Source organism: Neolewinella persica DSM 23188 (assembly GCF_000373105.1).
In the GTDB taxonomy this organism is placed as follows: Bacteria; Bacteroidota; Bacteroidia; order Chitinophagales; family Saprospiraceae; genus Neolewinella; species Neolewinella persica.
This window is the reverse complement of sequence record NZ_KB890438.1, coordinates 1-57,671: the sequence shown is the minus strand read 5'-3', so window position 1 is coordinate 57,671 and position 57,671 is coordinate 1. Positions and strand designations below refer to the sequence as shown.

Genomic DNA, 57,671 nt, shown 5'->3' with positions numbered 1-57,671 from the left:
TTCTTACGGATGGTACCTTCCGCAGCTTCAGCTGGGTTAGTAGCACCGATAAGTGTACGGAAATCGGCAACAGCATTGTCCTTTTCCAGGATAGCGGCTACGATGGGACCACTGCTCATGAACTCAACGAGTTCGCCGTAAAACGGACGCTGTTTGTGTACTGCGTAAAACTCACCCGCCTTTTCAGCGCTGAGTTTAGTGTACTTCATCGCAACGATGCGGAAGCCGCCAGCATTGATCTGGTTAAGGATAGCGCCGATGTGGCCATTGCGTACGGCGTCGGGCTTAATCATCGTGAAGGTGCGGTTAGTAGCCATGGGGCAATTTGTTTTTTTTGGTTTTGAGGCCGCAAAGGTAGTCTATTAGTCAAATAGTCAGATAGTCAAACAGTCAGATAGTAGCTGCCGCACGAGCGCTAGCGAGCACAGCCATACTATTTGACTATCTGACTATCTGACTCTTTGACTATCTTTGCGCCTCTTTTTGAGCCATATCGCCTACCATGGAACCAAATATCGAGGAAGTAAAAGCCCTCTTATCCAGCCCAAAGGATGTTGTAATCTTTAGCCACCGCAACCCGGATGGAGATGCTGTAGGCTCAAGCCTCGGTCTTTCGCATTATCTGAAGAGCCAGGGACACCAAGTAAAAATTGTTTTGCCTTCGGATTATCCAGACTTCCTGGCATTCCTGCCTAAGGTCAGTGACATCATTATTTATGATGATGAAACCGAAGAGGCCCGCTCAGCGATTGACAAAGCCAATTTGTTTTTCATCCTTGATTTAAACTCTTTCGACCGCATCGACAAGATGGCGGCAGGTTTGGATAAGGACAACCGGCCGCGCATTATGATCGACCACCACCTCTTCCCCGAGCCGATTGCCGATCATATGTTCAGTGACCCAACTTCAAGTTCCACTTGTGAGATGGTCTATAAATTCATCGATGACCTCGGCCATGCCGGATGGGTAACTCGTGACGTAGCGGATTGCCTGTATACTGGAATCCTGACCGACACCGGAGGTTTCAAATACAGCACCTCCCCTGCCCTTTTCCGCACCGTTGCGAAATTGCTTGAAGCAGGGACCGATGATTACAAAATCCAGGACAACATCTGGAACAGCATGACCGAAAAGCAGCTCCGCCTGCTGGGACATTGCCTGGCTAACCAGATGGAAATCCTCCCCGAGTACCGTACCGGAATTATCTGGTTAACTAAAGAGGATTACAAACACTTTGATATTCAACGCGGAGATACCGAGGGCATTGTTAACTACGTTCTCCGCATGCCGGGTATGATGATTGCTGCCTTCATCCACGAGCAACCAACCATTGTTAAAATGTCCATCCGGTCCAAAGGGTCGATGGACGTGCAGCAGATCTGCAAGTCTCACTTCCGTGGAGGTGGGCACAAAAATGCCGCCGGAGGTGCCAGCTTCGCGCCACTCGGCACTACTATCAACAAATTCAAAAAACTGTTACCAGACTACGCCACTGAGATCAACGCGGCGTACCACGAATTTAACAATCAATAACTATGCGTTCAATAATTTTTCTGCTGCTGGCCAGCACCCTTTTCTATGCCTGTGGCAATGAAGGTGGTTCAATGCAGCGTACCGACATCGGGAACCGCTACCAGCTCTTTACCGCTAATGGCGGAGGTGATTTGGTACAACCCGGTGATTACGTTCACTTCAATGCTGCTATGCGGACTGAAGGAGACAGTATTCTTTTCAGTACCTGGAAAAGCGGTGGTGAACTCCCCGTTGTTCAGGCCGCTGAATTAACCGCAACTAAAGATGAAATCGGCCCAGTCGAGGACATCGTACGGCAAATGCGGGTTGGAGACAGTGCTGTAGTCCGTGTCAACATTTCTGAATTCCCAAGTAAGCCCCCTGGCATGGAGAATGACTCCGTTGTTCTTTACGACGTTGTTGTTTCCAAGATCGTCAGTGAGGCAGATTACAACGCGGAACTGACCGCAAAACAAGCTGAAGCTGCGGCAAAAGCCGAGGTAATCAAAGCTTTGGAGCCGGAACGTGTCGAATTCGCCGAAGAAATTCGTAAAGCGTATGCTGACGGAAAGCTTAGTGATCAGATTAAAACCACGGAATCCGGTCTTAAGTACATGATTCATGAGCAAGGTGACGGCAAACAAGCTGAAGCTGGACTTGGCGTAACCGTACAGTACATCGGTCAGTTGGTTTCCGACGGAACTATATTCGATCAGTCCTTCAACCGGGGAGAAGGTATCGGCTTCCAGCTTGGTATCGGACGCGTTATTCCGGGATGGGACGAAGGCATCGAATTGCTTAAGGTTGGTGACAAAGCCACCTTCTTCATTCCTTCCGAACTCGCTTATGGTGCTGATGGTACGCCCGACGGCAGTATACCAGGTGGCTCAGAACTCGCTTTCTACGTTGAACTCGAAGACGTTCAGTAGGCAGTAAATGATTCCATAACTCATTTCAAAAGAATGGCCGGCTTCCTGTTGGAAGCCGGCCATTCTTTTTTGAAGCTAAGTAAACCTTCACGGTTTGGGTTTATCTCACTCCCCCTTAAAATTCGCGGCTCGTTTCTCCACAAAAGCCGCCGCTCCTTCCGCAAAATCTTTCGTGCCAGCGGCACGACCAAAAGCGGAAGCCTCCGCCTCAAAATCGCTGGAGGCGTAGTAGGCGTTAATGGCTTTGATGGATTCCTCGATGGCGACGGGACCTTTAGTGCTGATGGTCTGCAATAACTCCAGCGCCTTAGCACGAGCCTCGTCAGCTGGCAAACAATAGTTTACCAGGCCTAAGTGATTGGCCTCCACCGCATTTAGCATGTTACCGGTGAGGGTCAGTTCAATGGCTTTTCCTTTCCCAATCAACTGGTTAAGGCGCTGCGTACCGCCATAACCGGGGATAATTCCGAGGTTGACTTCCGGCTGGCCAAATCGGGCCGTTTCCACGGCAATCCGCATATGACACGCCATGGCAAGCTCACAGCCTCCGCCGAGGGCAAATCCATTTACCAGAGCGATCACCGGGCGGTGAAAACGCTCGATCAGGAAAAAGACATCCTGCCCTTTGCGCGCCATATCTTCTCCTGATCCCGAAGCTGCTACACCGAGGAATTCTTTGATGTCAGCTCCGGCAACGAAGGAACGGTCTCCTGACCCCGTAAGCAAAACACCCGTAAGGTCTTTGCGGTTGGCGTAGTCGGTACCGAAAAGAGCCGCTAACTCCCGCATGGTTTGCTGGTTCAGCGCGTTGAGCGCCTTGGGGCGATTAATGGTAACGTGAAGAATATTATTCGCTTCTTCGACGAGTAGGTTTTCGTAATTAGGCATGGCCACAAGATAATGGTTGAGCAGAGAAAATGGAACCTGATGAAGAAAACATCACTCCGTCAATCGTTAGGTTTTTAAAATCTAGTCAAAAAACGCTGAGCGTCTTCAGGAGCCCTACCCCATTGGACCGCAACAGGCAGCCGCAGACGAGGATAGAGCGCCCCGCACGGACGGTCGGGAAAGGTTCCTTACAAACTATTTCTTCGGAAGGAATATTTCAGAGATCATACATCGGGCACTGCCACCACCGTATTTCTCAATGACCGGCAGGGGCGCATGGATGATCGGAGCCCCAAGTGCTTCCCGCTGTGCCGGGTCGAGGGCGTTATAAGCAGTCGATGACATTACCCAGGCCGGACCATCAGGGGTTTGAACTTCAAGCGCATTACCCCCAAAATTATCTACCTGATCCTGACTAAGGCCAATAATACGTTTTCCGGTAAGGAAAAGGCTTTCGGTCAACTTAGTTTTCTCTCCGGGGTCGGTTACGGCGTCCAGGCAAACGAGGGCTACCTCGTTTCCTATGGCCAGCATAACGTTGGTGTGGTAAATTACGCCACCGCGTTGATCAAATGCATTAAAAGTCAGTGGTTTATAGTCCATGGCATCACACCAGTCACCAATGGCTTCCTTAGTTGCCCGTTCAGAGAAGCAGGCATAGGCAATTCTATTCTGTCGGTCCAGTACCAGGCTTCCTGTTCCTTCGAGGAAACGCCCCTCACTTTCCCAATGCTCCAGGGCAAGGGTACGATTGATGAGATGATCCTTATCCAGGATTTCCAGCACATCGTCCCGGCGTTCAACCCGCCGCTGTGGCCAATACATCGGATAAGTAACGTATAGCCCATCTTCGTGGGTACTGAACCAGTTGTTTGGAAAAACAGAATCGGGAGTGGATATACCTTTTTGGTCCTCCATGACGGTGATCTTCAGACCAGCAGACCGCAGGGTTTCAACGTATGCATCAAATTCCTTGATGGCAGCAGCGGCGATGTCGCGCTGTTTTTCCGGAGGGGCAATGGACTGGAAGTGATTGTCCAGGTGTGTAGGACTACCGATGGCAAAATCCTCGGGTCGTACCATCAGCAGATGGTTCGTGGTTTGTTTGTGCATTTGGTGGGCGTGGTTAAGGCTCAGATTTTATTTGAAAATCAGAAGTAGAAGTTCAAACAATATCCTGGTTAGCGGCGGCAAGGTAGAATGATTTGGGGGAATTCTACGGCAAATCGCGCTTTAAAACTCCAGTAATGTGCAAGCATCACAACTCTTCATTAAACCGATAGCCCACCCCCCAATTAGTCAAAATATAGGTAGGGTTCTGCACGTCTGGCTCAATCTTGGTACGAAGTCGGTTGATGTGGGAATTGACGGTATGCTCATACCCGTCAAAATCATACCCCCAGATGAGGTTCAGTAGTTTGGAGCGATCGTAGCATTTACCGGGATTGGCAGCCATCAGGCTGAGCAATTCAAATTCTTTTGGGGAGAGATCCACCCGGGTGCCGTTGGTGGTGACCCGGCGTTTGTCCAGATCAATGGACAGATTTCCATAAACGTATACAGCGGCTTTGTCTTCTGCCGGGGCGGAGGCCCGGGTGCGTTCGGCCCGGCGAAGGAGGGCCTTAACCCTGGCAATTAACTCCCGGATAGAGAAAGGTTTGGTGATGTAATCATCTGCCCCCATTTCCAGCCCCAGGACTTTATCAAACTCTTCCGATTTTGAAGTCAACATCAATATCGGTGTCCCAATTTCCTTCCCGCGAATCCGTCGACAAATTTCAGTGCCTTCCATTCCTGGCAGCATCACATCCAATATGATCAAATCATACGTATGTCTTAATGCAGCGGCTAATCCTTCATTCCCATCAGAGATAGCAGTGAGCTCGCAGCCAAGATCACCCAGGTGGATTCGGAGTAATTCGATGATATCGTGATCGTCTTCTACGACTAGTGCTGTTCGTTTCATATTAAGGGTGATGGGTTAATGTCAGTAAAGGACCATCTAAATGCGTGAATTAATTAAATGCCCAAACCCGGCGTAGAGATTTACCCCTACCTGAAAACCAAAGCCTAGTGTAGCCATGCGGACACTTCCCCCAAACCGTTCCTGGCACCTGCGGCCGCGCCAAAAATCATAACAAACTAGTAATCAGCCATATAAAGCCTTGAAAACAAAAATGTGCAAGTCCCGTGATACTTCCGTGATATTTAGCCACAGCCCTGCGGATAATTTTGTCTCAAACTAATTATCACCGCCGGCAAATGGGATTTTGAGCAAGCGCCGGTAAAAAAAATTATTATGAATACACTGTTTACTTTCCGAAGATCAGGCTTAGCCGTTCTCTTCTTTCTATTCTCTTTAATACCATTAACCGCTCAGGAATTATGTTCCGCAGCAGGCGGTACGCTCAGCTTGGCTGACGGTGGGGACATTGCCATTATTTGTGCTGACGACGGGCAAAGTGACGCCTTTACGCCGATACTTACCGGGGAGAATGGCGACAACTTCGCCTGGGTCATCACTATGGCCAATGGCACAATCCTGGCCATTCCTCCAGGCCCACCTTTTAACCTGGAAGGAGCGGGTGCCGGCTACTGTTTTATCTACCACATCGCCTATAATGACGGTTTTACCGGTGAGGTATTGGAAGGTGCCAACATCTGCCAGTACACCGAAGACAACGGGTGCTTCTCTATATCTAATCACATCACAGTAAACCGCCAAACTGGCGAAGACTGCGACGATATGGTCTGTGACGCGCTGAGCAGTACCATCACTTTCCCTGACGGGACCACCAACACCTCCATCTGTGTGGATGGCGTAGCCGATCCATTGGAGGTTGTTATGTCTGGTGACTTTTCCGGAGACAACTCCACCTTCATAATCGCCAGTGATGACGGTACAATTCTGGACATTCCTGCCGGACAAGGACCCTTCAACCTCGACGGGGCCGGACCGGGTACCTGTGTCATCTGGTATATTTCTTACGGTAACGACCTCACTGGTTTAACCGTCGGTGAGAATGTAAACGGCCTGGCTGGTTGCTTTGACCTGTCGAACGGCCTTGTGGTTCTCCGCCAGGAAGCTGACGGAGGAACCGTCAACACCGCTGATGGTGAAACCGAAGTCATCGCATGTGCCGGTGAAGTCATTATTGATGTTCGCCACCAGACCACCGCCTCTGCCCTCAGCTACTGGTACGTAATTACGGACGCAGAGGACAATATACTTGAAGCCGTGAATTCCTTTAATAATTCTACCCTGGACCTGAGTGCAGCCCCTCCCGGAGAGTGCCACATTTGGGGCTGGAGCTACCGTGGCGAACCTACTCCTTTAGCCGGTGAAAACATTAGTACACTGGCAGACGGCGACTGCGAAGCCATTTCTGACAACTTCATTCGTGTGGTTCGTTTGGGCGCGGACGCAGGTGCAATAGCGCTGGATGGAGGAGCAGTGGAAACCACGATCTGCGTCGATGACGCAGGTGACCCGCTAAGCGTGATCATGAGCGGTGATGTGGCGGGCGACAATTCGACCTTCTTCATCACCGATAACGCCTCCGGAGAAATCCTTGGTGTTCCCGGAGACAACGGTCCTTTCGACCTGAATGGTGCCGGAGTCGGCGTTTGTGACATCTGGTACCTGTCTTCTTTTGGTGACGTCGAAGGCCTGGCTATGGGCGGTAACATTGCTGACCTTGATGGCTGTTTTGATCTCTCCAACCCCATCACCGTTACCCGCCTTGCCACCGATGGCGGTGCCATCGCACTCGCCGACGGCAGCACCGAAGTAACCATTTGTGTAGATGGCGAAGGCGATCCGCTTGAAGTCATCCGCGACGGGAATAGCACAGGTACCAACCGTACTTTCGTTATTACCAACGCCATCAGCGGTGAGATCCTTGGCATCCCCGGCACCAACGGCCCTTTCGATCTCAACGGTGCGGGTCCTGGCGTCTGTGAAATCTGGTACCTCGCCTATGAAGATGGCCTAAACGGCCTGGAAACCGGTGCAAACATCGCTGACCTCGACGGGTGTTTCGACCTCTCTAACGCCATCACCGTTACCCGCAACGAACCCAAAGCCGGTGAGATTTCCCTTACCGACGGATCAATCGCCACTTCCATTTGCGTGGATGACCTGCCTGATCCTCTGGCCGTAGAAATGAGTGGGATTTCCTTAGGGGACAACACTACCTTCTTTATCACCGATGCTAACACCGGTGAGATTCTGGGTATCCCGGGCAACAATGGACCCTTCGATCTCAACGGTGCAGGCCAGGGTATCTGCGAAATCTGGTACCTCTCCGCTTTCGGCGAAGTTTCCGGACTGGCTATGGGTGGCAATATTGCTGACCTTGACGGTTGTTTCGACCTTTCCAACGCCATCACCGTTACCCGCAACCAGGCGGAAGCAGGTGCCATCGCCCTCGAGGGTGGAGAGACCTCCACCACCATTTGCGTCGACGATATGGCTGATCCACTGGCGGTAATCATGAGTGGAAACGTAGCAGGAGACAACTCCACCTTCTTCATTACCGACAACGCCACTGGCGAAATCCTCGGTGTTCCTGGAAACAATGGTCCTTTTGACCTCAACGGTGCCGGACCTGGCACCTGCGACATCTGGTACCTTTCCGCTTTCGGCGAAGTTTCCGGACTAACCATGGGGGGCAATATTGCTGACCTTGACGGTTGTTTCGACCTCTCCAACGCCATTACCGTTACCCGCAACCAGGCGGAAGCAGGTGCCATCGCCCTCGAGGATGGAGAGACCTCCACCACCATTTGCATCGAAGATATGGCTGATCCACTGGCGGTAATCATGAGTGGAAACGTAGCCGGAGACAACTCCACCTTCTTCATTACCGACAACGCCACTGGCGAAATCCTTGGTGTTCCTGGAAACAACGGTCCTTTTGACCTCAACGGTGCAGGACCTGGCACCTGCGACATCTGGTACCTCTCCGCTTACGGCGAAGTTTCCGGATTGTCTATGGGTGGCAATATTGCTGACCTTGATGGCTGTTTCGACCTTTCCAACGCCATCACCGTTACCCGCCTTGCCGGCGAAGACTGTATGGCCGCCTGTGAAGCAAATGGCGGAGGCATTACCCTCGCAGAAGGTGCCATCGGAACAACTATTTGCGTCGACGGTACTGGAGATCCGCTTGAGATTATCCGCGACGGAAACGGCGTTGGAACCAACCGTACTTTCATCATTACCAACGCTATAACGGGAGAGATTCTTGGCATCCCTGACACGAACGGTCCGTTCGACCTCGACGGTGCCGGCCCCGGCACCTGTGACATCTGGTACCTGGCCTACGAAGACGGTCTGACCGGACTGGCCATGGGTGGCAACATTGCTGACCTTGACGGTTGTTTCGACCTTTCCAACGCCATCACCGTTACCCGCAACCAGGCGGAAGCAGGTGCCATCGCCCTCGAGGGTGGAGAGACCTCCACCACCATTTGCGTCGACGATATGGCTGACCCACTGGCGGTAATCATGAGTGGGAACGTAGCCGGAGACAACTCCACCTTCTTCATTACCGACAACGCTACTGGCGAAATCCTTGGTGTTCCTGGAAACAACGGTCCTTTTGACCTCAACGGTGCCGGAGTTGGCGTATGCGACATCTGGTACCTCTCCGCTTACGGCGAAGTTTCCGGATTGTCTATGGGTGGCAACATTGCTGACCTTGACGGTTGCTTTGATCTTTCGAATGCCATTACTGTGACCCGCAACACGGGTGACGACTGTGGAAGTGGCTTCACCTTTGATAATGTAGTCCTCAACGAAGTAACGGCTGATGGTATGATCGAACTGTTTAACGGAACCGACCGGCAAATCAATGTTGCCGACTTCTGGTTATGCAACCGGCCACAGTACCAACAGATCAGTAACCTCCAACTGGAGTGTGGCAATTTGCTGATGGAGCCAGGCGATATCACCGTAGTAAGTGGTTTCAGTGGCTTTAATAGCACTGACGCAGAACTTGGCCTGTATACGATCAACAGCTTTGGAGATACTGCCGCCATTGTTTCTTACCTCGAATGGGGATCTTCTGGCCACGGTCGCTCCGGAACAGCCATCCAGGCAGGTATCTGGACAGCGAATTTCTTCGTATCTCCTCCTAACGCAAACGAATCCTTACAGCTAAGTGTAAACGGAAGCAGTGAACTTGAATGGAACCTTGCCGCCACATCCGTTTGTAATCCGAACAACGCAACCACCCCAACTGGTGGTCCTTCTACCGAGGCCCAGGTAAGCATTTTCCCTAATCCGGTCAGCGGAAACAGGCTCAATGTAATGTTGGAAGGTATGCAGGGTGAAATGATGCAACTCCAGGTATTTGACATGAATGGTCGTCAACTCCAACTGCTCACCTCTGAAATGGAGAACGGACCAGTTGAAATTCAACTTCCTGCCGCACCAGCCGGAACTTACTTCCTCCGGGTAGTCAATAATGGACGGGTAATTACCGAACGCTTTACCAGATTTTAACCAGTTTTATAATAGTGAATATTGGTGGCCCCTTCGGAAATTCCGGAGGGGCCTTTTTGATTTTCTCAACGACAAGACCGAGTTCAGGTTACTCCGGACGGAGAGCGCCTACACTCAACACATAATAAAAAGGTTAAATCATTCCAAAGTATCGCCTTCAACCAAGAAGTACGTCTCCACAGTTGCTACTTATTACTATCTTGCTCTTCCCCGAAGCTTCGAATTTATCGCAGCCTTATTAACTAAACTCCAATAATGAGAGCACTTTACCTGATTCTACTAGCCCTTTTATTCGTTTTCCCCCTTACCGCACAAACTGGCGGCAAATCCGTCACAACTTTCGATAAAAGCTATTCCTTTAGCGGAGATGAAAAACTCACAGACCTAAGCCTCTTTGGCCTGGACGGGGATCACCTCCTGCAAAAACAATACGAATACAAATCGCCGAAAGGCAGGACGCATCACAAATACCAACAGTTCTATAATGGTCTGCGCGTATTAGGTGGAACAGTGGTTTACCACCTCGAGCAAGACCAGCTATACGCCACTTCAGGCTTATTGCACGAGTTCAGCGATATCTCCATGCAGGGTAAGATTACCCTGGCAGAAGGAGAAAACATGGCGAAGTTGAAAGTATTCTCTCGCTTAGCAAATGATTTTGGTAGTGGCCTCTTTTCTGCAGGAGAAGTGGACATCACGAACGTAAGAACAGCAATCGCCAACACCCGCTTCCCCGCCAAAGGAGGAGATTACACGCTAGTTTATGTGTACACCGTTGAAGCCGAGGGTGGTAAGCTCCCGGTTAATATGGACGTAATTCTGGACGCACGCACCGGACGAACCATTGCCACCCTTAGTAACATCAATACGGAAGGCGTAATCGGTCATGGTGACGGTCTTTACCATCAGGATATAAGTTTTCCAACTGATTCCCTGGGCGAAAGATCATATATGCTAAGAGACCTAAGTAGAGGAAAAGGCATCGTTGCCCGCGACATTTCAAACCACTTCCTTACTCCTGCTGATACCGATAACGAGTGGGGCTATTCAGAAGATGGCCAGGCGGCCATGATCGACGGCTACTATGCCTCAGTAAAATTTCACGACTTCCTGAGGGAACGCTTCAACCGCAACAGTATTGATGATGACGGTTTCGAGCTGGTGGCTAACATGAACCGCCACACCTACGTCAATGCATTTTGGAATCGTAGAGAAGCTACTTTCGGTAACGGTAACTGCGATAACTATTCCGCACTTACCACCTTCGATATTGTAGGCCATGAATTCGCCCACGGGCTTACGCAGTTCACCTCCGGGCTGATTTACTTTAACGAATCCGGCGCAATCAACGAGAGCATTAGTGACATCATGGGCAAAGGCCTCGAGTATTACTACGACCAGGACCATTTTGACTGGAGAATTGCGGCACGAATCGTAAAAGGACCGGATGGTTCTTACTTCCGGTCTATGGCAAGGCCCAACCTCCGCAACCACCCAAGCTTCTACAAAGGCACCTTCTGGCGGTACGATCTTTTCGACAATGCAGGCGTGCATTCAAAGAGTGGTGTTTTGAATTTCTGGTTTTACCTCCTTGCCGAAGGAGACAACGGCCGGAGTCAGGCCGGTTACAGGTACGATGTGGCCCCAATTGGTATGGACAGTGCCCTGCAGCTCGTTTATCTACTTGAAACCGCCTACCTCACGGAATCCTCCGGCTACCTGGAGGCGTATGAGCTCTCTAAAATGGCAGCCACCGATCTTTTTGGTGCCGACAGTGCACCTTACGCATCCATGATCGAAGCCTGGAAGGCCGTTGGCATCGACGATGAAACTACTCCGGTGGAGTTTGAATCTACATCCCTCGAACTGGGCGTAGTCTACCAATCCAGCAGCCCAGGCGAATTTGATTTCTGCCCGCTCGAACTGGAGCAGTTCACGGCCTTGTTCATTAATGAAAGTGACAGCATTGTCCCGGCAGGTTCACTGGTGAACGGACAATTGATTTTCCGGTACACCGTCGACGGGACGGAACAAGTGGATACGACAAAAATTATCGAGCAGGTACTTTCTGAACCACTCGTTCGGGACGGCAGACTGGAAATCCCGGTAGGTGTAACGCTTTCAGGTGCCACCCCATTCATTTTTGTCACCAACCAACTGGAATTCACTACTCCAGACAGCACCACCTTATACGAGACCGATTTCCAGAACTTCATTTCGGTGAATACTACTACAGAGATCAATTTTGCTTTCTCCAATACAGAATACAGCGACCAGTGTGAACAGCCCCAGGAGGTAGTCGAAACCTTTTTCGCCATTAACCTTCCCCGTTGCCTCGACGTTACCAACGGTACTTTCCGCTTTACGTACAAAACCCCCGACAATGAGGTGAGTTACGAACGGGAACTTACTAACGATAGCAATGGTCGGCTGAATTTCTTCAACATCCAGCAAGAGGTTGACCTTAGCCGACTGGGAGACCTTAATGAAGTAGACTTCGACATTGCCTTCATTACCGATGAAGCGACGACCATATTATGGGAAGAAGACTTCAGCAGCTATTTTGCTACCTCTATTGATGAACCTACCGTGGAGGATTTCAGTGACGAGGTTCTTGCACGCCGATTGTTGGCGATAGAGCTGTGTCCTACCTGTACCGCAGACTACAGCTCAGAAGCGCTGGTCCTCTCTGATCAACAGCAGTTCTACAACCCGGAAGAGTGCATTCCGTTGGATGAATTCTTAAACAACGAAGTCGAAAACGAAAATCCACGAGTCAGCACCATCACGCTTTGTGTTGACGCAACGAACATTGATAACCCCTACCTGGCATTTGATATTACGCAGCAGGACACCTCCCGGCATACCAGGCGTCAGAACCTTTACCAACACATTACCGACGTGTACACCGGTGGTGTATCAATGTTGGACGAGCCGATTTTCACCACCGGAAATGAGCTTCGGGAAATAGAGGTTCGTCTTGGTAACGGCTTTGCCGGAGAGATCGAAATACACGTAGCTTCCAGCCAGGTAAAAACCACGATTGACAACCTCAGCATTGTGTCCGGATCACCTTCTTCCACCCGCCGTTTGGATGCTGGCAACCATCACTTTGTTTTTGCTAATCCGGTCAGTACTTCCCTTGAGATCAATGGCGTAAATCAGGTTCCGGCCAATACTTTGGTCCGGGTGTTCAGCACTACGGGACAGTTGGTGGGAACAACCGCCATGCTAGGTAATCAGGCTTCGTTTGATCTGAGTGGACAGCCAGCAGGGCTGTATTTCGTCAGCATCAGTGATGGGCAGACCTTTAGATGGACGGGTAAAGTGGTCCGGAGATAAGTGGCTTGACAGCATTTTCAGGCGCAGCCGCAGGTGCAAAAAATGGTTTTATAGAGCAGGGGACTTAGCTTTCGCCCTCGACTTTCAACGATTTTCGCACCTGCGGCCGCGCCTGATTAATCTTACCAGGAGTTCCTGCTAATACCTACTCATTGGCTTTTCATCAACCGTGACAATCGAATTGATCAGGGTCAGGAGCCCTACCAAAAAAGTACCTGAGCCACAATGGAAATTATGTTGGTAAAGGCGTAATTCATTCCAATGCTGTCATAATCCAACCAGTTGAACCGCATTGCAAAGTTCATTGAGGTGTTAACGACAGATACCAATAGCGCAATGGAAGAACCGACCACCATTAAAGTACTGCCCTGTCCGGGGTGCCGCTGCTTCGCCCGTAAGCTTACGATTAAGGTAAATATGGCGATCATTGGCCAGACCAGCTGAAGGACTTCAGCAAAAATATTTAAACTACTCATGCTAGATTGGGTTTGAGCAGGACAAGATAACTTGCGCCCGTGAAAACTTTCGTCCTTTTTGATATCGACGGCACCCTACTGTATTCTGAAAAAGTAGACAGCCGTTGCTTCGCCAACAGTTACGAGACCATTTTTGGTCTTCCATTTCCTACCATCGACTGGACGCAGTTCCCGGAGGTCACGGACCACGTAATTTTTCGCACCGCTTTCAATGACCACTTTGGCCGGTTCCCCTCCGAAACCGAACGCGTGACTTTTGAAGACCACTACCTGGAAGGCCTGTCCACTTCCAGAACCGCTAGTCCGGAAGAATTTAGGGAAGTTCCGGGCGCGGCCAACCTTTGGCGACGGTTGAATGAGGACGATCAATTCCTAACTGGCATTGCCACCGGCGGCTGGCAACGTCCAGCAGCTATAAAACTGGAACACGTTGGCATTCCATCCGAGCAGCCCTTTGCCGGATACGCCAATAACAAATTTAGCCGGGTCGAGATTCTTAATGAAGCCATCGACAAAGCCCGGGCAGTACATGATGTCGCACGGGTCATCTACGTAGGCGATGCCATTTGGGACGTGACCACCACCCAAAAAATGAACCTTCCGCTCATCGGCGTACGTCGTAAAGGAGATCACCATGCCCTGAAGCAGGCCGGAGCAGGTCGTGTCATTACCGATTTTACCCCAGATAACGCATTTTTTACCCACGTGAGCGATATCCTCCGGGAAGGCTGAAAAAAATGTTATTGCGTTCTTTTTTCAGGGTCAGAACATGGTTGGGATTTAAGCAGAGAACTAGGTGCTTAACGCCTGAAAAACAGGCTATTCAAAACATAATTTCGAGGGTTGTTTTCACGAGGCACCTAAACCAACAATTGTTTCGTCTCAACTTGCGCCAGAACGGAAAAACCCCGATCTTTGCGGCGCGAAATAGAGGTTTCCGAATTTATCCAATCGGAGACCCTTTCAACCCTTTATTAATAATCCCTGAAAATTATTGAAACCATGCGTGCATCACAAAATATTCCCGCAAACAACTCCTACCGAATGACGCCAGCTCAGCGTCGTCTTTCTGCCGCTCTTACCACTCCAGGTATGCGGAAGGAAGCCCGTCGCAGTGCGATGCCTCCGGCCCACAAAGCGGAGTTTATTGCCGCCGTTACCGGTGGATTGTTGATCATCAGCCTCATCGTAGGTCTGATGGTACTGTAGTTAATTAAAGAAGAAGTGGATACCATCACTTCAGCGGCAAATGCCATCAGGTAACCTGCTGAAAATGAAGTAGACGCTTACTCAGGAAATCCCCCCCCTTAAAAACAGCCTGTCTCCCTTTGTTGGGAGGCGGGTTGTTTTGTTTTAACGATGAGCGTTCCCTCCGATGACCTGCTAGTGCTGTGTCAGCCGTAAATCCTCTCACCCCTCCCTGCCGGGGGCTTTCTTTTTGAAGCTGCAAAAAGTAAGCCGCCGGCAGGCAGATAAAACGAGGTGAATCTAGTGGAGTATTAGTCTAGAGTGTAAGGCTGAACGGTCTACCTCAGACGGCCTAAGCCCTAATTATGCCCCACTATCTCCGAGATAGGGGATAAGGTCACGAACCAAAGTAGGCAATGTAAAGATTTGTGTGTGTACACCGTAGCGCGCAGCGTCGTCAGGCCATAAGGACATTTTCGTAACCGGGACGACGTCATTCCTCCTTGTCCCAGGCAACTCAAAGGGCAGTCGCTACGCGAAAAGTGGGAATAGGCATAAATTTAGTTTACAGTGCATTAGTTATTCCCAGTAAGCGTATCAGCAATATCAGTACGCGAAGCCTGAACAGCCGGTATTACCGCCGCCAAAAAGCCGATAAACAGCGCTACGGCCAGGAGCCATACTTCCTCGGGAAGAAAGCGCCAGGGGGAGAGGCTGTACCGAAAATCGTCGGTAATGTTAGCCGCCATTAATGACAGAATGCCGTGGCTGAGCAGGAGGCCCAGCACGTAGCCGATGACCGCAACCATCAGACCTTCCAGGATGATCAGCAAAAACAGTTTACCCCGCCCTGCACCCATGGTACGCATGAGGGCCAACTCGTAGCGCCGATCCCTTAAAGCAGAGAACAGGGCGATGAAAATGCTGAGGGCCGAAACGATGGTAATGGCCAACACAAGGATACCTAAAATTCGCTGTCCGGAGTCAAACTGGCGCCGGACCTCGCTGATCTCGTAAGCAGGGTTAGCGGCCAGCAGGTCCGTATTCTCATTGATGTTACGCGGGAAGTTCAGGGCCTGAAAACTACTGGCATTCCGGTACTTCACCAGCAGACTGGTGATTTCCTTTTCAGGGTCTTCGTCCATCAGCGACGTCGGAGCATGATCTTCAGTATGTTGATGATCCGCATGATCATGGCCAGCGTGGTCTTCACCATCAGCTGCTGTTCCATCGTGGCCTTCGTGCGAATGCCAGTAGGTTTGATTGGTCGTCAGCACGAGCTGATCCATTACCGTACTGCTGGGTGCCAGAATTCCAACTACGGTAAAGTCATCATCGTGCTCGATGTTATTTTCATCGCCTTCGTCGATGATACCGTGATTGGACTTAAATTTCGACCCAAGTTTGAGCCCATTGACACGGGCAACTTCCTCTCCGATGACCACTTCAAAATCGTGTTGCCAGATCTTCCCTTCGGCAATGCCGGCGCCGTACCAATCCAGAATTTTAGGAATGGTACCAACGATCCGGTAGCCTTTATAGCTGTCACCTACGGACAGTGGCACCACATCCTCAACAATGGGGTGCTTAGGGTTAAAAAAGGCTTTGATCTTCCCCAGGGGAACATTCCCCGTGGCATAGCCGACGTGGTACATGCTGTTGAGCGTAAGCTCCAACGGGCTTCCTTTGGCACCTACGACCAGATTAATGCCCGCCAGGTTATTGTCGAACTGTTCGTCTGCCTGCTTTCGCAGCGACAACAGCAGGGAGATCAGGCCAATGCTGAGGGCAAAGAGCAAGATACTGAGCAGTGCACTGAGGGGTTTGAACGTGAGGTTTTTCCAACTTAGCCGGACAAGATTCATAGGTGGGTCTGTTGGGGAATGAGGTTGGTTAGGCGATTATCGTGGGTAACGATGAGCAGGGTGGCCCCTACCCTTTCGGCTTGCTCCTGCAGGAGGTTGACGACCTGTTGGGTGTTCTCATCATCGAGGGCGGAGGTGGGCTCATCAGCGAAGAGCACTGCCGGTTCGTTGATCAGCGCACGGGCGATGGCCGCACGTTGTTGCTGCCCCACGCTTAAACGGCCGGGCAATGACCTGGCCTTACCGGAAAGGTCGAGCTGCGAGAGCAGCTCATCGATCCGTCCTTCATTTACCGGTTTACCCGCCAGTTTTTGGGCAATACGAAGGTTCTCAGCGACCGAAAGCGCCTGCAGGAAATGGGCCGTTTGAAAGATCATCCCAATGTTTTGGCCCCGGAAATGGTCGAGGGCAGCATCGGATAGCTTATTGAGCGATTGTCCGTTGATGACGACTTCCCCGGAGGTGGGGCGGCGCAGCCCTGCGAGGAGCTGCAGCATCGTGGTTTTACCACTGCCGGACTTCCCCAACAAGAGTCGGGTTTCACCGGCCAGGCAAGAAAGATCGGGGAAGGCGAGAGATTCGCCACCGGGGTATTGGAAGGAAAGGTTGGAAGAGTTTAGCATTGACAAAGCACTTGGCCACAAGATATAATTTCCAACGGTACTAAGAGACTAACAGCAAAAATCAAGCGCTAAAATGGCGGTCCTTTATCCCCGAAACACCTTGACTTTGCAGGGGCTACCGTAAGGGTCGCCCCTACAAACGGGATATTCTGAGGCCGTCTCCGTACGGGCGTCCATTGCGGGCGCCCGCACAGCTTAATAAGAGGTGTTTATTTTTAGCGCTTGATTCGCATTAACAACCTAACGAACTATCTTCACGCCATTAACCATCGCCCAACGTTCCTGACTGTGCTCCGTACCCTGCTTCTTTTACTGATCTTTTGCACCTGCGGCCTCGCCCACCATCAATTAAAGGCCCAGGACGGATTATTTCCAGTTTTCGATATCCGTAGTCGCCTCATGGGAGGAACCGGGCTTAACGCCGGAGGAATTGACGCACTCTGGACCAACCCCGCCGGCCTGGCAAAAGCTGAAGACAAGGTAGCTGCCGGTGCCACCGTGGAACAACGATTCGGCCTGAGCGAACTTAATACAGCCACCATCGGCGCCACCTATGGCACCGGGCTTGGCGGTTTCGGTTTACAACTCGGCAGTTTCGGTTTCGATGCTTACCGGGAAAACCGGGTCGGCCTTTCCTACGGGCGACAACTGACCGATAAATTCAGCATTGGCGCTGACTTTGCTGGCTTCGCCACCAATACGGAGGGCTACGCCAGTACCTTCGATGTCACCTTCGGGTTGGGGATGCAGCTGGAAATCGTTCCAGAATTTCATGTCGCTGCCCGCATCTTCTCCCCATTCCGCGCCGAACGGTTGCCAGACGAGTACCTCCCCCAGTTACTTGCCCTCGGCTTCAGTTACCGCCCTTCGGACAAGATCATCATCAACGTCGAAGCCCATCAGGATACTGACCACCCACTACGCATTCGAGCAGGAATTGAATACCTCCCGGCCGACGAATTATCGATCAGAATGGGTGTAGCTACTGAATCATCTGAACTATCCTTTGGCCTTGGTTATCAGATTATTGAAGGACTTGACCTCAGTGCTGGTGCAGTCTACCATGAAGTACTTGGGGTTTGGCCGGGGATTGGCGTTCGCTTTAAGTGAGTTGGTGGGTTAGCGAGTCACTGAGTTGCTGCCGCAAGTACCGCTCACGGCGCTGCGCTGGCTCACCTAAGGCGAATGGAGCGTAGCGAAAATGAGTGGCAGCAGCGGCAGCAACCCAGCGACTCAGCGACTCAGTAAATCACCAACTCACGCTCAAGCATCTTACCCCAAGCAGCGCGCCCACGTTCATCCTTAATTAATTGTCCGCCAGCAAATCGGGCATCATGCTCCAGCAGCAGGGTCCATCCTCCATCCAGGGCTTCAGCAATCAGGCGTTCTTTTTCTGCCAGCGTATCCAGCGGACGAATGTCAAAGGCCATTACCCACGGCAGACTGAGGTGTGCTGCACTTGGCAGCAGATCCGCACAGTAAACGAGGCGGCGGCCGTCGGGCAAATCGATCAGTGGAAGCTGCATGGCCTCGGTGTGTCCGTAAACGGTACGAAGCGATATTCCGGGAAGCCATTCATAATCATCGCGTTCAGCGGAAAGGAAACGAAGTTTACCGCTGCCCTTCAGCGGGTCAAGATTGGTGGGCAGGAAGCTGGCCGCTTCGCGGGGGTTCGGTGTGGCGGCCCAATTCCAGTGTTGGTCGGTGACCCAGTGGGAAGCGTTAGGGAAGGTCAGCTGCGTGGTTCCGCTGGCGTCCAGGTAGCTGGCACCACCTACATGATCAAAATGGAGATGCGTAAATAAGACATCTGTAATAGCTTCGGGTTCCAGTAGGCGCGAACGCAGGTGCGAGGTAAGCGTTTGAGGCAAGGAAGGGCTGAAGTGCTGCCGGAAGCGGTCATCGTCCTTCTCCCCCACTCCGGTGTCTACCAAAATATTTCGGCCATCATCGGTCCTAATCAGTAAGCAGCGCGTAGCCCAGGTACAACGGTTGGATCCGGCTTCCGGAGGATAAGCCTTTTCCCAAACTGACTTGGGCACTACGCCAAACATGGCACCGCCGTCCAGTTCCAGGGTGCCGGCTATTACTGTTTCTACTGAAGTAATCATGGTACAAGGTAATTTGAAAAATGGAGTTGCAGGAGTTGCAGGAGTTGCAGGAGTTGCAGGAGTTGCAGGAGTTGCAGGAGTTGCAGGAGTTGCAGGAGTTGCAGGAGTTGCAGGAGTTGCAGGAGTTGCAGGAGTTGCAGGAGTTGCAGGAGTTGCAGGAGTTGCAGGAGTTGCAGGAGTTGCAGGAGTTGCAGGAAAAAAATTGCCGCAGGCAATTCAAGCAAATTTTTACGCTTTTATTTAAAAAAAATTGTCACAAACGAGCGAAGCGAGCTGCCAGATGCGGTAGCTGCAACCTGCAACGCGCCGAAGGCGTACTGCAACGGGAGCGTAAGCGACCTCTGCAACGGGAGCGAAGCGACCTTACTGCAGCCACCCAATCTCCCCCCTCAAAAAAATAAATCCAAGCACCGTGATCAACGGTGCCACCCAGGCCGAGAATACAAACCAGTAATAGCTCTTGGTCACCTTACTAGGCTCGATCAACTCCACGATATGGCTGATGACCCAGACGGCAAAGCTGATGGTGCCCAGGATCACGCCCAGCAAAAAGCCGGCGTACTCGTTGGCCAGCATCAATAGAGCATAAAAGATTATTTGCCCCAGAATCATCAGAATGGTATTCATGGAAGTTAGTTGTCCGCCAGAGGTAAGGTCACAATCTACGGCAACCAATCATTGCAGCAGAACTTAGTCTGCTGTATGGTCTTCAATTACCGACCAAATGGCCTCCGAGATGGACACCGGATCAGTGGAAGCGTCGATGATGTGGATGTTCTCTCCATCACCAAAGTGCTCAAAGGCCAAATGGAAACTCTCCCGAACGTGGGCCAGCTTCTCCTGCGTCTCGAATAATTCGGTGGCAGCTCCCCTTGCTTCAATACGCTCCATACTGATCGCTGGTTCCAGGTCAAGGAAGAAAGTAATGTCAGCAGGCAGCGTTCGTTTAGCCAGCATGTTCAGGGAGGCGATCCACCCGGGATCAGCAAACTCACTCTGGTAGGCCAGGCTACTGAAATAATACCGGCTGGCGATGACGTGATAGCCTTCGGCCAATTGGTGCAGCATACCCTCAGTAGGATGGTGCAGGTGCTCGATCCGGTCAGCCGCGAATAACGCCGCTACGGTTCTGGGATCAGCCTCAATTTCGTGTTGCAGAATGGAACGAATCAGTTTTCCGGTGGGTAATTCCGTCGGCTCTGCAGTCAGGTGACAGGCCTGCCCCATTCCCTGCAGGCGATCTCGCAACATGTCGATTTGGGTCGTTTTCCCGGAGCCATCCAGGCCTTCGATTACTATGAAAAGTGGATTCATTGGGGGTTAGTATTCAGGAGTTAGGGGACAGTTTTCAGGATTCAGGGAACAGGTCTCAGGATTCAGGTCTTAGTATTCCGGGTTTAGGACCGTAGAGGGCATCAAGATTTTATCCAGAATAATCCACCCTGCAACCTGCAACAAGAGCGAAGCGACCCTGCAACACCTGCAACCGGAGCGAAGCGACCCTGCAACCTGCAACCTGCAACAAGAGCGAAGCGACCCTGCAACCTGCAACCGGAACGAAGCGATCACTCCTCTTCAGGCGCAAAACGTGCCCGGCCGCTCCGATCCACCACGGTGGAACTAGCTTGCTGAGTACCCTGCAGTACCAGATCAAGCACATTGACGTGCCGTGGCTGGGTGATCATGAAACAGACGGCCTCTGCGACATCGGATGCGCGTAGTGGCTGGAAGTCTTCATAGATTTTGGCGCGCTCCGCGTCGCCGTCGTAGCGAACCAGAGAGAATTCCGTTTCCTCGACCATCGCCGGGCAGATCTGGCCGACACGAATACCGTACTTCACCAGGTCCAGTCGCGTAGCATGGGTCAGGGCATCAACGGCGTGTTTAGTGGCGCAGTAGACGTTTCCATTGGGGTAAACTTCCTTGCCCGCAGTACTGCAGACGTTGATGATGGTGCCCTCTTCCCGTTCCACCATCTTCGGGCTCACTTCTCGGGTGAGGTACAGCAGCCCCTTCAGGTTAACGTCGATCATTTCTTCCCAGTGCTCGATCTGTCCTTCATGGATGGGATCCACGCCTTTGGCTTTACCGGCGTTGTTGATCAACACATCGATAGTCGACCACTCCTCCGGGAGGCTGGAGATGGCACTGGCGACATCCTCGTAATTCCGGACGTCCAGTTCCAGCAGCAGTGTTTCCGTTTCGTGGACAAGGTCTAGTTCTTCCGCGAGGTCTTCGAGGCGTTCTTTACGACGGCCGATGAGGATCAGGCGATAGCCTTCTGCAGCCAGGCGACGGGCGGTAGCCCGGCCAATTCCAGCAGAGGCCCCTGAGATCAGGATTGTTTTTCCGGCACCTTTCAGAGGCGGGGGCGCAGGTTCAGGGTCCGGTTCCGGGGCAGCGTCCCGTTCGGCCATCATGGCTTCCAGACTGGCGATGTTGCGCTTCAGCGCAGCAAGAGCATCTTCTTCAGCCGGCGTTGCGGCGATCACTACGGGTGCCGCGGCCGCAAAGGCCCGTTGGTTCGCCTCAGTTTTAAACGCTGGGTTGAGGGAGCAGGCAACGCGGAAGTAGTTGCGGGCTTCGGCCAGGTCTCCACGTTCGTGTAACAGAACCGCCAACTCGTAGTGTGCAAAAGCGTGGCTGGGGTCAGCGGAGATTCCGGCGCGCAGCACTTTGATGGCCTTCTTGCGGCGACCGATGGGGCCGGCCAACAGCAGGGCGTAACGATAAAAGGCATCACCTACCGGGTGTTTATCCTTGGTCGCCCGACGAAGGTAGGCGGCGGCATCCAGATAATCCGCAGGGTAATGCTCTGCCAGGAAAGTCCCCAATTCGTAATTGAGGCCTGGGTAAAAAGGTTCGGCATCACTGAGGGCTTCCCAGTTTTCACGGGCAGCTTTCAGGTCTCCGGCGGCAAGGGCCAGTTCTCCGTTCAGGTACAAACCGTCCAGGTGATCGGGGTTCTTGTCCAGCAGCGCTTCCACCTCCCTTCGCGCAGCGGCGGTATCTTCCGTAGCGGTAGCCAGGAGGAGGGCGTAGTGATAATGAAGCTTGAGGTGATCGGGCAGGGCATCCCGGCCGGCATTCAGTAACTCCAGCCCGGCGGCGGAGTCTCCTTCATCATGCATTGACCAGGAACGCTCAATCCAGGTATTAACCTGTTCATCCGCCGTCATTTCCGGCATTTGGGCCGTCTGTTCGATTACTTCTTCTTGTGAATTTTCCAGCTCTACCTGAGAGGCTACGTCTTCTTTTTCCATTGGAATATCTTCGATTTCCGTTTCAACAACGGGGTCCGGGGCAGGATCAGCCTGCTCCTCTTCTACTTCTTCTTGCACCTGCGTTCCCGCCTGATCTTCTTCGGTATTGGTACTCAGCATTTCTAATCCCGGAATCCCAGAAAGGTCCATTGGTGCGGCACTTTCAAAATCTTTGAACTCCTCCCAAAGTCGTGGGCGTTCGGCAAAGATGAAAAGCTGGTGGTAATGGTCTCCGGCAAATTGTGCCTCCGTTAGCGACCAACTGTCTTTCAATAAATACAACAACTCCTCGGCATGAACGCTGGTTTCCCGGATTTTGCGGAGGTAGTGATTGAAAGCCTCCCCACCGGAAGACGAAAGTTCTTCAGCGTCGCGCCGAAGGTCAATGTAACGGTCCTGCCAATGGTTCACGTAGCGCATCACCTCGGCCAGATTAGACAAACTGGTTTGCTCCGTCTCCACCTCATCCGTCAGCTCATCGTAGTGATGTGACTTGATAAAAATAGGGAGTACCTCGCGCTTAGAGCCGAAGATTTCGTGCCCCCGAAGCATACAATTGGGGTTGGTCAGAAAATCATTACTGACCAGCACAATGATCGGAGCCGTGTAGTCTTTCAGCAAATCGGCCAGCACCGGTCCTTCGTTTGCTTTGCCCACCGTTACGTGGTCAAAACTTACATGACTCGACAAATCACCGGCGATGCGGTGAGCCGTAGTCTGATTGGCAGTGCTGTAGGCGATGGCGAGGGAGAGCATGAGCCGCAAGATATAAGGAAAATCGTTTGGCTGGTGGAACGACCTTAAAAAATTAAAAGGTTAGTTTGAGAAGGGAGGCTTGGGGAAGGGAAATTGTAGATTGGAGGATACTGAAGGACACGCAACTACAGGGTAGGTTTCCTGTAGGGGATGACATGGAAGGGAGTATCCTCACAGCCTCACAGGGCAGGTTTTTCACAGAGGGTTGCACGGAGGGAGGCACAGAGCCACACAGTATCAGAAAGGCAATTTAGCCAAATCCACATTCCCACCAGTGAGGATGATGCCGACGTTCTTCCCCGCAAATAACTCGGGATACCGGAGAACGGCAGCAAACGGTACGGCGCAGCTGGGTTCGATGATGATCTTCATCCGTTCCCAGATGTGGCGCATGGCGGTGACGATTTCTTCCTCGCTTACTACGAGAATTTTCGGTACCCGTTTGTGGATGATGGCGAAGGTTTTGGCGCCCAGGTTGGTCCTCAGTCCATCGGCGACCGTAAAATTTGTTTCGTTGTGTTCGATCTGGCCGCTGGCCAGCGAGCGGGCGGCATCGTCGACGTTCTCAGGTTCCGCGCCCCAGGCTTCGGCCTGTATGCTGAAATACCGGGCGGCGAGTGCCGTGCCAGACATTAGTCCGCCGCCACCCACCGGGCTGAGGATGATGTCGAGCACCTCTTTGGTGTCTTCGATCAACTCCATAGCGGAGGTTGCCTGCCCCGCCACAACGCCGTAATCATCAAACGGATGGATGAAGGCGGCACCAGTTTCGGCAACGACCTCCTCCAGAGCTTTTTGTCGATCAGCCGGCGTGTTGACGCAGAAGGTAACGCTGGCGCCATACCCTTCCACGGCAGCAATCTTGACCTTCGGCGCATCGTGTGGCATCACGATGTAAGCGGGTACGCCCAGGGTCTTCGCCGCCAGCGCTACCGCCTGGGCGTGGTTACCGCTACTGTGCGTAGAGAGGCCGCGGGCACGTTCCTCTTCCGTCAGTCGTAGCGCAGCGGAAGCTGCGCCCCGCATCTTAAAGGCACCGATCTTCTGAAAATTCTCACACTTGAAAATCAGCCGGGCGCCGGCCATGGCGTCGAGGCTCGCATTTCGCATGATCGGCGTTCGGTGAATAAACGGCTGAATGGCCTCATGGGTCAACAGGAGGTCGGCCTGGTTGGGGGCTTCGGTTAAGGGGTTGAGATTGATCATGGGCGGATAGCTGGGTTGAGGGGGGAAGATACGGCATCTGGGGAAACGCTTGCTTAACGAAAACGAGGGGCCGCATTTGATCCTACGGATCGGCACTTACCTCTCGCTACGCAAGACGGGCTGCCAGGCCTGCCCCTTCTCCACAAAGCTGGGAATCCCGTCCAGCGGCTATTTTTCCATCATCGCACAAACCCATACCCCCGCAGCCACTCCGTAGCCACCTCCAACCATTCCCGAACCGGTGTATCTATCTGCCTGGCGCTGCCAAAGCCATGGCCTCCGGCATGATAGACATGGAGGGATGCCGGAACGTCGTTTCCCACCAGTGCCCGGTAGTACCGGAGAGAATTCTCCACCGGAACGACCTTGTCAGTACCGGCGTGTACCAGGAAGGTTGGTGGTACATCGGCGTGTACCTGTGCCGGCAGATTGTAGTAATCCAGCAATTCAGGATCCCAGGGCTTTTCGCCAAGCAGGGAAACGATGGAGCCCTGGTGCGCCGCTTTGGTGTCTTCCATGATCAGCACCGGGTAGATGGGCATACTCAGGTCTGGCCGACTGGAGAAGGCAGCCGCGGCGGGAAAGGCAGTGCTGTCTGCCGCCAGCGGATGCACGGCCGCCGAAGCTGCCAAATGGCCGCCTGCGGAAAAGCCCATAACGGCAATTTGATTCCGGTTGATGCCAAGGGAATCGGCCAGCAGCCGGATGGTTTGAACACCGCGCCGGGCGTCGTCCAGGGCGACGTGGCTTTTGCAGGGTGCCAATTCTTTACGGGGCAACCGGTGTTTCAGAATAAAAACCTGCAGGCCCTCGGTCAGGAAGTGGTTAGCGATGTCGGCCCCTTCGTGACCCCAGGCCTCGATGGTGTAGCCGCCGCCGGGGATAATCATGATGGCGGCACCGGTAGCGATCTGTGGTACCGGGGCCAGGTGTTCCAGCAGGGGCGTGTGCACGCTGGTGATCATGCGGCCGATGTCTTTGCGCATCACCTCCTCGTCTTTCAGGTCATTGGCGCAGGGGATGCCTTCGGGGTAGAGGGGGATGATGGATTGGGCGGTGGCCGATAGGGAAATTGAAAACAAAAGGACAATTAATCGCAATGTCGTAGCCATATTGGAAGATTTAGGGAAAGATAGCGTACGTAAGCGTCGCAACTGCGGGATATTCATCACCACCCAGGATAATCGCAAGTTTTCTCGGCGGACGAGCTAGTGCGTCAAAATTGAAGTTGGTGCTAGTTAGAACGCCGGCAGCGCGGTGCTGGACGACCAGCTGAAAGCCGATCATAGCCTTAGCTACGTGAGGTTTTCAGCTGGGAAGTACAGTGCCTCGATGGCAAGTTATAACTGTGCCGAACTTTGATCTTGATGCACTAGCTTGCGAATGCCGGGCATCACCGACTGCTAGCCATCTCCTCTACCCTGCCCTTCCCCTCACCATCAACCGTGACGCGAAATAACTTACGGTAATCGTCTTCGTTGATGTCTTCGTAGCGAGACTCCCCAATCAAAGCATTAACCAGGCCGGGGATGGTGTTGGAATGCCCAACTACTAAAATTGTCTCCCCCCGGTGCTTCTTCAACCACTCAGTGGTCAGCTTCTCCGGGTTGGCACTGGCAGCGTATTTACGAACCGACAAACCGGTCGCAGCAGCCAGTGGCGAAGCCGTGGCCTGGGTTCGCCGGAAGTCCGTTGCGTAGACCGCCCTAACGTCCTTTTTCCGCAGCAGTTGCGCCAGCCGATTGGCACGGGCCACCCCGGCGGAGAGCAGGTCCGGATTGCTCCCGGTACCTTTTTCAGCGTGACGGGTCAGGTAAATAATTGTCTCAGCGGTATTATCGGATGCGTCGGAAGATGACGACCCCTCGCCACACGCAAGAAGTAGGAGAAGTATCGGAAGCAACAACAAGGAGAAGCGGATGGGCATGCTGGGAGTATTTACCAAAATAACGCCTTAAGGAGGTCATTTGCTCGGTAATCACTTGCTATCGCATAACCACTTTGACGGCCTCGCCTGAGGCGGAAAACCGAAGCCAGTAAACCCCGCTTTTTAACCCCTCCCTTTGCACCTGCGCACCGCCGCCCAAATGCTGAACTGTACGCACCAAACGGCCGTCTGAAGCATACAGGTTAATCGCCTGAGCTTTCGCAGCATAGATCGTGAATTCGTCCCCAACAGGATTGGGGTATACCTGGGAGTTTTGCCCCATGAACGATACAGAACGTACCGCGCTAAAGCCATAAATACCGTCCAGGTCAACCTGCCGCAGGCGGTAGAAAGACGCTCCCGCGAACGGCGCGATGTCCGTAAACTGGTAGGTACGAACTCCGGCAACGATGGCCGTAACGGCAGGTACTTCACCAAGTGACGTCCAGTTGCCTCCATCTTTACTGCGCTCCACCACGAAGAAATCGTTGTCTTGCTCCGAAGCAGTTTTCCAGTCGAGCCGCACCGTTTTTTCCTGTGCCGTAGCGGAGAAACTCAACCAAGTGACGGGCAGGGCACCGCAGGCGTCATTGTTGGCACAAAATTCATTGGTGAAAAATATCGAACTTCCAAATTCCGGTAAGCCAGTGTTATTGATAAAATCCACCGTGATCCCGCCTGAGCAGAATACAGAGTAGCCTACCGGATAGCAGCCAGAGAGGTTGTTAAACGCAACGGAATAAATCTGCAGCGTAGTGATATCGGCCACACCGGCGGGAAGCTCCCCCGTTAACTGGTTAGAGTTCAGGCTCAGTAATTCCAGCTGAGCCAGGTTCCCACCGTTCCAGCTATTGGGAATGGCCCCAGTCAGATCGTTGTTGGATACAATCAATTCCACAACGCCGGAGGGTTGCCCCAAAGCGGGCAGCGGGCCAATGAAGTCGTTGTACTGTAAAGCCAATCGGCGCAGGCTGGCACTTTCGCTGAAATCCGGGACGGTTCCCATCAGTTCATTGAATTCCAATTCAATCGTTTCCAAAAATCTGAGGGTAAAAAGACTGGCCGGCAAACCGCCCGTCAGACCGTTTCTCCCTAGCGACAGGACTTCGAGCCGGCCCAGTTCACTAATCTCAGCGGGGATGGGGCCGGCCAGGGCATTCTCCCGTAATTCCAGCCGCTGCACCCGGTCGCCAAGACAGGTAACGCCTACCCAATCGCAAACGTTACAATCCGTATCGGCCGCACCGTCAGCCCAACCGGAGTTGTCCGTCCAGTTCGGTCCATCGGTGGCGTTGTATAAAGCAATCAGGGCGTCGAAGTCGGGGGAACAAACGGGCTCACACCCTTCGCCGGTGGCACAGAAGATGTTGTTAAAAAAGTCGCTGCTACCACCATCAGGCAACTGGGCATTACCGGTAAAATCAGGGTTAGTACCGCACAGAATAGAAAAGCTGGCGGGGTAGCAACCTTCAAGGTCATTATTATCCAATCTGAAACTAAAAAACTGCCCATCCGGCCAAGATCCGAGTTCTTCCGGAAGCTCACCGATTAATCCGGCATTGCCCAAATCCAAATTGACCACCGAAGGGAGGTTGGTCGCATTATATCCCCGACCGGCAATACTGCCACCAAGTGGATTGCCATCAAGCGTCAGCGTAGAAAGGTTGGGGCAGCTACCAAAGGTGGGTAGCCCTCCCGTAAAATTGTTGCCCCGAAGAAAAATGGACACTATGTTAGGCAAACTCCCCGGGTCTGGTACCATACCACTGAGGTCATTGCGCTCCAATGCGATTACTTCCAGGTTAGGCATCGTCCAAAACGCTGCGGGGAGAGCACCGGTAATACCGTTATTCGTCAGGTTGAATGTTTTCAATTCCGTTAATAGATTTATTTCTGGCACCAGGTTCCCCGTCAGGCTACGACCGACAAGCTGGATAGCCGTTACCCGGTCGTTGGCGTCACAGGTGATGCCCGTCCAGTCGCAGGGCGCACAATCGGTACCTGCAGCACCTTCGGCCCAATTCGAAAGGGAAGTGTTTCCTTCGAATTGATTAAGCCCGTTGTACAAAGCCATCAAACCCGGAAAATCCGGATGACAGGGCCCACAAACCAGACTGGTAAACGTAGTAGCGCTGCCACCATCGGGCAACTGGGCGTTAGCCGAAAAGTCCGGGTCCGTGCCACAAAAGCTGGCATAACTGGCCGGGTAATCACCCTGGAGGTCGTTGTTAGCAACGGAGAAAGTTGCCAACTGACCATCCGGCCACTCCCCTAGCTCCGCGGGCAGAAAGCCCACCAGACTAGTGTTGCTAAGTAACAGCGTGGTCAGTAGCGGCATATTGGTGGGGTTGTAGCCCCGGTCTTCGATGACGTCCCCAAAAGGATTATCGCTCAGATTAATGGCCTCCATATTAGGACAGTTCCCAAATATGGGCAACGCGCCAAAGAAGTTATTTTGCTGTAGGAAAATCCGCTCCATCGTCTGCAAATTGCCTGCGTCCGGTAGTGGACCTCCAAGGTTGTTGCCGGGCAAACCGATAACCCTGAGGTTGGGCATATTCCAAAGTACGTCGGGGAAGTTCCCGCTGATATTGTTCGACGGCAGGTTAAGCGCTTCCAACGCTGTGAGTAGAGATATTTCTGGTACTAGTGACCCAGTAAGGCCAACCGAGACGAACGTCAGCTCCGTCACCCGGTCATTAGCATCACACGTCACGCCGTACCAGTTACATGGCTGGCAGTCGGTTCCCGCCGCTCCTTCGGCCCAGCCGGTAAAGGTGGGGTTGTTGTTGAGTTGGTTGAGGCCTTCATAAAAAGCCAGCAGCCCCGGCAAGTCGGGGTGACAGGGGCCACACTGCTCTCCGTCAACGCAGAAATTATTCTCGAAGAATTCAGTACTGCCGCCATCTGGCAGGTTCGGATTATTGTAAAAAAGTGCGGAAGAAAGGCCGCACAGCGCGGTGAAGCTTACCGGATAACAGCCGGTAAAATTATTGGTATGAAGGTTGATTTCCTGGAGGTTGGGAAACTCGGCCAGGGAAGTTCGTAGTGTTCCGGAGAGTTGGTTGCGGTCCAGGTAAAAGAACTCCATGGCGGGAAAGGCCTGCTCGTTGTAAGCCCCTGGAATCGATCCACTAAAGGCGTTGTCGTACAGGCTAAGGTGCGTCAGATCCGGCTTGTTTCCCAGAATCGGTAAGGCACCGGTGAAACCAGCACGGTGCAGGCGTAAGCGTTGGAGTTTGTCCAGTGCGATCAGGTTGGGCACGCCGCCGGTAAAGCTGTTGTTATTGAAACGCAGGTATTCCACTTCGGTCAGGTCGGCCAGCTCTGCGGGCAGGGTGCCGATCAGGTTATTATTGGGCAGCTCCAGGCGACGAACACGGCCGTTGACGTCGCAGGTAACACCGAACCAGGTGCAGTAGTCGCAGTCCGTCAGCCAGTTGGTATTGTCCGTCCAGTTATCGCCATTTGTGGCATTATAAATCGCCTCCAGGGCATTATAATCGGGCGTAGTACAGGGAGGAAAACAGACCTCCTCCACCCGTTCCAAGCTCGCGCAGGCTCCGGAATTACCGCTGATCGTGGCGGGGTTCCCTGCGCCCAGAGCGGCACAAATGGGGTCGATGGCGCAGTTGTTCAGGCTGGAGTTGCCAGTGATGGTGAGGGAGCTGATCGTTCCGATATTGTTCAGGGCGGTGAGGTCGGTAAGGTCCGGGTTATTCGTCAGGTTAACGGAAGCCATATTGCCCGTCAGACCGGAAAGTGGTGCGAGATTACTGATCTTCAAGGCGTTTGAACCGAAACCGGAACTGAGGATATTCAGGTCATTCAGTGGGATGAAGCTGGTCAGGCCGGGAAGGTTATCCAGGCTCAGGAAGCCACCTATTCGGTTAACGGAAAGACCTTCGGGGAAGCCGTTATTAACCAGGCGCGGACAGTTGGCAAGCGTAAAATTACCGCCTACCGTAGTGATATTTTCCAGGCCAATGATGTTCCGCACCGACAGGTTGTTGAGGAGTACGTCCCCCCCAACGTAGGTGAGTACCTCCAGGCCTTCGAGGTCCGTAATCGACTGGCCCTCGATCGTCAGGTTGCCGGTGATCAGTTGGGTGCAGTTTGGGTAGTTGAAGCGAAAGTCGGCAACGTCCTGATCCGTGTTGATGCGCAGGTTTAGGGGACATTGGGCGCGGGCGCTGGTGCAAAGGAAGGTTAACAGGCAAAGTAGGAAAAGCAAGAAAGCTGATTTCATGGTTGTAGGCTTTTGTGTTACCGCAAAGTTTGGGTAACAGCAGCCCACCTCTACTACCCGAACGGGTAGTTTGGCCGATGGCATCAGTTAATTGATTTTTGAAAAAAGGAAATAGCCTGGTGTGGCGTAAACTACCCGACCGGGTAGGAAACAACTGGTTCCTTATTAACCACTTTTGCACAGCGTATCTTCGTTCCGCGCCGCAACCACCTTCTTTATGCCCACCAGACCTCCCCGTATTCTTATTGTTGAAGATGAGGCCATCATTGCCACCGAGATCGAATTTTCCCTGCGGAAGCTCGGATACCAGATTGTCGGCAAGGCCAGAAACGGCGACAAAGCCCTTGACCTGCTGGCCTCCACCAAGCCGGACCTGGCACTGCTTGACATCGACATTCAGGGTACCCTGAGCGGCATCGACCTGGCGCGAATCATCCGCGACAAATACAACTATCCTTTTGTATTCCTGACGGCCTTCTCTGACCGGGCTACTCTGGAGCGCGTGAAGGACACCATGCCCTACGGCTACATTGTCAAACCCTTCAACGGCGGGGAACTTTTGACCACCATCGAACTGGCGCTGCACAAATACGCTGCTGAACAGGATGGCGGCTTCCCCCATTTGGCGGACATCAACCGTGAATTGCTTTCGAAACTCACGGAAAGGGAATACGAGATCCTGCGGCTCCTGGAAGAAGGCCTCAGCTACCGCGAAGCGGGAGAACGGCTGTTCATCAGTATCAATACGGTGAAGTACTTTCAGAAATCGATCTTTGTTAAGCTGGGCGTAAATTCCCGATTGGAGGCTTTGCGTGCGCTTAAGCGTTTTTAGCCTTTGCTGGCTTTCGATCCTCGTCCACAAGCAAGCTGACCCAAACCGTAAGGGTTTGAGGTGTAGCTGACCTGAGAGCAGCAGCGTTAGCAGGCGCTCGGCGCCACGGGATTTCCCAAACCACTTCGTGATATGTATATTAGTCCAACGAACACCCCTATGCGTACCTTTCTTACCCTGCTCCTGTTGAGCCTTCTTTGCACCAGCGGCCGCGCCCAAAAAACGTCTCCTGAGAGCCATCGTGCCGTCATCAAAGCAAACGAGCGCGACTCCCTTGTTTTTGAAGCATACGTCCAGTTGGTGGGCGAAAACGTCAGAAAGGACTCTTCCCTCGCCCTTGCTTACCTGGATACGCTCGGCACCCTGGCTGCTGCCAACGGCCAGCCCTACTACCGGGGCAAAGTAGCATACATGCGTGCCCAAAAGTCCCGTACCTGGCAACAATGGGATGCGGCGTTGGCTGCAACGGAGCAAGCCCGCGAGTATTTCCTGGAAGCCGGTAATCCCATCCAACTACACGAAGTAGATTATTTGGCGGGCCAGATCAACCTGCGAACGGGCCACAACGACCGGGCTTTCCGCTTCTACCAACAGTCGCTGGAATATGCACGGCAAGCAAAGAACCGTCTGGCGGAAGGCACCGCCCTTAACGCCATTGGCACCGCCCACCGCAGGGTAGGAAACCTGGAGGAAAGCATCCCTTACTATGAAGAGGCCATCGCCCTGTACTCCGAGATTGACCGGCCCTACGAAGGCGTTGTTGCCCTTACCAATCTCGCCATTGTCAAAAAAAGCCAGCAAAAAATTGAGGAGGCCAAGGCGCTTTATTTCCACAGTCTGGAGCTGACGGCCAAGCTGAAAGGCGATCAGCGCATCAGTCAGGAGGGCTATACTTATGCCAATCTCGCCCAGTTATTTAATGGCATCGAAGATGGCCAACAAGCCATGAAATATGGCCGGATGTCTTATGACCGCTTTACGCAAGTTGGCGGTCCGCGGGAACAAGCCGCTGCCCAATTACAGATTGCTACTGCACACGGTAGATTGGAACAGTACGAGGAAGCTTTACGTGCCTACCGCAAGGCGCGGGAAATCGGTAGTGCTTTCCCCGGCATCGTTCGGGTAACCACCAACGGAATTGCCACCGTATACCGGCATATTGGACCGCTTGACTCCACGGTTTATTACCTGGACCTGCTGGCGGAACAAAAGGAAGAGGCCGCAGAGAAAAACCGTACCGAGGCGATCGTTGAAATGGAAGCCCGGTACCAGAACGAGCAGAAACAAGCAGAAATCGACCGGCTGGCGTTAGAAGATGAGCTTAACCAGGCACAGATTAGCCAACAGCGATGGTTCCTCGCCGGAGGCCTGCTACTACTGGGGCTCCTGGGCAGTTTCATTTATTCGTTGGTGACCCAGCGACGGCGTATTCAGGCGCAGAACACGACCATTAACATTACCCTGCAGGAGAAAGAAACCCTGCTTAAGGAAATCCACCACCGGGTAAAAAACAACCTGCAGGTGGTCTCCAGCCTGCTTTCCCTGCAGGGAGAGTTCATCGACGACCCAGCGGCTCTTGACGCGATCAAAATGGGCCAGCAGCGGGTCCGCTCCATGGCCATCATCCACCAGCGCTTGTACCTGCGCGACGAGACATCTACCGCCATCAGCGCCCGTGAGTACCTCGACCAGCTGGTTAAGGAACTGCTCGGCACCCTCAACGTAAGCGGTGCCGCACTGCGGCTCGAAAAAAACATTGAGGACATTGACCTGGACATCGACCGACTAATCCCCCTGGGCCTCCTGGCCAACGAAGTGATCACCAACGCCATGAAGTACGCCTTTACCGGCCGTGAGACCGGTACGCTGACCGTCTCCTTCCGCCGCGTCGGGCCCAACCTCGAACTCCTGGTCGCCGACGACGGCCCCGGCCATGCGGCCAGCCTCACCCAACACCCGGAGTCTTTTGGGAACCTGCTCATTCAAACTTTTGCGGAGCAGCTGGACGGTAACCTGGAGATGAATGGAACGGATGGAACGGTGGTTCGGCTGGTGTTTCCGGGGTAGTTGGTGGGGGTGTTAGGGATGAGCTGGACTGGCCGGTCGTCTGACGAATAAACCATCTCTTAAAGCCCCCCAAAGCAGACGGATAAAGCCATCGGTACATACTCAAAAAGCGGCACCAAACAATGTCCGGTACCGCTTTTTGAAGCAAGTAAGCAGGCTAAAAACCTAGTTAGGCACCTTAACCAATTGCCCGTTCACGGACTCCAACACAAACGCTCCGGAGTAGCCCGAAGACTGCGCACGCGCCTGAACGCTGCGGGCTTCCTGCAGGGAATTGAGGTTACCGATCATGAACAGGGTAAGGGTACCACGCATGGTGGTCTCTACCGTACCCAACTGGCCAGCTTTGTTCCGGTCGAAGTTCTCCGGCTTACCGAAGGCACCGAGCTGAACTTTATAACGGCCAAAGCTGCCGGGATTTGTGGGGGTCACCGGATTGGTAGTGGGTGGGGCATAACCGCCACCGCCGCCACCAGCGACCGGGAAAGCAGAATCTCCGCTGTCGGCAACAACAAAAGCACCAGCAAAATCAGTCTTAGCTTCTGCGGCTGCAGCCTCAGCCTGGGCGCGGGTAGCGAAAACACCAAGACGTACCTTGTAGGCACTGCCGGCATTTACGGAGTAGACGCGGCCGAGGTCCTTCACATTGTCGAATTTGCTGAGGTCCGGCTGCTTGGCGAGGCTCGCCAGCTGTACGGAAAAGCCCTGCAACTGGGTGTAGGAAATATCTCCGTCGTTGTTTACCGGAGGCGTGCCGGTAGGCAGCAGGGTCATGTTGCCCAGGATATTGGGATCGCTGCCGTCATTGTTGGTAACGGGAAACCGTACCGTTTCGTAGCCGAAGGCAGAAATCGATACGTCGTAAGTATTGTAAGGCGCCAGTTCCATCAGGTAGGCACCATTAGCGCTCGTGGCGAGCGTGGCAGACTGTCCCGTCGTACGCTGAACGATTTGGACGGTGGCCTGAGGCACACCATAACCCGTCCGTGCGTCGGTTACGTAACCACGGTAAGTACCGGGAGGCGTTGGGCTGGTATTATCGGGCAACGGTCCTCCGGGACCTGAAGCCGGGTTTAGGGAAACCCGAACGATGTTCTGGGCATCAGGTTGCAGGCTCTGCAGCGGAACGCGTACGGCCTGGAAGCCATTGGCCCCAATCACGATCTCACAGTTCAGACCTTCCGTAGATTGAAGGATGTACCGGCCACCAGTATCGGTGGCGTACACCTGACCACCACAAGAGGTGAAGTCAATTGCCGCATTGGCAATCACCCGGCCGTCCTGAGCAGACTGGACCATCAATATTTTATTCACGTTGACACGACTGACGCGGTAAACGTCTTCCTGGCCATTGCCGCCGATGCGGTTAGACACCATGTAGCCGCTGCTGGTTACGGGATCATAAACGAAGCCCATGTCGTCGCGCTCAGAGTTAATGCCGCTGCCCATGTGGTACAGGGTCGATGGACGACCATTCACCACCTCAGCGCGGAATACGTCGTAAGAACCAAGGCCGTGGTGCCAGTTGGAAGAGAAGAACAGGCTGGCACCGTCGAAGAACGGTGTTACTTCATCACCAACGGAGTTGACGACCGTACCCAGGTTTTCCGGGACCGCTTCCCAGCTTTGTCCCTGGCGGTTCACCCGGTAAATGTCGTAGCCACCGTAGCCTTCCGGCCGGTTACTGGAGAAGTAGATCGTGTTACCGTCGGCAGAAAACGTACCAAAACCGGAGCTGATGTCGGTTCCGTTAAAGGGCAAGGGGCGAACGTTCACCCACTGCTGCTCGGCGTTGATGTCGGCAATCATCAGGTTCATGCTGATGCCGGCTTCAGGTACCATCCGGGTGCCGGTGGTGAAGTTGTTGCGGGTGAAGATCACCTGACGGCCGTCGGGAGAATAGCTTACCGGGCCTACATTTCCAGCGGCTTCGGTATAGCCGGTGCGGAGTTCGAAGGCCTGCTGGAGGCTGCCATCGGGGCCAACTGCGGCGACGTAGGGCTTGTTTTTCGCTTGTCCGTCAAAGTTACCGCCGGCGGTACGCGCAGAGTTGAAGACCAGTTCGGTAGGCGTTACCATGGTGGGGCCGAAGTCAGCTACCGGAGAGTTGGCAGAAATGGGTCGGACCGTAAAACCACCGTCGGCATTGGCCTGAGCAATTGCAAAATCACAGCTTTGGGCAAAGTGGTTGCCCACTACGGCGTCATGATCCCGGGCGTAGAGTAAATACCATTGTTTGGCTTCATCATAGCGCCCCAGCGACTTGAGTACGTGGGCATGTTCAAGAAGTGTCTCCTTAGTCACACGCTTTTCGCGTGTAGCTTGCTGATAGTAACCGTGGGCCGTTTGCATCTGGTTCAGCATGCGGTAAGAATCGGCGATCCGGCTGAGCGCTTCTACGTCAGAAGGACGGCGTGCCAGGGCCTTCTTATAAGATTCAATGGCCAGGTTAAAGGCCTTAAGCTCGTATTCCTTATTGGCGGTTCGCATTTCACTGCGAAACTGCGCGTTAACGGGAAAAGCAACGGCCAGAAGTAACAGGACGAAGCAAAATTGCAGAAGATTTTTCATCTTGAGTGTTTAGGTAATCAGTAGTGGTGAAAGCGCTCTCTTTAAAGGAAGGCTGGTCTTGGTTTCCGACGAATCAGCTGGATTCATTCGGGAGTTAAACATAACAAAATTAACTATGTTCGGAGGACTTTTGGTGTCTTTAGGTGGAAAATGCCGGTAGGAAGGGTTGATTCTATGTTTTTTTGGGCGCGGACGCGGGTGCAGAGGCGAGAATTAGTGTTTAGGTGATAGAGGAAGGGCCTATGCACAAATCACAAGTAAATACTATGGGACTGTAAAAGCGAGTCCCTATTACAAATCAACAATAGTAACCCCATCTCCCCCCGCTTCTCTGGGCGGCGTTGTCAGCGTAAATCGGTGGTTGTACTCCGCCAGTTTCTGGCGGACGGCCCGCTTCAGGGTCCCCGTTCCCTTTCCGTGTACGATGCGGAGTTGGCTGGCGTTGGCGATCAGCGCCTGATCGACAAAAGCTTCCATAGTAGCCAGTACTTCTTCGAATCGCATGCCACGAACGTCAAGCTTATTACTGAAGGTGGAAGTAGCACTAAGGTTGCTGCTCACACTTTTTTGCCGGCGAATGGTCAGCGGAGCATTGGCCAACTCGAGGTCACGTAGTTTGACCTCCAGGCGGAGATCACCGACGATGATCGTGGCGCGTTTTTTATTGATGGTTTCCACCTCGCCAGTAGCGCCTCCGGCGCGCAGCTTCACGTGGCTGCCTACCTTGATGGGCTCCTCTTCCCCACCCTTCAACGGAGCGTAGTAAATGTCTTCGACCAACTCCGTCACCTGCTCCGCTATTTCGGTACGCTTGGTGCGCAGCTCCTTCGCCTTTTCTTTGGCTTCGTCCAGCTTTTTCTCTTCCCGGAGATCCCTGATCAGGTTCTCCATCTCCTTATTGTACTTCGCTGTTTCTTCCAGGGCCGATTCCTTGGCCTCCAACTTGAGTCGCTTGCGGCGGACCTCCATATCCTTACGCAGTTCTTCGTAGGTCCGGGTCAGCGCATCCAGTGTTTTCTGCTTACCCTCCAGCGAGCGCAGCTTTTCTTCCGACTCCGCCTTCTCGCGCTGCAAGTCGACCAAAAGCTGATCGACGGCACGTTCGTTCTTACCGGCGCGGCGACGTGCATATTCCATCACCCGTTTCGGCAACCCTGATTTAGTGGCAATCTCGAAGGCGTAGCTGGAGCCAGGCTTACCAATCTTCAGTTCGTAGGTTGGGTCCAGCGTCTCCGTATCAAAATGCATACCGCCGTTCACGATTCCCTTGGTCTTGTAGGCGTAGATTTTCAGGTTGGAATAGTGGGTGGTGATCAGGCCGAACACTTTGCGGTAGTTCAGTCCGTCGAGCACCCCCTCGGCGATTGCCCCGCCGGAGGCGGGGTCCGTGCCAGAGCCAAATTCGTCGATCAAGACTAAAGTTGACTCGTCAGCCGCCTTCAGGAAAGCCTTCGCATTTTTGAGGCGGGAACTGTAGGTAGACAGGTCATCTTCGATGCTTTGTTGGTCACCGATGTCAGCAAACAACTGCTTGAAGACACCCATTTCCGATTCTTTGTCAACCGTAACCAACATGCCGCACTGCAGCATCAGCTGGGTGAGGCCGACCGTTTTCATGGTAATCGACTTACCGCCTGCATTGGGACCGGATAACATCAGGATACGGTTCTTGCCGGTCAGCTTCAGGTCAAAGGGGACCGTTTTCTTGCCGTAGGGTTTGTTCTTCAGGTAAAGCAGCGGGTGCCGTCCTTCGACAATGCCAAGCGTTGGCCGGTGGTCTACTTTTGGTCGTTCTGCCTTCAACTGGCGGGCCAGTACGGATTTTGCCTGCACGACATCGAGGTAGGCGATCAGGTCACGATAATCCCGGATGTGCTCCACGTAGGGGCGCAACGTAGCGGAGAGCTCGCGGAGAATGCGGTAGATTTCCCGCTTCTCTTCCTGCTGAAAGTCAAAGATGTCGTTGTTGATGCCGATTACGGCATCCGGCTCAATAAAGGCCGTTTTACCGGTAGCAGACTCATCATGGATAATGCCCCGGATTTTACGTTTGTGCTCGCTCGGTACGGAGAGCACCCTACGGCCGTTCCGCATACTTTCCACCGTATCACTCAGGAAACCCGCCCGCCGGTATTTCTCGATCACCTGGCGAAAGGTCTTTTCTACTTCCCGTTGTTTGCTGCCAATCAGCCGTCTGATTCTCGACAGTTCGTCGGAGGCATCCGAACGGATGACGCCTTCGGCGTCGATCACCCGCTCTATTTCATTAGAGAGTTCCTGCTCGTAGTGCAGTTCCCGGATCAGGCCGAATAGGTGCTCGTAGGTGGATTTGCGGCTCTCCGTTTTGAAAAATCCGAAGATACCTTTGGCCAGTAACAGCAGTACATTGAGCTTGGCCAGGCCGGATTCGCTGAGGACGTAGCCCTCAATTTGCAACATTCGGAGTTCCTCAGAAATATCGTCGTATGCGCCAATGGAGAACATATTTTTCTCATCGGTGCCCTGCTTGAATTCGGCAACTTCGTCGAGCCAACGATTGATTTGGTGTACGCCAGTGGACGGTTTCATCTCGCGCACCATCTCCCGGCTCATTTCACCGTTGCATTTTTCTTCCAGGAGGATAAGGACCTTGTCGAATTCCAGTTTCTCGTAGGTGTCCCGGGGTTGTAAATTCATGGTTGATTTCGTGGTAGGGATTGCTAACGGCTGGGGGGTGGTGATAGTTGCGTGGGAGGCAGTTTTAGCATGCCTGGGGGGGGAGGCAACCACGAAGCTATTAAGGACACTAAGAGCTACACTAAGGAATAGGGCGCTGGAATTACCATTAAGGGCATTCAGGCATTCAGCGCCACTACGCAGCGACTGGTTCCCCAGCATTTATGCTGGAAGGTAGAAGCGGGAACAACACCTACGCCCAATCACAAAAAGGGCAAGCCACCAACTGGGAATTAAAATACCGGGGATCATCGGATACTTCCTCCCCTAACCATGCAGGACGGGCGAACGCTTCGTCCTCCGTGGACAGTTCAATCTCGGCGACGCTGAGCCCCTCATTTGCTCCGGCAAAAACGTCTATTTCCCAAAGGTGGCCCTCGTACCTGACTTCGTGGCGCACTTTATCGATCACGGGTGGCTCACATAGCCGGATAAGGCTGCGCGCCTCTTCGTAGGGTATTTCGTACTCGTACTCTTCCCGGCTGATGCCAATGGACTCACTTTTAATGGTCAGTATTCCGATGTCTCCCTTTAGGCGGACACGGACGGTACGTTTGGGGTCCGTATTGAGGTAGCCTTGTTTAATTTCCAGCTGGCGGATGACTGCTGTTTTCCAGGCATCGTTGGCTAGTAGGAATTTGCGTTCTGTTTCTTGGGGCATGGTAGAGAAAGGAAAAGGGAAGGAAGGGAACCATTAAGGCACTAAGGCATTAAGTTTTTCACTAAGTAGCAGGTAAATGCGAAGGTAACTACTCTTGTAACAAGAATACTTTTCAACCTTCTAGCGAAATGATCAGGATAGCATTATGGAACTCTGTGCTCCCTTTGTGCCTCCCTCCGCACTGCCCTCTGTAAGAGCAATCAGCTGCGTAGCAGCTTTTAACATATGGCTATTTCATTCCCTCCAAATCAATCAGGTGGAAAAATAAATGGCGCGTCCATCTCTCATAAAAAAAACGGAGCCCCCACCTTCCAGTAAAAAACGTAATTTGGCCGCAACCAACCAAAGCCACCTCCCAATGCGCAAGTTCTACCTCCTCTGCTCCTTAGTCCTTCTACTTTGCACCTGCGTCCGCGCCCAGAAAACCTACGCGCCCGAAAGAGGAGACTTTGGCGACGGTCCCCACAGCCAACTGATCCTGCGCGGACTGGTGGTGATCAACGGTAACTGTGCGCCGCCAATTGGCCCGGTCGACATCGTGATCGAAGGGAACAAGATTGTCAGCACCAGCACGGTAGGCGTACCCGGCATGGAGATTGACCCGAAGCGCCGGCCAAAACTGAAGGCCGGTGGTAAGGAGATTGACTGCGAAGGCATGTACGTGATGCCTGGGTTTGTCGACATGCACGGCCACATCGGCCACCGCGCGCAGGGGGATTATGCCGACTACGTCTTCAAGCTCTGGCTCGGTCACGGCGTCACCACCATCCGCGAGCCCGGCAGTTTCAACGGCCTGGATTGGGTACTGGAGCACCAGAAACGCTCCACCGCCAACACTATCGCTGCGCCCCGGATCATCCCCTACACTGGCTTCGGCCAGGGGCGCGACGAGCCCTTTACCACCACCGACCAGGTCCGCGAATGGGTCCGTGAAAACAAGGCCAAGGGCAGCGCCGGCGTCAAATTTTTCGGTGCCCGCCCCGACCTGATGGCGGCCGCACTGGAAGAAAATAAGAAGATCGGCCAGGGCTCTGCCTGCCACCATGCGCAGATGGACGTCGGGCGTTGGAACGTCCTCAAATCCGCCCGCGCCGGCCTCACCAGCATGGAACACTGGTATGGTCTGCCCGAAGCCATGTTTGATGGCCGCACGGTCCAGGATTATCCCGTAGACTACAACTATCAAAACGAGCAAGACCGCTTCGGAGAAGCTGGCCGGCTGTGGGAGCAGGCCGCCAAACCGTATTCCGATAAATGGAATGCGGTGATGGATGAGCTGATTGCGCTTGATTTTACCATTAACCCAACCTTCAACATTTACGACGCCAACCGTGACGTGATGCGTGCGCGCAACGCCGACTGGCACGCCGAATACACCCTGCCCAGTCTCTGGAAATTCTTTCAGCCCAGCCGCATCAGCCACGGCAGCTACTGGCACAAATGGGGTACCGAACAGGAAGTTAACTGGAAGAAAAACTACCAGCTGTGGATGACCTTCATCAATGAATACAAAAACCGGGGCGGTCGGGTAACCGCCGGATCAGACTCCGGCTACATCTATCAGGTGTACGGTTTCGGGCTCATCCGTGAACTGGAATTACTACGGGAAGCCGGATTCCACCCACTGGAAGTAATCCGCTCCGCCACCCTCTCAGGTGCAGAAGCCCTGGGCATGGATGACCAAATCGGCACCATCGAGCCAGGTAAACTGGCTGATCTCGTGATTGTAGGCGAAAACCCACTGGCAGACCTGAAAGTACTGTACGGCACCGGCGCCACCCGCCTCGATGAGGATGGAGAAGTGACGACCACCAAGGGAATTATCTATACCGTGAAAGACGGAATCGTCTACGATGCCGTGAAGCTGCGCGAGGACGTGAAGCGGATGGTTCGGGAAGCTAAGAAACCGTAGTTCCTTTAAAAGTCAATTAGGCGGAAACGTAGCTGCTAAACCCCAACAACAGGATGGCAATTAAAAATCCAAACTTGCAATTCTTAGAAAGGTCGCTTAGCCGATGGCTTCATTTCATTTCTCGTACCCCACACCAATTTCATACTCTCCAATAGTAAAGAAAAAGACTTCCGGCGTGTTTTCCAGCGCCTCCATCAGGTCAGCAGCCATAAAGGTGAAAGTGACCGTTTCAGTCTGTCCCGCCCGGAGCGCCAGGAACTTACTGGCCTGCTTACGCTGGCCTTCAGGCGCACCTTCGTCTTTCACCAGCAGCAGCACTTCGTGTTTCGCTTCTTTATTTCCCGTATTTTTCACCGTCAGAGAAATGGTGAAGAGTTCATCACGGTAAATGGAGGGATCACTTATGGAAATATCGGAATATTCAAAGACTGCGGAGGGATTGATGTCTTTGGTCGTTTTGGTTTCGGTCGGCACTGTCTGAGCAGGTTGAGCAGAGAAAGTGGTCGATTGGAAACAGAGGAAAGAAATGGCCAGCAGGCCAAGTAAGGTAATTTTTTTCATTGAGAGACACTTTAATAAAGCATAAAACTAAGAATTTCTTCGGAAATACAAGTTTTAACTCGTGCTAAAGGGTGTTAATATTAGTAAAAAACCTCTTTAACACCAACCTGATCAATTGCATCCCGTCAATCAGGTATTACATCAGTGCTATGGTGGGAATCAAAGCGGCTGTCTCCTTGCCGTCGAATTTAACGGTTGGTTTTCGGGTGGAAGAAAGTACCGGTCCAACTAATTTCCCGAACTTTGCCCTATGCGCCTATTTCTACTCTTTTTGATGTTTTTCGCTACCCTGCCGGTCTATTGCCAGGAGATTGTGCCGATCTTATCCTATCAGGTTTCCGCCTTGGGTACTCCCGTGATAGAGGTGGAGAATGACCCCTTGTTTTATTATGTTCTTTATGTTAACGATCAGGCGCGGACGCTGGTGCAAAGCGAAGACCAAAGAGCAGTGCTCACCGAGCCCGTTGCCGCCCTGCCCCGGGAGAGTTATGAAGTTCGCAGCTACCCTCGTGCCACACCCGGAGATCTCGACCTGGACGGCATTGACGATCTGACGGAGCTCTCCGGCTTCCCACAGCAGAGCGCACTCAACCCAGTTGTCCCCATTCCTTACGTTGACGGCGTGGCCTGCATCCACGACCGTGAAACCTTCGTAGACCTTGCCTTTCAGCCCGGAGAGGCAGACGAAAACCCCAGGCTGCAGGACCTGGAGTTCGTAAAATTCTATATCCTCGATAACGACGAGGCTGATTCCATCCGAGTTTACTTCATGAACACCGTTAACCATGAAGCACACGTAGAATTCGCCCGGGCCGTCGGTATTCCAACTCAGGCGAATGGCAACAGCTTTTTCGAAGATATGCGGGGGCTGCTCATCTACCACCCCGAAGTAACCGCTCCCAGCGGAGAGCCGGGGGTGTACACCTTTGAGTTTCAGCAATTCGACGACTACCCCTACGAGATCATTGCTAAAACGTATGAATTGCTCGCCGCCAACCTGCCCTTTCTGCAAAACAATCTCTCCTACCTCCCCCTGCACCGGCGCGCCGTCGCCCGCTACAACGTAGAAAGAGACCAATATGACACCAGCCGTATTCCCGTTTTGTTGGAGGGAGACCTGTATGAAGGCATTGATTACTTACCATTGAACCTAACCGAAGGTTATGGCCGCTTGCGCCTGATGAGCCCGGGAGAACGGCCTGATGGTCGTGACATTGTAGTGTACGAGACCATCCCGAACGATCTTCCCCGCGTAGGAGGCATCATTACCACCGTAGTACAAACGCCGCTCAGCCACGTGAACCTCAGGGCTTTGCAGAACAACGTTCCTAACGCATTCATTCGCGATGCCCTCGATAATCCTGTGGTCGCCGGGCTACTCGATCAGTTCGTCTATTACCAGGTCAAAGCCGACACCTTCGTGCTGCGGCTGGCCACACCGGTGGAAGTTGACGCTTTCTACGAGAACCTTCGCCCCGACTCGCCTCAAACCCCCATCAGGGACCTCTCCGTTACCGGGGTCACACCGCTCGACGACATCGACTTTGCGGGCCATGGCGCCTTCGGCGCCAAAACCGGCAACGTGGCAGTAATGCGGGACTTCGGTTTCCCACAAGGCACCATCCCCGATGGTTTCGGCATCCCGTTCTACTTCTATGACGAGTTCATGAAGTTCAATAACTTTTATCCGCGGATTCGGACCATGCTTGAGGATTCGGACTTTCAATCTGACTTCTCCATCCAGGATGACCGGTTAGATGATTTGCGTGACGACATCGAAGATGCTCCCCTCCCCTCCTGGATGTTCGACGCTCTGACGGCAATGCAGCAGAGCTTCCCCGAAGGCACCAATATCCGATGCCGGTCCAGTACTAATAATGAAGACCTCCCTGGCTTCAGTGGTGCCGGCCTCTACGATTCGAAAACCCACAACACAACTGAGGGTCATATTGGTAAGACCGTGAAAGAAATTTTTGCCGGCATGTGGAATTTTCGCGCTTACTCTGAACGGGAATTCTACCGCGTTGACCATTTCGAGGCCGCGATGGGTGTGCTGGTACACCCCAACTTCAAGGAAGAAAAAGCCAATGGTGTAGGGGTGACCTCCGATCCCATTTACGGCACCAACGGCACCTACTATCTTAACACACAGATTGGTGAAGACCTGGTAACGAATCCCGATGCACTTTCCATCCCCGAAGAAATCCTGTTGAACGACACCGGTTCAGGGCCCACGGCCTACGAAATACTCCGCCGATCCAACCTGATTCCCCAAAACCAACAAGTCCTTACCCTGGAATACCTTGACGAACTACGGGGCTACATGCAAGTCATCCATGCCGAATTTGGCCTCCTCTACGATGCGGTCAATGATCCAACCTTCTCGATGGACATTGAGTATAAAATCGATAGCAGCGGGCAGCTGGTGATCAAGCAAGCCCGCCCATGGATCGGATTCCTGGAGGACGGATCTGCCACCACCGAAGAAGAAATAGAACGGCTAAACATTAAGGTTTGGCCGAACCCCGCTTCGGATCAGGTCAACCTGAGCTTCTACGCTATCACCCCGGCAGCACTCGATATTACGGTGATGGATTTGCTGGGGCGCACCTTGAAGCAGCAGGATATCGGGACAATACCGGAGGGCTTCCATCAGACCAATATTCCGGTCGCAGACCTGCCAGCAGGCAGCTATTTGGTGCAACTACGGCTGGTTTATTACGATAAGGTTTACTTTACGGTCAGGAAGGTGGTAGTTCGCTGATTGTTTGGTTGAGTGTTTCCCCGTCCCAAATGGGATCAAGTCAGGAAGGGTAAAGAACTTTAATCGTCAGACAATCTTTTGGTCGGCTTCGCCAGAACAAAATAATTTGTCGGACGGCAGGGTTTCCCGTCCGACGAATCCTTTCCTGTCCGCGACGAAGGAGCAAAACAGGAAAGTTCATCTGACGTGTTTTGAATAAAAAAGCCTACCTTATTCCCCAACTTTACAAGTCGTATTACATGCTCAACCTTGCTACCCTCATTGAGGATTCCGCTACCCGCTACCCTAAAAAAACAGCCTTTATTTTTGGCGACACCCAACTCAACTACGCTCAGGTCAACGGTGCGGCGAACCAGGTGGCGAATGGCTTACGGGACAAAGGAATTCTACCAGGCGACAAAGTTGCCCTCAGCTGCTTCAACCTCCCCTACTTCCCCATCGCCTATTTTGGTATCCTTAAAGCTGGTGGCGTAGTGGTACCATTAAGCGTTCTGCTGAAGCAGGACGAAATCGAATACCACCTCGACGACTCCGATGCAAAGGCTTACCTCTGTTTTACCGGTACGCCTGACCTGCCGATGGCCCAAATGGGTCACGCAGGATACAGTAAAGTTCACACCTGTAAGCACTTCTTTGAAATCACCGCAAATCCGGCTGCCGCAGCAACTATATCCGGCGCTCCGACCTTGGGCAGCCTGATGGCAGGTCAGCCACCAGTGACCAAAACTACCCAAACCAGCCCAAACGATACGGCAGTCATCATCTACACCTCCGGCACTACCGGCCGGCCGAAGGGTGCTGAGTTGAGCCACGCTAACCTCTTGCTCAATGCCGTCGTTTCCCAAAAAGTTATTGGTACAAAACCAACCGACACCCAGTTGATCGTTTTGCCGCTGTTCCACATTTTTGCCATGACTTGTTTGATGAACACGGGCATTTACCAGGGAGCCACCAGCGTATTACTGCCCCGCTTTGATGCCGCCGCTGTACTCGGTCTGATGCGCAAGCATCAGGTAACCGTATTCGCTGGCGTCCCCACCATGTACTGGGGCCTGATGAACCATGAGGACCCCGATGTAAGCGACATTTCGGCCAATCTCAGAATTGCCGTTTCTGGAGGTGCAGCCTTGCCGGTTAATGTACTCCGGGGCTTTGAAAAGAAATTTAATGTGCCCATTCTAGAGGGCTATGGCATGTCCGAAGGTTCTCCGGTGGTGACCTTCAATCACCGGGACCAGGAACGTAAACCGGGAAGCGTCGGTACACCAGTCTGGGGCGTCGAAGTGAAAGTGGTTGATGAAAACGACCAGGAAGTTCCGGTTGGCGAGAAAGGAGAAATCATCTACCGTGGCCACAACGTCATGAAAGGTTATTACCAACGCCCGGAGGCCAACGCCTCCACCCTCCGCAACGGATGGATGCACTCAGGCGACGTCGCCATCCGCGACGAGGACGGTTATTTCTTTATTGTGGACCGGACGAAGGACATGATTATTCGCGGTGGGCTAAACGTCTATCCCCGGGAGGTGGAAGAAGTAATGATCCAGCATGAAGCCGTTTCCCTGGTGGCCGTCATTGGTGTTCCCGATGACGAAATGGGAGAAGACATCAAGGCCTGCGTTGTACTTAAAGACGGCTGTACCTGTAGTGCAGACGAGCTGCAAAGCTTCACTAAAGAGCGCCTCGCCGCCTACAAATACCCGCGAGTTATTGAGTTCCTCTCGGCGTTACCGATGAGCGCCACGGGGAAGATTTTGAAGAAGGAGTTGAGGAAGTAGTCGGGTTGTCAAGATATCGGGTTGTCGGGTTATCGGGTTGTACGCGATTTCAAATTGCGACTGCGCCTATGGGGCAATGAGCCGTCAGAGGGCCTGTTTAAGAGAGTCCAAAGACGCGGTTGATGAGGGCTCCTGTTCCGAACAAAACAGCCTTTACTTTTGGGAGCAGTAGCTCCTCACCCGGAGGCCACCTATCTTTTTGGCGCCGCCGTCCAACTCATCCCCACCTGCCAGTTTCGTCCAGGCGCCGGCTGAAAGTATCGCCGCCCAAACTGGGGGTTGAGGTCATTGCCGAAGCTCATTCGTTGATCCAGCAAATTGGCGCCAGCTACGAATACGTTGAACGACTTGAAGGGATAGCTCAGTTTCGCCCGAAGCAGGTGAAATGAATCGGCAAAAACATCATTGGCATCATTCAGCGGAATCGCATCGGTATAGTTATGAAAAAGGTCAAGCCGGAGTCCGTTTCTCAGGTCAATACCGACCTCGACATTTAAGGTATGCGGTACCGCCCCCGGGATGTCCTGGCCCGAAAAATCCGTTCCTCCCCGTTCCAGCTCCAGGTACGTGAAATTGTAATAGGTATAACTGGTGTAAAAGCTCAGGCCAATGGCCTTATCGGTCGTACTAATCGCCCGCCAACTAGCGGCAAGTTCAATCCCTTGTTGCCGGGTTTTACCGGCATTGCGGAACAATTGGGTCCCCCGATCATCACTGAAGCTGGTGATTGCTTCGTCCAGGGCAAAGTGAAAAACGCTGATGGAAGGAAAGAACTTACCGGCGACGCTCGTGCTAAAACCGACCTCATAATTGGTTCCGATCTCCGGGTCAAGATCTACATTGAGACCACCCTCATTCGTCCGAAACTCATCGAGGGTCGGCGGACTAAAGCCATCCGTCCGACTTAGGTACAGGTAGCCGAAATCAAATGTACGACCTGCGGCAAGGCGTACCGAAACTGGCCGGTTTGCGGTAAATTCGGTTTCACCGGTTACTCCTTCTGCTGAAAAGGTCCGGTCTACCGAATAATCGAGTTGGCTGCTGCTCAGGCCCAGGTGAAAATCCCAGGCGCCAGGGGTGTAGGTAAGCTGGCCGAAGGCCAGCCCTTGCCGACTGAATATTTCGTCGCTGAAATTCAGGTCTCCCGGTCGGGTCCCGTCCGGGTTGGTAAAATTCTGACCGTTCCGATACTGCAGGCGAGACTCTACGCCCAGCGCCAATGCCAGGTCGTCGCGCAGCAGGCGACGGAGGGCGAAACGACCACCAGCGCCCAGGTTAGCTTCCCGTTTGTAATCGAAATTGAAGGGATGGTCAAAGTAAAAACCGGTGGTATATAGTGCTGACTCCAGCTTCCAGCTTCCTAAAGAGCGCTCGTCCGTCAGCCCAAGCAGGAGATTATGGTAGTGGATCGAGGCATTCTTATCGGCACTCCCGGGGCGCGCCTGGCGTGGGTTATCGGCGTACTGCTCGGGGTTCAGGCCGCCGGGGAGTTCGTAATCAAGCTTGGTGTACAGGGCGTGAAGGGCGGTTTTAGCACCGCTTTTTTGTCCCCGGAAAGTCGATGTATACTGTAACGTCAACCGGTCCATACCGCTGTGGTCGCGGTAGCCATCGGTCCGTTGGTAGCCGATTCGGAATTGATTATAGGTACCTGCTTCTTTTGTCCGCTGGATGGTGGCGTCGGCCCGCAGAAAACCGTAGGAGCCAGTCGTAATGGAGGCATTGGCGTAGCGGGGAGCTAACTTGAATAAACCTTCCTGATGAATGCTCTCCGTATTCATCAGTAGCGTTCCCGCCGTTCCCGGGCCGTAGAAACCGCCAGATGGCCCCTTGATGATCTGGACCCGGTCGGTGTTAACTGCATCAAGAAAACTAAGTGGCACGTCACCTCCCGGCTCTCCGAATGGTATCCCATTCCAGTACACCTGGGTATTACGCACACCGAAGGGCGCCCGAAGGCTTGCCCCACGGATAGCAATGCGGTAGCTGGCCGTGGCTCGTTCTTCGAATCTTACGCCAGGAACACGGTTGAGGCCACTTAGTAAGGAGGATTTGTCGTAGCGGGTTAGTTCTTCTTGTTGTAGAAGGGCAACTGGGGCAGCAGTGCCGATTCCAGGTTCATTTCCGTAGGCGGTTATGGTGGCTGATGGGGCGGTGTATTCCATCAGCGTATCCACCGTTTGTGCGATCGTTTGGGCGGGGACGCAGGTGCAGAGAAAGGTAAAAAGGAGCAGGGAGAGGCTACGCATTTATTGATTTATTGGGGAGAGCGAAGGTAGGGGCTGGTGTATTAACTGGTGAGCAGGGACAAAGAAGTGCTTTTATGCAGTCCTGCGGTGCCTCGATAAAGTTAAAGTCTCCGTTGTTTCCCCTGATTTCCTTTCACAAAAGAAGAAAAACTTGGTAAGCAACAAAATCAATCGTAAATTTGCGATGAACTATGAGAGGTCAAAATAAAAGCACGCCCAATGCGAAAAAAATCAACCAACAGTCAGGAGGAGATGGCAAAATTTGCCAAAGCTCTTGGACATCCAACGAGGCTTGAAATTTTACGACTGCTGAGTACTCAAAGTTGTTGCTTTACGGGGGACCTGGTTGAAGTATTGCCCATTGCTCAATCTACCGTTTCTCAACACTTGAAAGAACTGAAGAACGCAGGGCTGATTCAAGGAGAAATAGATGCTCCTAAGATCAAGTACTGCATTAATAAAGAAAACTGGGAAAAGGCAAGATTACTTTTTTCAGGCTTTTTTGACTAATATTTTTTACACCATCTTATCGTCTATTTGCGATTGACGATAGCAAAATGATTATTATGAAGATTATAGAAATTCTTGGGACAGGTTGCCCAAAATGCAAACAAACCACTGCTGTGGTAGAAAAGGCAGTGGAAGAACTTGGGCTGAACGATGTATCTATTGAAAAGGTGGAGGACATTATGAAAATATTGGAGTACAGCGTTATGTCGACACCTACCGTAGTCATCAATGGTGAAATTAAGATAAAGGGCCGTGTCCCTTCTGTAACTGAATTAAAGGAATTGCTAAAACAGTAATTATAAACTGCTAAAAGCATCTGCTATTTCAGATGCAACAAAAACTATTTCAGACTATGTTTGACTGGGTCCAACAATTTGCAGATTGGTTAGTGTACCAACAGTTCGTTCTGTCAGAGGAAGAACATTTAGCGCAAGCTTTAAATTTCTTCTTTTATGACAGTATCAAAATTTTGCTTTTACTTATTGTTGTTATCTTTTTCATGGGCATAGTAAACAGCTATTTCCCAGTAGAAAAAGTGCGTAACTTCCTCTCTCGCAACAAGCTTTACGGAGCTGAGTATTTCATCGCTTCTGCCTTTGGCGTAGTTACACCATTTTGCTCCTGTTCCTCAGTACCATTATTTATAGGCTTTGTGAGAGGAGGTATTCCTTTAGGAGTTACGTTTTCTTTTTTGATTACTTCACCATTGGTCAATGAAGTAGCCATTGGTCTTTTTATCGGGCTTTTTGGCATAAAAACCACCATCATTTATGTAATAAGCGGAGTGCTCTTAGGAATGACAGCAGGAATTATTCTTTCAAAATTTAAGCTTGAACGGTTTTTAACGCCCTGGGTCAAAAATGTATTAGCCAATTCGCAAAAGGAAAGTGAAGCGTTTGAAGTAGAACAAACACCCTTATTCCAACGACTTCCAATCATTTGGGCCGAAGTGTTGAAGATTCTAAAGGGTGTTATTCCTTATGTCATCATTGGCATTGCTATTGGAGGCCTAATGCACGGTTACATTCCCGCAGGATTTTTCGAACAATACATGAATGAAGACAATCCTTTTGCTGTGCCTATTGTCACCATTTTTGCTATCCCGATGTACTCTAATGCTTCGGGCATACTACCTGTTGTTCAGGTATTGGTAAGTAAAGGTATTCCACTCGGCACAGCCATTGCCTTTATGATGGGGGTAGTTGGCCTGTCCATTCCGGAAGCAATGCTGCTCAAAAAAGTAATGAGCCTAAAACTCATCGGTATATTCTTCGGAGTAGTGACGCTATGCATCATTATTTCAGGATATATCTTCAACATAATCCTTTAACGAAAAAAATTAACCATGAAGTTTTCATACCTATTCGTATTTGCCTTCTTGCTCTTTACGTCTTGCCAGCCGCAGGATAAAGACGGCCCGATTGCCACGACCGAAACTGGCAGCAAAATAGAAATTATTGATTTCCACACGACACACCGTTGCCAGACCTGCTTGAAAATAGAAGACAGCACCAATAAACTGCTTCAAGCAGATTTCAAGAAGGAAATGGATGCTGGCACCATAACTTTTCGGGTTGTTAATATTGACGACGAAGCCAATTACAAGATGGCTGAACGTTTCCAGGCAGCGGGAACTGCCTTGTTCATCAATGTGGTGAGAAATGGTGAAGAGCAACACATCGATTTAACAGATTTTGCTTTCATGAAGGCCTATGACGACGAATTCGCCAACGAATTAAAAGCCAAGATTGAAGCCCAACTAAAAACACTCTAAATGGATTTTTTACAATCCTTAATTCAAGAATACAATTTCCCTTTACTTTCTGCCTTTGTGCTGGGACTTATGACTGCCATAAGTCCCTGCCCATTGGCAACAAATATTACCGCTACTGCATTTATTTCAAAAAATATTAGCAGTAAGCGAAAAGTCCTGTTAAGCGGAATCGTTTATTCCCTTGGACGAGCTTTTACTTACACCGTTATTGGCTTAGTGCTTTATTTAGGTGCAAGCAAATTCCACATTCAACGCTTTTTCAGCCAAAATGGAGAAAAGTTTCTAGGACCATTATTGATCGTCATTGGCTTAGTCATGCTAAATGTCATTCGCCTGAATTTCTTAGGGAAATCATCCATTGAGGAACGCTTCTCTGCAAAATTCAAGAACAAAGGCCTCTTAGGTTCATTTCTTCTGGGAATACTCTTCGCCTTAGCATTTTGCCCATATAGCGGAGCGCTGTATTTTGGTGTCCTGATACCGATGACTATTTCAAGTTCGTCGGGCTTATACCTACCTTTCGTTTTTGCGATAGGTACGGGCTTACCCGTTATTTTATTCGCTTACCTTTTGGCTTTTGCTGCGCATCGTATAGGTGGAGTCTACCAGAAAATACGGATCGTTGAAAAATACATGCGATATATTGCCGGTACTGCGTTCATTTTAGTGGGGCTGTACTATATCTGTCTTTTCGCTGGACTGATTTGAAGCCAAAATAAAAACCATTATTATCCCAGGTATAGTAACCATGGAACACCAGAGCGTTACATATCATGCTTCTAACTTCAATCTTAATAAGACTTTCCAACGTTAGCGCTGCCACCAGCAAAGCGCGATCATTGCTCATCAATTTGAGGCCGAAATTACTATCTCCTCCACCAACTAATCAGGAGGTTTACCGGCAGTAAGATTTGGGCCACTGAGGCAACCCAACAGGATAGTCCAGGAATTGCATTGTGGGTTCGAAAAACTTCATGTGAAGCCTGGTCAAAGTAACCCGATGGAGCCGGAGGATTAGGATAATACAAGTAAAACAAGATTCCGGCGGTTACCGTCAAGGCAAGGTGCAAAACCGCCATCCACTTTAACAAGGATAACCGGCGAGCCAGGAAATACACCATACTAACAAATAGCAGGTAGACCGCAGCGACTACCCCGATAACACTAAGGGAGATCACGAAAAAGGTATCATTTAGTTGCACGTCCAGCATTTCTTCGGCGGAAGTAAATACGCCGGCCATACCCATCATCGTCGCCATCAACAAAAAATAAAACTGAGGCGCCTGCCATGGCGAAAAATTCGTCTTTGCCACACTACCTTTCTTCAACTCCTTACCAAGTTGTTCCACCAGATAAATCGCACCGAGCAATACACAGCCAATGGCCAGTAGAATCAGCATATCCTGGATGCGGAGGGCGACACGGAGCATAGGGAACATGGAGAGTTAGTTTAGTACAATCGCTAAATTAAGGTAAGACTGGCAGGCAATGGGTTTATTTAGGTTAAAATTGCATGTAATATTGTGCGCTGTTAAACTTATTCCCCGGCACTTGTGCCGGTACGATACTCAGCGGAAAAGCATGCCGGCACAAGTGCCAGGGAACAGCTAGCCTAATTGATCCAAAATATCCTCCAGAAACCGCCGATGATTGGCTAACCGCGGCACTTTGTGCTGCCCACCCATTTTCCCCTTGGACTTCAGCCAGGAGCGGAAAAAGCCGACGGGGGCCACCGTCAGCTCGTGCCGGCGAATGGCAAAGTCATTACTGCGTTTAGCTGCATAGTTGTAGTTAGCATCAATCAGCTGTTCGTCAAGTACCCGGTTAAAAGCTTCCATATCGGAGGGTGATTTTTCAAATTCAATGACCCAATGATGCCAGCCGGCACCGCTTAATTGGATGTATACGGGAGCCACCGTGAAGTCACGAACCTGCGCGCCCGATTGTTTACAAGCTTCGTGCAATGCCCCCTCAGCCTCCGAACGCAGCAAATCTTCGCCAAAGGCATTAATGTATTCCTGGGTACGACCCAAAATCCTGAGCCGGAAAGGATCCGTTTCCGTGAATTCGATCAAATCACCCATCGGATAACGATACAAACCGGCCACGGTGGTGATCAGCATTACGTAAACCTCATTGGTGACAACTTTCCCTAGCGGTATGGCGCCACCATACTTGCCTTCCTGAAACTCCTTCCAGGAGATAAACTCATAATAAACTCCGGCATTAAGCAAGAGCAGTAAGGTCCGCAACTCGTCCCGGTCCTGAACACCAAAGAAGCCCTCGGTGGCATTGTATATTTCCTGGAAGATGAAATCTTCCCGGGGAAACAGCTTCTTGAATTGCTCCCGATATGGTGCAAAGTTGACGCCCCCGTGCTTAAATACCCGGGCATCCGGCCAGACGTCCAGCATATTTTCACCGCCGTGTATTTCCAAAATACGGCGGTACAACGGCAGGTTCCAGGTGGGTACCCCGCCCAGGGTGGTGATGCCCGGTTCCCGGGCCGCCAACTGAGCGATCTGCTCGATTTTATCTTCGTAGTTGCCGGCAGTAGCCAGGTCCACATCCGGAATGTAGAAAGATCGCATGATCCGGGGGATGTTCTGGATAATGATGGCACTGATGTCTCCCTGCGGCAAATCTGCTGTAGGATGCAATCCCTTTAGTGCTCCGCCGATCAATAGATTCTTAGAACTAAAAACCTGTACCTCGGGGTCCTTTTCATACAGGCAGGCCAGGCTCATCCAACTCCCCTTCAGATGGATTTCACTGATGGCATAGTTCGAAAGGGGCAAGTACTTCGTAGCCCCGGTAGTTCCGCTTGTAGTGGATATCCAATCGGGGTCTTCAGCGGTTAATACCCCCGGTTCTTTGTTTAATACCCTTTGAAGATAAGGAAGATGCTCTTCGTAAGTCCGAACGGGAACGCGCGCGGCAAACTGATCCGGAGATTTTAGCAGCAAATGAAAGTCGTGCTCAAGGCCAAAGTCCGTATTTCGATTGTCCCGAAGTATATCATGCAGCACACGGCGTTGCAACTCCAGCGGATCATCGTAGTGCATACCCAGCTCCTTTCGGTAACGACCGATATAGGTTCTAAACAAGGTGTTGACGACTCTAAGCATATTGTCCTAACCAAAAAATGGTTATTGGTGTTGGCAGCAGGGGCAAGGTACGAAAGGCTGGTGGTTTTACTTTTCCCGAATCGTCCCTCGCTATGCGCCTCCGTTCGCTTCACTCCTGTTGCAGTGGCGCTAGCGCTCCTTGTTGCAGGGTCGCTTCGCTCTTGTTGCAGAAGTTACAGTACAATATCTCTGCTTAGCCCCTGCAACAACTGCAACCCTTGCAACGTAAGCGAAGCGAACCCTTGCAACGTGAGCAAAGCGAACCCCTGCAACGTAAGCGAAGCGAACCCCGCAACGTGCATGAAGCGAATTCCCACCGAAATACCCAGAAACGAATCAATCTACCTACCTTTGCCCGGAACAAATCACGATTATGGGATGGTTTAAGCGGTTGACCAGTGGAATTCAGACATCAACTAGAAATAAAAAGGAAGCTCCAGAAGGCGTTTGGTATAAGTGCAATCAATGCAGCGAGACGGTATTACGGAAAGATCTCAGAGAGAATCTCTATAAATGCCCCAATTGTAATTACCACGAGCGTATAGGCTCACACGAGTATTTTGAGCTGCTCTTCGACGGCAATTTCGAAGAGTTTGCCCCCAAGATGGAGGCCGTTGACATGCTTGAATTCAGTGACCTGAAAAGTTATAAAGATCGCCTGAAAGCTGCCCGCAAAAAGACCGGACTGACTGATGCGATCCGCGTTGCCCGAGGAAAGGTAAACCGCCGGCCCATCATTGTTGCCTGTATGGACTTTAGCTTTATCGGCGGTTCCATGGGCAGCGTAGTCGGTGAAAAAATTGCCGTGGCCATCGATGAAGCCCGCAAATCCCGCACCCCACTGCTGATCATTTCCAAAACGGGCGGTGCCCGTATGATGGAAGCCGCTTTCAGCCTGATGCAGATGGCCAAGACCAGCGTAAAGCTTAGCCAATTGGCCAAAGCAGGCGTACCGTATTTCAGTCTGATGACCGACCCCACCACCGGAGGAGTTACGGCCAGCTATGCCATGCTTGGTGACATCAACCTGGCGGAACCCGAAGCGCTCATCGCCTTTGCCGGCCCGCGAGTCGTCAAAGAAACCATCAAAAAGGAACTTCCCGACGGCTTCCAGACCTCAGAATTCCTACTGGAACATGGTTTCCTGGATTTCATCATTGACCGGGGAGACCTGAAAGAACAGATCGGCGACTTACTTTACCTCTTCGAATCCGCTCGCCAAGGTGCCTAATCGTCTGGCCGGCATACTAGGTAGCCTCCTGTTGGCTTACGTGCTCAGTTACGCGCTCGGTTCCTGGCTTGATCGCCAGATCCCCAATCTGGTTCCCCCCGTGGCCACGGTGGATGGTTCAACCCTGAATACCAGCCGCTACTACGAAGAACATCCGGATACCTTGCCTGCGGCGCAGGCAGATGCAGAGGCTCTACTCGATTTTTATACGTACCTCGATAAGGGGGGGCGTTCTGCCTATGATAATTGGCGTACCGCCAGGGCTGACCTGCGCAGCTCCGGCAGTGCTTTTCGCCTGCGGGCCCTGGAACTTGCGGATGCGACCAATACCGGCAAATATCTGTCTTTGCTCTTGCTGATTGTCACCATTTTACTACTGTATGGCCGCGGTCTGAAGGAGTCGCGAATACTCACTCCGGTACTCTACCTCATCATCTTTACCGGTACTATAGCCCTGTACGGTAATCTTTCCGCGCCACTATTTACTGGTGCGCTGGCCGGGTTCTTCGTACTCTATTTTGCCGGCCTCCGTACCTTCCTCCCCATTTACCACACCGAATGGGTAAGGATGATGCGTCCGGGCCTGACTTTTTCCTGCTTTATACTCGCCGTTATGGCTTGGCGTGGGCCTGAACTGGTCGACTACTGGTTCTGGACCAGCCAGCTCTTCCGCCTGGTGCTGGTGGCGGTCATTTTACTGACCGTGTTTTTTCATCTCTCCATTCTTGCCAGTGTACTGAAAGCTGCTAAAATGGACGGTATCACCCGATTATTTGCCTTCGGTATGCCCTTAGGTACCGCACTGATAGCCATTGGGCTCGTACTTGGCCTTTATGGGGATGTTGCGGGTGCAGGACTTATTCAGATTAATCACGAATTGGTCATTTTACCCCCCGAAACCGTGGCAGGGTTTAACCCCGATACCCCTTTTGTGCTTTTCTTTGCGGGCGTCATATTACTGATTCTTGGAGGTATCGGATACTTCGTTCAGAAAATAGCACGTTAATGAGATCGTTTGGCGGGGCCGCAGGATGCAAGCAAAACTTGTAACAGCAAGGACCGCCGACCGCAGGCGAAGCCCGCAAATACAGCGGCTCCGCCCCTCCCCAATCCAACAATAATCCCCCGACAATGAAACAGTTTATCATTGGCATTGTATTATGCCTTTCTTTCGGCCCACTTTCGGCCCAAAACAACCCCACTAAGATGGATTCTACATTTTACGCCCTCGGCATCCTGATGTCCGAAAACCTTACCGAGCAGTTTGGCAAACTTGATGTTGAAGAACTGGCCCGTGGCCTCCGCGCTGCCCAGGATGGCTCTGCTACCATGGACGCTCAAAAAGCTAATGCTACGGTTCAGGCCTTTATGATGAAAAAACAGGAAAGCGCCGGTGCTGAAGCCCGCCAGGAAGGCGAAGATTTCCTGGCCAATAACGCCAAGCGTGCAGAAGTTATGGTGACCGAATCCGGTCTCCAGTACGAAGTACTGAAGGAAGGTGAAGGCACCAGCCCAACGGCTACTGAGACCGTTGAAGTACACTACCACGGCACCCTCCTTGATGGTACGGTATTCGACAGCTCCGTTGACCGCGGCGAAACGATCGAATTTCCCCTCAACCGCGTCATCCCGGGATGGACCGAAGGTGTACAGCTGATGAAGCCAGGTGCCAAATACCGCTTCTACATTCCTTTCGACCTGGCTTACGGTCCCCGTGGCTCCGCTCCAAAGATCCCGCCATACGCGGCACTGATCTTTGAGGTTGAACTCTTCAAGGTTAAGTAACGCGCTTAGCGCATTTGGCGACTTCGGCTGCCTGATTGAAAACGGTCACTTTCCTTTGGGGAGGTGACCGTTTCTGTTGGTCGGATTCCCTGCGCTCATCCTGCAGGGGTTGCAAGTGTTCCAGCACGGTCGTCCAAAATGATCGCCATAATTCACACGAAACGCGCTACCTCCTACGGCAGCTGCAACTGGAGCGTAGCGACTCCTGCAACCGGAGCGTAGCGACCCTGCAACTAGAGCGTAGCGACTCCTGCAACCGGAGCGTAGCGACCCTGCAACTAGAGCG

At 52.2% G+C, this 57,671-nt stretch carries 43 protein-coding genes (1 of these 43 running past the window's edge); 21 read left to right on the top strand and 22 right to left on the bottom strand.

The annotated features are described in order from the left end of the window. Positions 1-317 carry the 5' portion of a nucleoside-diphosphate kinase gene (locus tag B036_RS0116480; RefSeq protein WP_020569834.1) on the bottom strand. The gene continues 106 nt to the left of window position 1, outside the view, so 317 of the gene's 423 nt are visible here — the first part of the coding sequence; it begins with the start codon at positions 315-317; its stop codon lies off the left edge, out of view. Positions 318-502: 185 nt separating this feature from the next. Here B036_RS0116480 and B036_RS0116475 point away from each other — a divergent pair, with 185 nt between their 5' ends. Next, positions 503-1,534, top strand: coding sequence for a DHH family phosphoesterase (locus tag B036_RS0116475; RefSeq protein WP_020569833.1), 1,032 nt, complete (start codon positions 503-505; stop codon positions 1,532-1,534). A gap of 2 nt (positions 1,535-1,536) precedes the next feature. Further along, positions 1,537-2,442 (top strand): FKBP-type peptidyl-prolyl cis-trans isomerase, encoded by a 906-nt coding sequence (locus B036_RS34295; protein ID WP_020569832.1) that lies wholly within the window; start codon positions 1,537-1,539, stop codon positions 2,440-2,442. Positions 2,443-2,547: 105 nt separating this feature from the next. Here B036_RS34295 and B036_RS0116465 read toward each other — a convergent pair whose 3' ends face one another. The 3 genes from B036_RS0116465 to B036_RS0116455 form a co-directional block, all read right to left on the bottom strand. After that, positions 2,548-3,330, bottom strand: a complete 783-nt coding sequence (locus B036_RS0116465) for an enoyl-CoA hydratase/isomerase family protein (protein WP_020569831.1) — start codon at positions 3,328-3,330, stop codon at positions 2,548-2,550. A 195-nt stretch (positions 3,331-3,525) separates the two neighbouring features. After that, positions 3,526-4,443 carry a citrulline utilization hydrolase CtlX gene (gene ctlX, locus B036_RS0116460; RefSeq protein WP_020569830.1) on the bottom strand — a complete coding sequence of 306 codons (918 nt, stop codon included), beginning with the start codon at positions 4,441-4,443 and terminating at the stop codon, positions 3,526-3,528. A gap of 145 nt (positions 4,444-4,588) precedes the next feature. Then, positions 4,589-5,296, bottom strand: coding sequence for a response regulator transcription factor (locus B036_RS0116455; RefSeq protein ID WP_020569829.1), 708 nt, complete (start codon positions 5,294-5,296; stop codon positions 4,589-4,591). Positions 5,297-5,629: 333 nt separating this feature from the next. On the opposite strand from B036_RS0116455, the gene B036_RS32265 reads away from it, so the two are divergent. After that, positions 5,630-9,841 (top strand): T9SS type A sorting domain-containing protein, encoded by a 4,212-nt coding sequence (locus B036_RS32265; RefSeq protein ID WP_052333969.1) that lies wholly within the window; start codon positions 5,630-5,632, stop codon positions 9,839-9,841. Between the two features lie 255 nt (positions 9,842-10,096). Continuing rightward, positions 10,097-13,183, top strand: a complete 3,087-nt coding sequence (locus B036_RS0116445) for a M4 family metallopeptidase (RefSeq protein WP_020569827.1) — start codon at positions 10,097-10,099, stop codon at positions 13,181-13,183. 200 nt (positions 13,184-13,383) lie between these two features. Here the strand turns inward: B036_RS0116445 and B036_RS0116440 are convergent, their stop codons facing one another. Further along, a complete protein-coding gene (locus B036_RS0116440) occupies positions 13,384-13,659 on the bottom strand; it encodes a hypothetical protein (protein ID WP_020569826.1) in 276 nt (91 codons plus the stop codon). 39 nt (positions 13,660-13,698) lie between these two features. On the opposite strand from B036_RS0116440, the gene B036_RS0116435 reads away from it, so the two are divergent. Next, entirely contained in the window at positions 13,699-14,391 is a 693-nt protein-coding gene (locus B036_RS0116435) for an HAD family hydrolase (RefSeq protein ID WP_020569825.1), read from the top strand. A 270-nt stretch (positions 14,392-14,661) separates the two neighbouring features. Beyond that, a complete protein-coding gene (locus B036_RS33630) occupies positions 14,662-14,868 on the top strand; it encodes a hypothetical protein (protein ID WP_157472188.1) in 207 nt (68 codons plus the stop codon). Positions 14,869-15,422: 554 nt separating this feature from the next. Here B036_RS33630 and B036_RS0116425 read toward each other — a convergent pair. Next, positions 15,423-16,712: an ABC transporter permease gene (locus B036_RS0116425; protein ID WP_020569823.1), complete on the bottom strand. Its 1,290-nt coding sequence runs from the start codon at positions 16,710-16,712 to the stop codon at positions 15,423-15,425. After that, on the bottom strand, positions 16,709-17,335 hold the full coding sequence (locus B036_RS0116420) for an ABC transporter ATP-binding protein (RefSeq protein ID WP_020569822.1): 627 nt from the start codon (positions 17,333-17,335) through the stop codon (positions 16,709-16,711). The genes B036_RS0116425 and B036_RS0116420 overlap by 4 nt, the downstream gene beginning before the upstream one ends. A gap of 222 nt (positions 17,336-17,557) precedes the next feature. On the opposite strand from B036_RS0116420, the gene B036_RS0116415 reads away from it, so the two are divergent. Further along, a complete protein-coding gene (locus B036_RS0116415; RefSeq protein ID WP_020569821.1) occupies positions 17,558-18,445 on the top strand; it encodes a PorV/PorQ family protein in 888 nt (295 codons plus the stop codon). A 131-nt stretch (positions 18,446-18,576) separates the two neighbouring features. On the opposite strand, the gene B036_RS29745 is transcribed toward B036_RS0116415, so the two are convergent. Further along, positions 18,577-19,446 (bottom strand): MBL fold metallo-hydrolase, encoded by an 870-nt coding sequence (locus B036_RS29745; RefSeq protein ID WP_020569820.1) that lies wholly within the window; start codon positions 19,444-19,446, stop codon positions 18,577-18,579. Between B036_RS29745 and B036_RS33965 the strand changes: the two genes are divergently transcribed. Next, positions 19,445-19,690, top strand: coding sequence for a hypothetical protein (locus B036_RS33965; RefSeq protein ID WP_169435073.1), 246 nt, complete (start codon positions 19,445-19,447; stop codon positions 19,688-19,690). The genes B036_RS29745 and B036_RS33965 overlap by 2 nt on opposite strands. A gap of 119 nt (positions 19,691-19,809) precedes the next feature. Here B036_RS33965 and B036_RS33620 read toward each other — a convergent pair whose 3' ends face one another. From B036_RS33620 to B036_RS29725, 7 genes are all read right to left on the bottom strand, one after another. After that, the gene (locus B036_RS33620; RefSeq protein WP_020569818.1) at positions 19,810-20,073 is read right to left on the bottom strand and encodes a hypothetical protein; all 264 of its coding nucleotides are present in this window, start codon (positions 20,071-20,073) and stop codon (positions 19,810-19,812) included. Positions 20,074-20,136: 63 nt separating this feature from the next. Beyond that, positions 20,137-20,760, bottom strand: a complete 624-nt coding sequence (tmk, locus tag B036_RS0116395) for a dTMP kinase (RefSeq protein WP_020569817.1) — start codon at positions 20,758-20,760, stop codon at positions 20,137-20,139. 251 nt (positions 20,761-21,011) lie between these two features. Then, positions 21,012-23,465 carry an SDR family NAD(P)-dependent oxidoreductase gene (locus tag B036_RS34150; protein WP_020569816.1) on the bottom strand — a complete coding sequence of 818 codons (2,454 nt, stop codon included), beginning with the start codon at positions 23,463-23,465 and terminating at the stop codon, positions 21,012-21,014. A gap of 237 nt (positions 23,466-23,702) precedes the next feature. Then, positions 23,703-24,671 (bottom strand): threonine/serine dehydratase, encoded by a 969-nt coding sequence (locus tag B036_RS0116380; RefSeq protein ID WP_020569815.1) that lies wholly within the window; start codon positions 24,669-24,671, stop codon positions 23,703-23,705. A 179-nt stretch (positions 24,672-24,850) separates the two neighbouring features. Further along, on the bottom strand, positions 24,851-25,783 hold the full coding sequence (locus B036_RS29735) for an alpha/beta hydrolase (protein WP_044102976.1): 933 nt from the start codon (positions 25,781-25,783) through the stop codon (positions 24,851-24,853). 281 nt (positions 25,784-26,064) lie between these two features. Continuing rightward, positions 26,065-26,598, bottom strand: coding sequence for a SixA phosphatase family protein (locus B036_RS29730; RefSeq protein ID WP_044102974.1), 534 nt, complete (start codon positions 26,596-26,598; stop codon positions 26,065-26,067). A gap of 58 nt (positions 26,599-26,656) precedes the next feature. After that, positions 26,657-30,847 carry a T9SS type A sorting domain-containing protein gene (locus B036_RS29725; protein WP_020569811.1) on the bottom strand — a complete coding sequence of 1,397 codons (4,191 nt, stop codon included), beginning with the start codon at positions 30,845-30,847 and terminating at the stop codon, positions 26,657-26,659. A 217-nt stretch (positions 30,848-31,064) separates the two neighbouring features. Here B036_RS29725 and B036_RS0116355 point away from each other — a divergent pair, with 217 nt between their 5' ends. Continuing rightward, entirely contained in the window at positions 31,065-31,679 is a 615-nt protein-coding gene (locus tag B036_RS0116355) for a response regulator transcription factor (protein ID WP_020569810.1), read from the top strand. Positions 31,680-31,838: 159 nt separating this feature from the next. Further along, entirely contained in the window at positions 31,839-33,746 is a 1,908-nt protein-coding gene (locus B036_RS32260; protein WP_020569809.1) for a sensor histidine kinase, read from the top strand. Between the two features lie 165 nt (positions 33,747-33,911). Here B036_RS32260 and B036_RS0116345 read toward each other — a convergent pair whose 3' ends face one another. From B036_RS0116345 to B036_RS0116335, 3 genes are all read right to left on the bottom strand, one after another. After that, positions 33,912-36,317 (bottom strand): carboxypeptidase regulatory-like domain-containing protein, encoded by a 2,406-nt coding sequence (locus B036_RS0116345; RefSeq protein ID WP_020569808.1) that lies wholly within the window; start codon positions 36,315-36,317, stop codon positions 33,912-33,914. Positions 36,318-36,608: 291 nt separating this feature from the next. Next, the gene (locus B036_RS0116340) at positions 36,609-38,993 is read right to left on the bottom strand and encodes an endonuclease MutS2 (RefSeq protein ID WP_026232052.1); all 2,385 of its coding nucleotides are present in this window, start codon (positions 38,991-38,993) and stop codon (positions 36,609-36,611) included. 232 nt (positions 38,994-39,225) lie between these two features. Next, positions 39,226-39,693: a CYTH domain-containing protein gene (locus B036_RS0116335; RefSeq protein WP_020569806.1), complete on the bottom strand. Its 468-nt coding sequence runs from the start codon at positions 39,691-39,693 to the stop codon at positions 39,226-39,228. 358 nt (positions 39,694-40,051) lie between these two features. On the opposite strand from B036_RS0116335, the gene B036_RS0116330 reads away from it, so the two are divergent. Further along, on the top strand, positions 40,052-41,605 hold the full coding sequence (locus B036_RS0116330) for an amidohydrolase family protein (protein ID WP_026232051.1): 1,554 nt from the start codon (positions 40,052-40,054) through the stop codon (positions 41,603-41,605). A 114-nt stretch (positions 41,606-41,719) separates the two neighbouring features. Here the strand turns inward: B036_RS0116330 and B036_RS0116325 are convergent, their stop codons facing one another. After that, complete coding sequence (locus B036_RS0116325) at positions 41,720-42,166, bottom strand: hypothetical protein (RefSeq protein WP_020569804.1); 447 nt, start codon at positions 42,164-42,166, stop codon at positions 41,720-41,722. A 250-nt stretch (positions 42,167-42,416) separates the two neighbouring features. Between B036_RS0116325 and B036_RS0116320 the strand changes: the two genes are divergently transcribed. Beyond that, positions 42,417-44,930, top strand: a complete 2,514-nt coding sequence (locus B036_RS0116320) for a PEP/pyruvate-binding domain-containing protein (protein ID WP_026232050.1) — start codon at positions 42,417-42,419, stop codon at positions 44,928-44,930. Positions 44,931-45,169: 239 nt separating this feature from the next. Next, positions 45,170-46,708, top strand: coding sequence for a long-chain-fatty-acid--CoA ligase (locus B036_RS0116315; protein WP_020569801.1), 1,539 nt, complete (start codon positions 45,170-45,172; stop codon positions 46,706-46,708). A 191-nt stretch (positions 46,709-46,899) separates the two neighbouring features. On the opposite strand, the gene B036_RS0116310 is transcribed toward B036_RS0116315, so the two are convergent. Then, positions 46,900-48,957 (bottom strand): TonB-dependent receptor plug domain-containing protein, encoded by a 2,058-nt coding sequence (locus tag B036_RS0116310; RefSeq protein ID WP_020569800.1) that lies wholly within the window; start codon positions 48,955-48,957, stop codon positions 46,900-46,902. 219 nt (positions 48,958-49,176) lie between these two features. Between B036_RS0116310 and B036_RS0116305 the strand changes: the two genes are divergently transcribed. The 5 genes from B036_RS0116305 to B036_RS0116285 are packed head-to-tail and all read left to right on the top strand — an operon-like array spanning position 49,177 to position 51,949. After that, complete coding sequence (locus tag B036_RS0116305) at positions 49,177-49,467, top strand: ArsR/SmtB family transcription factor (RefSeq protein WP_020569799.1); 291 nt, start codon at positions 49,177-49,179, stop codon at positions 49,465-49,467. Between the two features lie 56 nt (positions 49,468-49,523). Continuing rightward, positions 49,524-49,763: a thioredoxin family protein gene (locus B036_RS0116300; protein ID WP_026232049.1), complete on the top strand. Its 240-nt coding sequence runs from the start codon at positions 49,524-49,526 to the stop codon at positions 49,761-49,763. 56 nt (positions 49,764-49,819) lie between these two features. Then, positions 49,820-50,797: a permease gene (locus tag B036_RS0116295; protein ID WP_020569797.1), complete on the top strand. Its 978-nt coding sequence runs from the start codon at positions 49,820-49,822 to the stop codon at positions 50,795-50,797. 15 nt (positions 50,798-50,812) lie between these two features. Further along, a complete protein-coding gene (locus tag B036_RS0116290; RefSeq protein ID WP_020569796.1) occupies positions 50,813-51,241 on the top strand; it encodes a nitrophenyl compound nitroreductase subunit ArsF family protein in 429 nt (142 codons plus the stop codon). Next, positions 51,242-51,949 carry an aromatic aminobenezylarsenical efflux permease ArsG family transporter gene (locus tag B036_RS0116285; RefSeq protein WP_020569795.1) on the top strand — a complete coding sequence of 236 codons (708 nt, stop codon included), beginning with the start codon at positions 51,242-51,244 and terminating at the stop codon, positions 51,947-51,949. It abuts the gene before it with no gap. Between the two features lie 158 nt (positions 51,950-52,107). Here B036_RS0116285 and B036_RS0116280 read toward each other — a convergent pair whose 3' ends face one another. Continuing rightward, positions 52,108-52,680 (bottom strand): hypothetical protein, encoded by a 573-nt coding sequence (locus tag B036_RS0116280; RefSeq protein ID WP_020569794.1) that lies wholly within the window; start codon positions 52,678-52,680, stop codon positions 52,108-52,110. A 168-nt stretch (positions 52,681-52,848) separates the two neighbouring features. Continuing rightward, on the bottom strand, positions 52,849-54,348 hold the full coding sequence (locus B036_RS0116275; RefSeq protein WP_026232048.1) for a GH3 family domain-containing protein: 1,500 nt from the start codon (positions 54,346-54,348) through the stop codon (positions 52,849-52,851). Positions 54,349-54,742: 394 nt separating this feature from the next. Here B036_RS0116275 and accD point away from each other — a divergent pair, with 394 nt between their 5' ends. The 3 genes from accD (at position 54,743) to B036_RS0116260 (ending at position 57,385) form a co-directional block, all read left to right on the top strand. Then, on the top strand, positions 54,743-55,600 hold the full coding sequence (gene accD / locus B036_RS0116270; RefSeq protein WP_020569791.1) for an acetyl-CoA carboxylase, carboxyltransferase subunit beta: 858 nt from the start codon (positions 54,743-54,745) through the stop codon (positions 55,598-55,600). Next, the gene (locus B036_RS0116265; RefSeq protein ID WP_020569790.1) at positions 55,593-56,606 is read left to right on the top strand and encodes a hypothetical protein; all 1,014 of its coding nucleotides are present in this window, start codon (positions 55,593-55,595) and stop codon (positions 56,604-56,606) included. The genes accD and B036_RS0116265 overlap by 8 nt, the downstream gene beginning before the upstream one ends. 125 nt (positions 56,607-56,731) lie before the next feature. Further along, entirely contained in the window at positions 56,732-57,385 is a 654-nt protein-coding gene (locus tag B036_RS0116260; RefSeq protein WP_020569789.1) for an FKBP-type peptidyl-prolyl cis-trans isomerase, read from the top strand. Positions 57,386-57,671: the final 286 nt, after the last annotated feature.

Coding starts and splice junctions, on each gene's coding strand:
- B036_RS0116330 (WP_026232051.1), top strand. CDS start 40,052: ATGCGCAAGTTCTACCTCCTCTGCTCCTTAGTCCTTCTACTTTGCACC.
- tmk (WP_020569817.1), bottom strand. CDS start 20,760: ATGAATCCACTTTTCATAGTAATCGAAGGCCTGGATGGCTCCGGGAAA.
- B036_RS0116325 (WP_020569804.1), bottom strand. CDS start 42,166: ATGAAAAAAATTACCTTACTTGGCCTGCTGGCCATTTCTTTCCTCTGT.
- B036_RS0116475 (WP_020569833.1), top strand. CDS start 503: ATGGAACCAAATATCGAGGAAGTAAAAGCCCTCTTATCCAGCCCAAAG.
- B036_RS29745 (WP_020569820.1), bottom strand. CDS start 19,446: ATGATTACTTCAGTAGAAACAGTAATAGCCGGCACCCTGGAACTGGAC.
- B036_RS32260 (WP_020569809.1), top strand. CDS start 31,839: ATGCGTACCTTTCTTACCCTGCTCCTGTTGAGCCTTCTTTGCACCAGC.
- B036_RS29730 (WP_044102974.1), bottom strand. CDS start 26,598: ATGCCCATCCGCTTCTCCTTGTTGTTGCTTCCGATACTTCTCCTACTT.
- B036_RS0116455 (WP_020569829.1), bottom strand. CDS start 5,296: ATGAAACGAACAGCACTAGTCGTAGAAGACGATCACGATATCATCGAA.
- B036_RS0116320 (WP_026232050.1), top strand. CDS start 42,417: ATGCGCCTATTTCTACTCTTTTTGATGTTTTTCGCTACCCTGCCGGTC.
- B036_RS29735 (WP_044102976.1), bottom strand. CDS start 25,783: ATGGCTACGACATTGCGATTAATTGTCCTTTTGTTTTCAATTTCCCTA.
- B036_RS0116465 (WP_020569831.1), bottom strand. CDS start 3,330: ATGCCTAATTACGAAAACCTACTCGTCGAAGAAGCGAATAATATTCTT.
- B036_RS0116310 (WP_020569800.1), bottom strand. CDS start 48,957: ATGCGTAGCCTCTCCCTGCTCCTTTTTACCTTTCTCTGCACCTGCGTC.
- B036_RS34295 (WP_020569832.1), top strand. CDS start 1,537: ATGCGTTCAATAATTTTTCTGCTGCTGGCCAGCACCCTTTTCTATGCC.
- ctlX (WP_020569830.1), bottom strand. CDS start 4,443: ATGCACAAACAAACCACGAACCATCTGCTGATGGTACGACCCGAGGAT.
- B036_RS0116290 (WP_020569796.1), top strand. CDS start 50,813: ATGAAGTTTTCATACCTATTCGTATTTGCCTTCTTGCTCTTTACGTCT.
- B036_RS0116380 (WP_020569815.1), bottom strand. CDS start 24,671: ATGATCAATCTCAACCCCTTAACCGAAGCCCCCAACCAGGCCGACCTC.
- B036_RS32265 (WP_052333969.1), top strand. CDS start 5,630: ATGAATACACTGTTTACTTTCCGAAGATCAGGCTTAGCCGTTCTCTTC.
- B036_RS0116335 (WP_020569806.1), bottom strand. CDS start 39,693: ATGCCCCAAGAAACAGAACGCAAATTCCTACTAGCCAACGATGCCTGG.
- B036_RS0116420 (WP_020569822.1), bottom strand. CDS start 17,335: ATGCTAAACTCTTCCAACCTTTCCTTCCAATACCCCGGTGGCGAATCT.
- B036_RS0116425 (WP_020569823.1), bottom strand. CDS start 16,712: ATGAATCTTGTCCGGCTAAGTTGGAAAAACCTCACGTTCAAACCCCTC.
- B036_RS0116440 (WP_020569826.1), bottom strand. CDS start 13,659: ATGAGTAGTTTAAATATTTTTGCTGAAGTCCTTCAGCTGGTCTGGCCA.
- B036_RS34150 (WP_020569816.1), bottom strand. CDS start 23,465: ATGCTCTCCCTCGCCATCGCCTACAGCACTGCCAATCAGACTACGGCT.
- B036_RS0116260 (WP_020569789.1), top strand. CDS start 56,732: ATGAAACAGTTTATCATTGGCATTGTATTATGCCTTTCTTTCGGCCCA.
- B036_RS0116355 (WP_020569810.1), top strand. CDS start 31,065: ATGCCCACCAGACCTCCCCGTATTCTTATTGTTGAAGATGAGGCCATC.
- B036_RS33630 (WP_157472188.1), top strand. CDS start 14,662: ATGCGTGCATCACAAAATATTCCCGCAAACAACTCCTACCGAATGACG.
- B036_RS0116280 (WP_020569794.1), bottom strand. CDS start 52,680: ATGTTCCCTATGCTCCGTGTCGCCCTCCGCATCCAGGATATGCTGATT.
- B036_RS0116340 (WP_026232052.1), bottom strand. CDS start 38,993: ATGAATTTACAACCCCGGGACACCTACGAGAAACTGGAATTCGACAAG.
- B036_RS0116285 (WP_020569795.1), top strand. CDS start 51,242: ATGGATTTTTTACAATCCTTAATTCAAGAATACAATTTCCCTTTACTT.
- B036_RS0116445 (WP_020569827.1), top strand. CDS start 10,097: ATGAGAGCACTTTACCTGATTCTACTAGCCCTTTTATTCGTTTTCCCC.
- B036_RS0116300 (WP_026232049.1), top strand. CDS start 49,524: ATGAAGATTATAGAAATTCTTGGGACAGGTTGCCCAAAATGCAAACAA.
- B036_RS0116315 (WP_020569801.1), top strand. CDS start 45,170: ATGCTCAACCTTGCTACCCTCATTGAGGATTCCGCTACCCGCTACCCT.
- B036_RS0116295 (WP_020569797.1), top strand. CDS start 49,820: ATGTTTGACTGGGTCCAACAATTTGCAGATTGGTTAGTGTACCAACAG.
- B036_RS0116305 (WP_020569799.1), top strand. CDS start 49,177: ATGCGAAAAAAATCAACCAACAGTCAGGAGGAGATGGCAAAATTTGCC.
- B036_RS33620 (WP_020569818.1), bottom strand. CDS start 20,073: ATGAATACCATTCTGATGATTCTGGGGCAAATAATCTTTTATGCTCTA.
- B036_RS33965 (WP_169435073.1), top strand. CDS start 19,445: ATGGTACAAGGTAATTTGAAAAATGGAGTTGCAGGAGTTGCAGGAGTT.
- B036_RS0116345 (WP_020569808.1), bottom strand. CDS start 36,317: ATGAAAAATCTTCTGCAATTTTGCTTCGTCCTGTTACTTCTGGCCGTT.
- B036_RS29725 (WP_020569811.1), bottom strand. CDS start 30,847: ATGAAATCAGCTTTCTTGCTTTTCCTACTTTGCCTGTTAACCTTCCTT.
- accD (WP_020569791.1), top strand. CDS start 54,743: ATGGGATGGTTTAAGCGGTTGACCAGTGGAATTCAGACATCAACTAGA.